Source organism: Bhargavaea cecembensis DSE10, from assembly GCF_000348905.1.
GTDB lineage: Bacteria > Bacillota > Bacilli > Bacillales_A > Planococcaceae > Bhargavaea > Bhargavaea cecembensis.
Window position 1 is genome coordinate 1 of sequence record NZ_AOFT01000021.1, and the last position, 43,910, is coordinate 43,910.

The following is a 43,910-nucleotide window of genomic DNA, read 5'->3' on the forward strand; positions in this document are numbered from 1 at the left end:
CCCTTGCCATCATCGGCAAGGGTTTTTTGTGTTTCACTGAGAGTGCTGAACTTCAATATTTGACAGGATCATGCTCCTCAACATGAATCACTTCAACTTCAGACGACCTGGATATGCGGGTCTTATAGATGACGGCCAGCATGATAAACCACAACGGCGTCACCATCAATGAAATGCGCGTATCTTCCGCAATCGCAAGCACGACCAGAACAAAGGCCAGGAAAGCCAGAATCAGATAATTGGCAAACGGATACAGCGGCATTTTGAACTTGTTCACCTTGGCCAATTCAGGCCTTGTCCTGCGATATTTCAGATGGCTGAGAACAGTGATTCCCCAAACAAAGATAAAGCAGACGGTAGAAATGCTGGTGATCAGGGTAAATACGCCTTCAGGCATCACATAATTCAAAACAACGGAGATGAGTATGACAGCCGTCGAAAAAAACAATGCCTTGGATGGAACTTTTCGCCGGTCCAGTTTCGCGAACTTTTCCGGTGCATCTTTTTCTTTGGCCAGGGAATAAAGCATCCGGCTTGTACTGAATATGGCACTGTTGCAGGCTGAGGCCGCGGAAGTGAGCACGACAAAATTGACGATTCCTGCAGCTGCGGCAATGCCGACAGCTACGAATACCTGGACGAAGGGGCTTTTTGCCGGGTCAATCGAGTTCCAGGGGTAAACGCTCATAATGACAAAAAGAGCACCGATATAGAAGATCAATATCCTGATCGGAATGCTATTGATCGCCTTAGGGATGACTTTTTCCGGATTTTCAGTTTCTCCGGCTGTGAGCCCGACAAGCTCAATACCGACAAAAGCGAAGACGACCATCTGAAACGATAGGATGAAACCGTTGATGCCATTCGGGAACAGTCCGCCATGACTCCATATATTCGCGAAAGAGGCTGCGCCTGAATCCGTGGAAAAGCCTTTGATGATCATCAATATCCCGACCACGATCAGTCCGATGATCGCGATGATTTTAATCAGGGCAAACCAGAATTCGATTTCCCCGAAAAGCTTCACGGTGGCCAGGTTCATGAAAAGCAGGACAATGAGTGCGATGAGGCCAGGCATCCATTGGGGGACACCGGGAATCCAGTATTGCGTATAGATCCCGATAGCCGTCAGATCGGCCATGGCGATGCAGATCCAGCAGAACCAATAGGTCCACCCTGTGATAAACGCCGCCATTTCACCGAAGTAGTCTTTGACAAAATCCACGAATGAGTGATAGTCCAGATTGCTCATCAATAGCTCTCCGAGTGAGCGCATGATCAAAAATAAAATGATGCCTGTGATCAGATAAGACAATAAAATCGAAGGTCCTGCAAGGTGAATCGACTTTCCCGCACCAAGGAACAACCCAGTGCCAATGGCACCGCCGATGGCGATCAGTTGTACGTGCCTATTTTTTAATCCGCGCTCCAGTGTCTGTTCCTGCATCTTCTTCCCCTCCGTTACCTCCCGCAAAAAGAAAAAAGGACAGAAGAACGTGATTCCCGTCTTTGTCCTATTTAATGTTCAGTTGCAATCATAATAGCGTTTGTCCGGCATGACAGCTCCACGCTACACCAGATCCTGAACGAGAGAATATGAGTAAAATCATTAACAATGTTGAAATTATTTATATTCGAATGATAATTTGTCGAATGATGTTTGTCAATCAGCTTTTTGGGGACCAGCCTCACAACTTCTTTGCCGTTTGCTTAGCCACAGGCTGCTTGTGGTATGGGATAGGGGACGAAAGGAGAGAGACAAAATGGATATTCCTGAACTCAAGCTGAGAGACGGCCATTCCCTGCCTGTAATAGGCTATGGCACGGTGTTCTTAAAAGGGGGAGATGCCGTCCAATCCTTTAAACATGCGATCGACAACGGTTATCGGCTGTTGGACACAGCCTATAATTATGAAAATGAAGGAACACTTGGAAAGGCGATCAGGCAGGCTTCTGCCGGCCGTGAGGAACTTACTGTCACTTCCAAGCTGCCCGGTCGTTATCATGAATACAGCGAGGCACTGAAAGCCATCGAAGAATCGCTTTACCGCGCGCAGCTTGATCATTTTGACCTGTATCTGATCCACTGGCCGAACCCTAAGGAAGGCAAGTATGTGGAAGCCTGGCAGGCATTGATCGAGGCGAAAAAGCGCGGTCTGGTCCGGTCAATCGGCGTCAGCAACTTCCTGCCGGAACATATTGAGCAACTGGATAAAGAAACAGGTGAGCTGCCGGTGATCAACCAGATCGAGATGCACCCATTCTTCAACCAGGCGGACCAGCGGAAGTGGCATGAAGAGCGGAAAATCGTCACGGAGTCATGGAGTCCGCTTTTCCGGGGGCGGGGTGTCTTGAGTGAGCCGGCTATTATGACACTTGCAGAAAGCTATGGGAAGACGCCGGCACAGATCGTCCTGCGCTGGCATTATCAGCATGGAGTGGTCTCCATACCACGCTCCGCCCATCCGGACAGGCAGCGTGAAAACCTGGCGATCTTCGACTTTGAACTGTCTGAAGAAGACATGGAGAAGATCGATTCCCTCAGCCGCCCGGATGGACGCATCGACGACCAGGATCCGGCTGTATATCAGGAATTCTGACGGGGTCACGCCATGACTGGCGGCATGAATGATAAGCTGTTTTGCGGAAATCAGGCAAAGGGGACGGTGATTGATCACTGTCTCCTTTTTGGTATGCCTTTTCGTTCCTCTGCCGGCTTTCCGCGTCTCCGATGCGGGTATTGTGATAAGATAAATCATATGAAAATAGGATGAAGGGAGAGGGAGGCCCATGATCAGGGTTGGCCTGACCGGATGGGGCGACCACCCGGATGTTTACAGCCCCGCTTCCAAGAAAACAGATAAGCTGAAGGACTACGGCGGCCATTTTAAGATCGTTGAGCTGGACTCGACCTTTTACGCCATCCAGCCGGAGCGGAATATCCGGAAATGGATTGGCGAGACGCCCGACGATTTCGGTTTTATCGTCAAGGCGTACCAGGGCATGACCGGCCACCACCGGGGTCGGCTCCCCTATGAATCGGAAGAAGAGATGTTCCGGCTTTTCCGGCTGTCGGTCGGACCGATGCTGGAGGCAGGAAAGCTGCCGATGATCCTCGCCCAGTACCCGCCCTGGTTCGACTGCACAAAAGAGAACGTCGGGGTACTGAGGAAGATGAGGGAGTACCTCGATGACCTCGATGTGGCCGTCGAGTTCCGGCATCAGTCCTGGTACTCGGAGAAATACCGTAAAGGCACTCTCGACTTTCTGAGAGAGCAGCGGTTTATCCATTCGGTATGCGATGAACCGCAGGCGGGCGACGGCAGCGTCCCCTTCGTCCCGGAAGCAACACGCGAGGACAAGACACTTGTCCGGCTTCACGGGCGCAACACGGCCGGGTGGAAGGCCAATGGGCGTGATGATAAGAAGTGGCGGGAAGTCCGCTACCTGTATGACTATAATGACAACGAACTAAAAGGGCTGGCCGGGGAGATTTCCGGCATCTCCTCTGAGGATGTATTTGTCGTCTTTAATAACAACTCGGGCGGACATGCTGCGGAAAATGCCAAGCGGTTCATGGGCATCGCAGGAATTGAAACGGCCCGGCCCGGCGCTCAGCAGCTGGATCTGTTTGGCGGGGAGGACCTCTGATGGAGTTTGTTATCCTGGCCGTGACGGGGCTGTTTGCCGGCATCGTGGGCGCTTTGGTCGGCCTCGGGGGCGGTGTGGTCCTCGTGCCGGCCGCCCTTTACTTCGGCATCACACTAGGCTGGGTACCGGGCCTGACCCCTCAGAAAATTGTCGGCCTGTCTGTCATCATGATGATCTTCATCGGGCTGTCTTCGACGCTCTCCTATATGAAATCGAAGACGGTTGATTACCGGAGCGGGCTGATCTTTTTCGCGGGCAGCATCCCCGGAACGGTTCTCGGGGCTTACGTAAACAAAGGGCTGGACCTGCCGTCGTTTAATCTGTATTTCGGCATCCTGCTCATTTTCCTGTCCGTGCTTCTGCTGGTCAGGAAACATCTGAAACCGGTCCGGTGGTTTGTCGAGCATGGCAGGCCGCGAACGTTCCGGGAACCGGAAGGGACCATCCACGAATACGGATATCCCGTCTGGTTTGCGGTCATGCTGACATTTGTCGTCGGATTTGCTTCGGGACTCTTTGGGATTGGCGGAGGCTCAATTCTTGTTCCCGCGATGATTCTGCTGTTCCTGTTCCCGCCGCATGTGGCCGTGGGCACGTCGATGTTCATGGTCTTCCTGTCCGCCATTGTCAATGCCGCAAGCCATATCTCACTCGGCAATGTTCCGTGGCTCTATACGCTTCCGGTCGTGCCGGCAGCTTACATAGGGGCAAAAATCGGAGCAGCCCTGAACAAACGCCTGAACTCGGAAGCACTTGTGACCGCTCTCCGGATCATCCTCCTGATCACGGGGATCCGGTCCATTTATGAAGGAATCTGGGGCTGATTGCACGTTGAAGGAAACCATTCACATTTATCATACGAACGATCTTCATAGCCATTTTGAAAGGTGGCCGCGAATACGGGATTTCCTCCTGAAGAGAAAGTCATTCCACAAAGAACAGGGAGAGGCATGCTACCTGTTCGATATCGGTGACCATATCGACCGCTCCCATCCCTATACCGATGCCACGAGAGGAAAGGGAAACGTACTGATGCTGAATGAGATCGGCTATGATGCGGTTACGATCGGAAATAATGAAGGAATCACTCTTTCTCCGGGTGAACTGGCTGATCTTTATGAGGAAGCAAAGTTTCCGGTCGTGCTGGACAACCTGTTCAATGAAGAGGGAAAGCGGCCCGCATGGACGGTCCCTGAGGCCTATCTGACCACCCGATCCGGCATCCGCATCGGCCTGATCGCCGCGACTGCCGATTTCAGCACGTCCTATGAACGTCTGGGATGGCAGGTGACCGGACCGCGTTCCGCGCTTGAGGCGGCAGCGCCGCGCGTAAGCGGACAGTCCGATATCCTTGTCTGCCTGTCGCATATGGGCTCATCGGAAGACGAACGGCTTGCGCAGTACACTGGCGGCAAAATAGACGTCATTCTCGGCGGACATACGCATCATCTGTATCCGGACGGCAGGGAAGTCGGCGGCACGCTGATTGCCGCAGCGGGCAAATGGGGACAGTATGTCGGGGAAGTGACACTGACATTCGACCACACCGAAGGGCGGATTGTAGAAGCAACGGCTGAGGTCCACGACACGGAGACGCTTCCCATACCCGGCGACGACACGGACTATGACCGGCAGTTGAGGAAGAGGGCGGCGGAGCTGCTGTCGTCAACCGTGTTCCTGAACCCCTCGGAACTATGGGGCAGCTGGGACGGACCAACGCCGCTTTCCGATCTGTTCGCTGAAGCACTCATTGCCCACACCGGTGCCGACTGTGCCATGTTCAACTCGGGAATCTTTCTCGGAGGACTTCCGGAAGGCCCCGTTTCAGGGATGGATCTGCACCGCCTCCTGCCGCATCCGATCAATCCGTGTGTGATCACGCTGACAGGCGCAGAACTTGAAGAGGCGTACGAGCTGAGCCTGAATCCGGAATGGCCTGATGTCCGGCTTAAAGGACTCGGATTCCGCGGAGAGCAGGTAGGGGCGATGATCCATCAGGAAATGGTCCGCGGAAAAGACGGAAAACTGATCGTGGCAGGCAGTGCCGTGGAACCCGGCAGGATGTACCGGCTCGCGACATTGGATCTGTTTACTTACGGATTCTTCTTTCCGGCATTCAAGCAGGCCAGGAAAGAATACTTTATGCCGGAATTGATCAGGGACGTGCTTGCCGGTTATGCCATCCGGAAGTACGGAACCCCGTCCTCATAAATCCATCCCTCTCCCCGTAAGATGGGGCAGGGGGATTATTTATTGAAGTTTCCTTATGCGCGCAGGAGGAGGCTGCGACCCGGAGCGGGAAAAAGGCGGCTCCTGCCGCTTCTCCTCCCGATCGGCCTGGTCCTGATGGGACTCATGTTTTATTTTGTGAATGCCCGGCTCACGCCGGCGCTCACCGAATATGCGGAAGTGCAGACGTCAAAAATCGCCTCTCAGGTGATTGCCAAAGCGATTGACGCAAGAACAGCCAATGTCCTTGATGTGAATGACATCATCGAATATGTGCCGGCTGAGCAGTCTGAGGTCGTGACGGCCAAGCTGAATACTGAGATTATCAACCGCTTCATTGCGGAAACACACGGATTGGTCGAGGACCACCTTGAAATGGCGGAAGCCGGTGACCTGAGTGCACTGCCGAAAATCGAAAACATTGAGTATGACGTGGAGACGATGAAGGACCGGGACGGCATTGTCTTCTTCGTGCCGCTCGGGCAGGCGATCGGGATGCCGATGCTCGGGAATCTCGGACCAAAAGTGCCGATCCGTTTTCATGTGATCGGCAATGTCCACGCCAACGCCAAGACCGAAATCCGTGAGTTCGGCATCAACAACGCACTGGTCGAAGTGAACGCCATCATCCAGGTGAATGTCCAGATCATCGTGCCGTTCGCCTCCAAGCAGGCGGCCGTCCAGCAGCAGATTCCGATTGCCATCGGTCTCGTACAGGGACAGGTGCCGCATATCTTCAACAAAGGAGAGAATGTGGACCCGCCGTCGATCGAGGTGCCGATCCCGCTTCCTGAGGAATAAGTTGGTATTGCAATCAGCAGGTCCATCTGTTATGATCGGTGACATAGTATGAATAGACTCGATTGGGTAGAGGCCGCAATCGCTTATGAGTAGCACACGTGAGTTGACAACGATGACCGTGCGTAAAAGGAAGCATTGCCGAAGTGGACCGGAGCAGTCAGCGAAGGTCCGCTGGGGCCATTCCGAACAGGGATGGCACTGTCATGCGGAAAAAACCGCATGGAGAGCTACAGATCGTACGTTGTAATGATGCATTTCAACTGACGAACGTAGTGACGGCCGGCTTCCCTTTGCGCAACAGCGCAGGGTGCCGGCCGTTTTTGCTTTTGCGGAAAGGCTTTTACCCCTTCAGAAAATGGAGGAATTAGATTATGTCAGGTACTATACTCTCGATCCTGCCGCCGATTATTGCCATCGTCATGGTACTGATCACAAAGCGTGTTCTTCTCTCGCTCGGCACGGGGATCATTGCGGGCGCGCTGATTGTTGCCTCGTTCAGCCCGCTGGAATCACTCCAAGCGTTCTGGACGGCGCTGACGATCACTTTCTGGGACGGCGGCCTGAACACGTATAACATATTCATCACGCTGTTTGTCATCCTCCTCGGTGTTCTGACGGCATTTGTCAGCCTGTCGGGCGGAAGCCGGGCATTTGCCGAATGGGCGACAAAGCGCATCCGGACCCGCCGGGGGGCAAGGCTTCTTCCGGTATTTCTGGGAATCCTGATTTTCGTGGATGATTACTTTAATGCGCTGGCCGTCGGGCAGATTGCACGTCCTGTCACGGACAGCCACAAGATCTCCCGGGCCAAGCTGGCATACTTCATCGACTCGACGTCTGCACCGATCTGTGCGATCGCCCCGATCTCCAGCTGGGGTGCCTATCTGATCGGAGTCATCGGGACCATCCTCGCGGGTGCTTCTGTCGTCTCCTACTCGGCGCTCGAGGCTTTCCTGCTCATGATCCCGATGAACTTCTATGTATTTGCTACCCTGGTCTTCGTGTTTTTTGCGGCCATCACCAACTTTGATTTCGGCGAGATGCGCAAGCATGAACGCCGGGCGATCGAAAAAGGGGAACTGTTTGATCCGAACAAGGCAGTGCCGGGTGAGCTAAAGGAAGAGTTCCCTGTCCACAACAACGGACGTGTCATGGATCTCGTGCTTCCGATCATCACACTCGTCGCTGTCACATTCGGCGCAATGATGCTGACAGGCTACAGGGGAAGCATGGCTGAATATGGCAGTGCGGATATCTGGACCATCTTTGAGATGACCGATGTGCCGCTGTCGCTTCTTTCCGGCGGCATAGCCGGTGTTGCGGTTGCACTGATTCTCTTCATGACCCAGCCGGGGAAAGAAGACTTCCGGAAAACAGACTTTATCGTCCCCGCATTCATCAGCGGTGTCAGGGCGATGATGCCTGCAGTGTCCATCCTCATTCTTGCATGGGCTCTGACGTATCTGATCGGCGAACTCGAGACAGGTGCCTATCTGTCCGGTGTTGTCGAACGTGCCAACATTCCTGCGGAACTTCTTCCGGCGATCATGTTCGTTCTTGCCGGCGTCATGGCTTTCTCCACGGGAACGTCCTGGGGATCGTTCGGCATCCTGCTTCCGATTGCGGGTGAAGTCATGCTGAACGCAGCACCCGAGATGCTGATCGCATCGCTGGCCGCGGTACTCGGAGGAGCGGTATTCGGTGACCACTGCTCGCCGATCTCCGACTCGACCATCATGTCGTCGACCGGAGCGGGCTCCAACCATATCGACCATGTCGCCACCCAGCTGCCTTATGCACTGTCCAGCGCCGCCATCGCAACAATCGGCTATGTGGTCATGGGGCTGACAGATTCTCTTGCAATGGGGCTTACGACCGTAGCGGTCCTGCTCGCGGCTGTGATTGTATTCTGGATGATGAAGGGGCGAACAGCCACTCCAGCCATGCATGAACATACAGGTAATTGAGTCAAAAGACAGGGAAACCCCCTGTCTTTTGTTATGGGCAAATATCCTGTCGAAAAATGAAAAAGACTTTGACTTCATATTTCAGGGTCGTTATACTTATAATAGCTTTAAAGATGTCAGAATAAAATAAATCTTCCCGTTTATTAAAAATCAGGGGGATGGGCGGGGAGAACCATCAAGGGGGATCAATATGGGACAGCGTTCACAATGGGGGACGAGGGCCGGCTTTATTCTGGCTGCAGTAGGGTCTGCGGTCGGCCTGGGGAACATCTGGCGTTTTCCTTATGTCGCCTATGAAAATGGCGGCGGGGCATTTTTCATTCCTTATCTATTCGCGCTTCTGACAGCCGGAATCCCAATTCTGATCATGGAGTTCACGATCGGACAGAAGTACCGGGGCTCAGCACCGCTCTCCTTCTTCCGCATGGAAGGGAAAAAGGCCGAATGGCTCGGCTGGTGGGGTGTCTTTGTCGCTTTTGTCATTTCCACCTATTATTCAGTGATCATCGCATGGGCGATGAAATACACGGTCTATTCGTTTAACCTTCAGTGGGGAGACGACACGACGGGCTTCCTGTTTGGCGATGTGCTGAACCTGGCAGATACACCGGGGCAGGTCGGCGGATTCGTGCCGGGCGTCCTGATCCCGCATATTCTTGTGTGGATCATCGTGTTCGGCATCCTGTTTGCGGGGGTCAAGAAGGGAATTGAGTTTGCAAACCGGATTTTCATCCCGGCACTCGTCATCGTCTTCCTGCTGATTGTCATCCGGGCGGTCACGCTGCCTGGCGCTCTGACCGGGCTTGAGGCATTCTTCAAGCCGGATCTCAGCCAGCTTGCGAACGGCACCGTCTGGGTAGCGGCCTACGGCCATATCTTCTTCAGTCTCTCGATCGCATTCGCAATCATGATCACGTACTCGAGCTATCTGCCGAAAAAATCGGATATCACGAACAATGCCTTCATCACCGGCTTTGCGAATTCCGGGTTCGAGCTTCTTGCGGGAATCGGCGTCTTTGCAGCACTCGGGTTCATGGCTGTCCAGAATAACGTGCCTGTTGACGAAGTGGCTACGGCCGGCGTCGGGCTGGCCTTTGCGGTATTCCCGCAGATCATCAATGAGTTCCCGGGCATGAACGCCCTGTTCGGCGTCCTGTTCTTCCTGTCTCTCGTATTGGCGGGACTCACATCGCTCATATCGATCTGTGAGACGTATGTGGCAGGCCTTTCAGAGAAGCTGGGGATTTCGCGGAATAAGGCGGTCCTCTTTGGGGCAGGTCTGGCCTCGCTGATCTCGCTGCTGTTCTCGACACGCGGCGGACTCTACTTCCTGGATGCGGCCGACTATTTCATCAACCAATTCGGCGTCGCCTTTATCGGGCTGATCGAAGTCATCGCGGTTGCCTGGATCTTCCGCAAGCTTGACGTATTCAAGGAACATGCAAATCCGATGTCCGATATCCAGATCGGGGGATGGTGGAAGTTCTCCCTGACCGTGATCACGCCTCTGGTGCTTGGCTATATGATGTTCGATCTGTTCCGGACGAATCTCGGCAAGCGCTTTGACACAGAAACCGGCAACTATGAAGGGTATTCGGATGCCTTCATCCTTGGCGCCGGATGGTCGGTAGCCATCGCAGCACTTGTCCTCGGTATTCTGTTCACCCTGTTCAAATGGAACAGACATGCACTTGAGCCATATGACAGAGACCAATCATAAGGGGGAAGTTCCATGAGCGGATCGGCGATTTTCATGATGATCCTCGGCATTCTGATCATCTGGGGCGGCCTTGCGGCAAGCATTGCAAACGCAGTCACCAAAGCCAAAAAACGTTAAAACGGAAGCGTCCCTTTATGGGGCGCTTTTTTCACGCCTGGCGCTTCCGGCACCCTTCACTGGCTGTTGTCCCGGCTTGTCCATTGTGTTACATTGACAACAGTGAGCATTTTCAAAACAGAGAGAATGGAGCCGATGGCGATGACATCATGCAAGCCTGGAAACGAGCACATCCGAAAGCCGGATTGGCTAAAAATCAAGCTGAACACCAATGAGAACTATGTCGACCTGAAAAAGATGATGCGCGAGAAAGGTCTGCATACCGTCTGTGAAGAGGCACGCTGCCCGAACATCCACGAGTGCTGGGGCGAGCGCAGAACGGCCACATTCATGATTCTGGGTGCCGTCTGCACGAGGGCCTGCCGCTTCTGTGCGGTCAAGACAGGACTGCCGAACGAACTTGACCTGGCCGAGCCGGAACGCGTAGCGGATTCAGTCGCCCTGATGAACCTCAAGCACGCCGTGATCACGATGGTGGCACGCGATGACCAGCGCGACGGGGGAGCAGGCGTGATGGCAGAAACCATCCGGGCCATCCGCCGCAAAAACCCGTTCACCACGGTTGAGGTGCTGCCGTCCGACCTTGCAGGTGATTACGACAGCCTGAAAACACTCATGGACGCCAAGCCGGATATCCTGAACCACAACATCGAGACCGTCCGCCGCATGACTAAACGGGTTCGTGCACGGGCTACCTATGACCGTTCCCTTGAGTTCCTGCGCCGGGCGAAAGAGATGCAGCCTGACATTCCGACGAAGTCCTCGCTTATGGTCGGCCTCGGCGAAACTTGGGAAGAAATCATTGAGACGATGGATGATCTCCGAGCAAACAATGTGGACATCATGACGATCGGACAGTACCTCCAGCCGACGAAAAAGCATATTGCCGTGCAGAAATACTATACGCCGCAGGAATTTGGCGAGCTCCGCAAGATCGCCATGACGAAAGGCTTCTCCCATTGCGAAGCAGGCCCTCTGGTGCGCAGCAGCTACCACGCGGATGAGCAGGTCAACGCGGCCGCCCGAGAGCGTCAGCGCCGCGGCGAAAGTGAACTTGCCGTCCAATCCTGAAAGAAGGAACGTATATGATCAAGATCGAAAACACCGAGTATGAAGTGGTCAGGGATTACCGGGATGCCCTTCAGGAAGATGCGCTTGAGTCCCGCTACAGCGAAATCCTCACCAAGTATGACTACATCGTCGGTGACTGGGGCTATGGCCAGCTCCGGCTTCGCGGATTCTTCGACGATAAAAATCCGAAGGCGACCATTGCGACGAAAATCAGCACACTCGAGGATTATCTGTACGAGCACTGTAACTTTGGCTGTGCCTATTTTGTACTGAAGAAAATCCCGAAGCCAAAGGGGAGTCCGAAAAAACAGGACGACCGGCCAGAAAAGGAACAGGATGACCCGCAAAACGGCGAATAACCCGTTGCGGGTTTTCGTCTTGTACCGACAGGAGGAATCATCATGTATTTTATCGACCGAAACAAAGTGGAAAAGACCGCATCCCATATGGAGCATCTATTTAATGTGTTCGACAACCGCTCCGATTGGTCGGACAGCCCGGCCGGAATGCTGGCACAGGAACGCATCGCCCATAACCTGATTGAAGCGGTGATCGACATCGGCAATACGCTGATCGACGGTTTCATCATGCGGGATCCCGGCAGTTACGAAGACATCATTGATATTCTTCTGGATGAGAAAGTGATTGAAGCGGATATGGAGTCGCCGCTAAAAGAGCTGATCGGGCTGAGAAAGATGATTGTCCGTGAATTCATGGATGTCGACTCCGCCGAAGTGGAGCGTGTGCTGGACAAGACGCTTCCGGCCCTCCGGCGTTTCCCGGACTCTACCCGACGCTATCTTGCCGAGGAGCTCGGTCCGGTCTCCGCATTTCTTCCGGAGGACAATGAATGAGGGAATATCAGGCCTGGTGCTTTGACCTGGACGGCACGGTCTATCGCGGAAAAGAACCGATACCGGAAACAGTCCGCTTTATCCGCGGTCTGAGGGAGAAGGGGGCCGGCGTGTTCTTCGTGACCAACAACTCCGCGCTGACACCAGAACAGCAGTCCGAGAAGCTGGAGGGGATGGGCATCACAGCCGCTCCTGAAGAAATCATGACCTCATCGGTTGCGACGGCGGAACATCTGCTGAAAAATCACGGCGCTCTCCCGGTCAGCATGATCGGAGAAGAGGGTCTCCGAACGGCATTGGAGTCGGCAGGCCACCGGATTGTACGGGAATCTCCGGATGCCGTTGTTGTCGGCATAGACCGGGAAATCACATACGGGAAACTCGCCGACGCTTCGCTTGCGGTGTCTGCCGGCGCCCTATTCGTCGCCACGAACAGTGACAAAGCCTATCCGACGGAACGTGGCCTTGTGCCCGGAAACGGGGCGTTTGCCGGCCTGATCGAGCTTGCGACCGGTGTCAGCCCGTTTTATATCGGCAAGCCGTCTGTTCCGATGCTGGAGACACTGGCCGACCGGCATGGACTGAAAAAGGAAGAGATGATCATGGTCGGGGACAACTACGAAACCGATATTATGGCCGGAATCCGCTTCGGAATTGAAACCGTGCATGTGGATACAGGCGTCACGCGGACAGAGGACCTGGCGAAATTCGGGGAACAGCCGACATACGCCCTGAGGACGCTGGACGGATGGACAGAAAACTGAAAAGCGCAATGCCGGATCGGCATTGCGCTTTTATCTATATGGAATTGCATCAGAACAGCGGATTCTCTTCGATAAAACGGTAGATGTTTTCCTTTAGTTCATCCGGCGTCTCGCCTTCGACGATCTCGCCGTTGACGACCGCGTAAAGCGATTCGGCACATTGAGAGCAGAAGCTGAGGCAGCCGTATTCAAGGACATCGAGATTCGGGTCCTGCTCGAGTTCCTCGAATGTTTTCTGTGAACCGCAGGCCATGTTGCTCATGCAGAATTCTACGATCGGATTCACAAACATTCACCTCTCCTACCCGGAAATCGTACTCCTTTTTATGTCCTCAGTCAATTAAACGGCTTATTGTGAAACCTCTCACATTCCGATATAATGGCGATGGAACGCAAGAATTATGAACGAATATTGAACTTCATCAAAGGAGATTATCATGAAGAAACTAGTCCTGTTAGGCGGCGGCTACGGTAATATGAGGGTTCTGCTCCGCCTCCTGCCCAATCAACTTCCTGAGGACCGTGAAATCATCCTGATCGACCGGACGCCGTTTCACAGTCTGAAAACCGAGTTCTATGCGCTTGCAGCGGGGACGGTGCCGGATGCGGAAGTGCGGGTCGACTTTCCTGAGCACGAACGCCTCCGGACGGTCACTGCAGAAGTCGTCGACATCAATATGGATGAAAAATGCGTGTATCTCGACAATGGCGACAGTATCCTTTATGACGACCTCGTCATCGGTCTCGGCTGCGACGATAACTATCATGATGTGCCGGGTGCAGCGGAATATACGCACAGCATCCAGACCATCCGCAAGTCGCGTGATACATATCGTGAAGTTCTGGGTCTGTCCGGAGGCGCTACGGTCGCCATCGTCGGTGCCGGCCTGAGCGGCATCGAAATCGCAAGTGAACTGCGCGAGAGCCGCCCGGACCTGAACATCAAGCTCTTCGACCGGGGCCCGCGTATTCTCCGCGACTTCCCGGAGCGTCTCAGTAATTATGTGCAGAGCTGGTTTGATGAAAACAACGTAGAAGTCATCAGCAACTCGAACATCACAAAAGTCGAACCCCATCTGCTGTACAACCACGAAAATTCAATACCGGCAGATGCGGTCGTATGGACTGCAGGCATCCGGCCGGTCGAAATCGTGCGCAATCTGGAGGTCGAAAAGGCGGGAGGCGGCCGCGTCGTCCTCACTCCGCACCACAACATTCCCGAATACGAAAACGTCTATGTGGTCGGTGACTGCGCCGCGCTTCCTCACGCACCGAGTGCTTACCTGGCTGAGGAGCAGGGCGAGCAGATCGTCAAGGTGCTGAAAATGCGCTGGAACGGCGAAACCCTGCCGGAAAAAATGCCGGAAATCAAACTCCAGGGCATCGTCGGATCCCTCGGCAAGAAAAAAGGCTTCGCCTTCCTCGCCGACCGCACCGTCACCGGCCGCATCGCACGCCTGCTGAAGTCAGGTATCCTCTGGATGTACAAATGGCATAACGGTTAAATTTTTCCGGAATCGCACAAATGCGGTTCCGGATTTGTGATATGTAAAAAATTATCGATGTGGCATGGTTCCGGCTAAGGCAACGCCCGCGAACTAGCGGGCGGAAGAAAAAACTGTAGACAAGGGCATTATGCATGCATTGTCTACAGTCCAACACTCTTTATACTGGATTGGAAAAATCAAGCCTCCGCCGTAAACCCATGCTTCTCTAGTTCCCTGAATACCGGCTTCAGCTGGATATAGCCTTCGCCGACAACTTCTCCGCCGATCATGACAAGCGGATAGAAGAACTCATCATCCCGCACGCGTTCTGCGATGTCGGCCCGAACCGGATCCTCGATCGGCTTCTCTATATCGATATAATCGATCTGGAACGGCTGTCCCGGATACTTCCTGGTAATGGCGGCCTGGAGCCATTCATATGTATCTTTCGAAGAGGGTGCATTCACACAGCTTGCGCAGATGACATCGGCACCGTATACTTCGATATTGATCCCTTTTTCATTCAATTAGAATCCCCCCGGTTTCAGTTATGGATTTTCTGGCTTGAACACATTATAATGAAATCAGTGAAAGGAGTCGAATCGAAGTGACAGAAACAGCGATGATGGATGGTGTACAAGAAGTCCTGGATAAACTGCGTCCGTTCCTTCTCCGCGATGGCGGCGACTGCGAACTCGTTGATGTCGAGGACGGCATCGTGAAACTCCGCCTGCTTGGCGCTTGCGGAACCTGCCCAAGTTCGACAATCACGCTCAAAGCCGGCATCGAGCGTGCGCTCATCGAAGAAGTGCCGGGCGTTGTCGAAGTCGAACAAGTCTTTTGATCTTACGGATCCGCCACGGCGGATCCTTTTCAATAATCGGACCGCCCATTTGAACCGGCGGGCAACAAAGGGTAAGATGGAAGAAAAGGAGTGAGGAAAAATGACACAAGTGGTGGAACTGACGGAAGCTGCGGCCTATCAGGTGAAGGAAATGATGGTCAACAACGAAGAGGAAGGTTCTTTCCTTCGTGTCGGGGTCAACGGCGGCGGATGCAGCGGACTGACCTACGGCCTCAACTTCACGAGAGAGCGCAATGAGGAAGATGAATACCTCGAGCTGCACGGTATCCCGATTGTTGTTGCCAAAGAGGATGCAGGCATCCTGAACGGCACAAAGATCGATTACAAGCAGTCCCTCATGGGCGGCGGCTTCACGATCACCAACCCGAATGCCATTGCATCATGCGGTTGCGGTACATCTTTCAGGACGGCCAAAAAAGAGGGCACACCAGAGAAATGCTGAGTAAAAGACCGGATTTCCGGTCTTTTTTATTTGCCAACCTCCTCTTGAATTACGACATATAAAGGACTAAACTAAGTGTTGAGGGATTTTGTCATTTACGGCACAATGCCGTGACAATCAAGGCATTGGGCCTTCCTACTTATAGACATATTTCATCAAAGGTGGTTGGGATTGAAGTGAAGAGACCTACAGTTCTGGTGCTCGGAGGCGGATACGGCGGACTTTCAACCGTTGTTAACCTCCAGAAGAAAATCGGCACCGACGACATGGACATCGTCCTCGTGAACAAAAATGATTACCACTACGAATCGACCTGGCTTCACGAAGCCGCGGCCGGTACGCTTAAGCCCGAAGATGTTCGCTACGACATCAAACGTGTCATCAACGAAAACAAGGTGAAGTTCGTGAAGGCAACGGTCGAGTCGATCGATGTCGACAACAAGAAAGTCGGTACAGATGCAGGCGAACTTACTTACGACTACCTTGTGATCGGACTTGGCTTCGAAGGCGAAACTTTCGGAATTGAAGGGCTGGACAAGTATGCACTCAGCATCGCAGACGTGAATGCTGCGCGCCAGATCCGCGAACATATCGAGTACCAATTTGCGACTTGGTCGCTTGAACAGGAAAAAGATGATTCCCGCCTGACGATCGTCGTCGGCGGTGCGGGCTTCACGGGTATCGAGTTCCTCGGCGAACTTGGAAACCGCGTGCCGGAGCTTTGCGAGGAGTTTGATGTGCCGCGTGAAAAGGTCCGCGTCATCTGCGTGGAAGCCGCGCCAATGGTCCTGCCGGGCTTTGATCCGAAGCTTGTCGACTATGCGACATCCTATCTGAAATCCAAGGGAATCGAATTCTCCATCGGCACGCCTGTCGTGGAAGCGACTCCTGAAGGCGTCAAGATCAAGACCGGTGAAGAGAAGTTCGAATTCATCAAAGCCGGCACAGTTGTCTGGGCTGCCGGTGTCCGGGGCAACCGCCTGATCGAAGAAACATCGATCGAAAGCAAACGTGCCCGCGTGGCCGTGCGGGAAGACATGCGCGCGCCGGGTTACGACGATGTCTTCATCGTCGGAGACTGCGCCTTCCTAATGAATGAGGAAGCAGGCCGTCCTTACCCGCCGACAGCACAGATCGCCATGCAGCAGGGTGTTCAAGTTGCAGAGAACATCATCAGCCTTGCCAAAGGCGGAAGTACGAAGAAATTCGTTCCGGACCTGAAAGGCACCGTCTGCTCGCTAGGTGATGACGATGCAATCGGTAATGTATTTGACGGCAAGCTGGTCACAGGCAAAAAAGCGAGCTTCCTGAAGAAGATGATCGACAACCGTGCGCTCTATATGATCGGCGGACCGTCGCTCGTCATCAAAAAAGGCAAATTCGACGTTCTTTAATGGATGTCCGGGCGGTGCAGTCCTTTCCATGGGCAGGCCGCCCGATTTGTTGTGTAAAGGAAACCTCCCCGATTCGGCTCCGGCATGTTCACGGAACCGGTTCGGGGAGATTTTTTTAAACTGACCATCCCAGTACGCGGCCGGGATGACGGGAGGAGAAGGTATGGGGAAAGAACGGGGGAAAGTGTGGCTTGGTGCAGCAGGCATCGTCATGAATGGAAACGGAGAATGGCTGGTCGTGAAAAAGACGTACGGCGGCCTAAAAGGCAAATGGTCGTTTCCGGCAGGGTTCGTGGAGCCGGGAGAACGGGCGGATGAAGCGGCAATCCGCGAGGTGGCCGAAGAAACCGGTATCCGGACCGAGCTTTCCGGAATGGCAGGATTCAGGACTGGCGTGCTGAAAGGGGAAATCAGCGATAACATGGCCCTGTTTCTTCTCCGGCCGCTTTCGGATTCACAGCCGGTGATTCCACAGGAGCGGGAAATCGCCGAAGCCAGATGGATGACGCCGCATGAACTTTCGGACTCCCCGGATTCATCGCTTCTGATCCATGAGATAGCAGGCGAAGCCGTTGACGGTGGCCTTCCGGAAGTACGCGGAGCCTGGCCGGGAGACATATTCGGATACACCAGCTACAAGTTCTTTTTCCGCAAAGGCGGCGCCGGCCCTGATTTCTGACAGATTGGTGAACGGGGACCGGCTTGTTGAAAGCGGGTCCCCGTTCCGGTAAACTGATGAAAGGAAATCGGAGGTTAGCGAATTGGACGGTTCATTATCCATTGTAGAAGTTTTGCTGTCGTTCCTGTTGTTCATGGTCATGTTCTTCGGGATCGGCTTCCTTCTGAATATGCTGCTGCGCATGACATGGCTCATGGCGATCGTCTACCCGATTGTGGTCATCCTGATTGTGGATGAAGTGCGGGTGATGGATTATATCACCAGCCCGGGCATGGCTTTCAGCAGCCTCGGAGACAAACTCGTCTCCCTTCATGCAGCAGATATCGTCATCCTGATCGGCGGCTTTGTCGGCGCCATTATCGCAGGCATCGTCATGATCATTCTCCGGAGAATGGGCTACAGGATGTTCTGAGAACCTATAAAAAGCGTTCCGCCTTCATGCGGGACGCTTTTTGTTATATCGGACGGTCAAAGAAGGAAGGCATACAGAATGACGGACAGGACAATGCCTGTCAAGGCGCCGGCATACACTTCACTCGGTTTGTGGCCGAGGAGGGTTTTCAGCTCCTCGATCTTCTGCTGCTCGTCCTTCTGAGGCCATTCCCTGGTCGTCTGGATGAAATTCCGGAAATCTGTGCGCATCTGGTTGATGACGACTGCCTGCTGCCCGGCCTGAAAGCGGACGCCCGATGCATCGAACATGACGATGATCGCAAAAACTGCGGATACCGCAAAGATGGTTGAATCAAGTCCGTGCTCGAAACCGATGGCGGTCGTCAGAGAGGAGACCGCTGCAGAATGGGAGCTTGGCATGCCGCCTGTGGAAGTGAACAGCCTCCAATCCACTTTCCGGGTAGCCAGGTAATGGATCGGAATCTTGACGAACTGGGCAAAGAAAATGCTGAACACCGCCACCCATAGTGGAGCGTTTTGAAATAGGGCCAATGGTGGCACAACCTTTCAGGCAGAAGATATAAAAAATTATAACATACCGCGGGGGGCTGGCTGACCCGAAGTCGGACATTCCGGTATAATGAGGACGAAAGCTGGATGGAGGGATAAAGATGGAAGTCAACGTACAGAAAAACAGCCTGGAGGGCATCACCACGGATGTCCTGATTGTAGGCGTTCCGAAACACCCTGAGCATGTGGAAGGCTGGGACCGGCTGGACGCCCTGTTCGGAGAAGCGCTTACCGGATGGGTGCGCTCAGGCGATGTCGCATCCGGCCGCTTTGAATACACCCGTGTGCCGGCTATGCCGAATGCGGGATTCAGCCGAGTCCTGTTCACAGGACTCGGTAATGACAAGACCCTCGATGCGGATGACCTGAGGAAAGTATTTGCCGGCGCCGGCAAAGAGCTACGCAAGATGAAAGCTGAATCTGCATCCGTCTGGACGGCATCGTTCACCTCCGGGGACTTTGAGGATGCGGATATTGCTTTTGCAGCGGCTGAGGGTCTAGGGCTTGGCACTTATGCGTTCGAAGATTATAAAACCGGCTCCAATGAAAAGCAGGTGGAACTGCGCGAGGTCACGCTTCTTTCGGATGCGGGGGCAGACGTGATCAGGCCTGCATTTGGCGTGGGACGGGTTTATGCAGATGCCGTCAACGAGGCCAGGGATCTCGTAAACACGCCGGGCAACATTCTGACGGCGACCGCAATGGCCGATTATGCAGCACGCCTGGCAGAGCAGTATGGGTTCGTTATCGAAGTACTCGGCCGAGCAGAGATGGAAGAGCTCGGCATGGGTGCCATCCTCGCGGTCAACCAGGGCTCGGCAGAGGAACCGCGCCTGATCGTTCTCAAGTATGAAGGAACCGATAAGTGGGAAGACGTGGTAGGCCTTGTCGGCAAGGGGATTACATTTGATACAGGCGGCTACTCACTCAAGACAAAGACAGGCATCGTCGGCATGAAAGGCGATATGGGAGGTGCTGCGGCAGTGCTCGGCGCCATGCGGATCATCGGTGAACTTCGTCCGAAAAAGAATGTGGTCGCCGTCATCGCTTCGACGGACAATATGATTTCGGGCACCGCATTCAAGCCGGATGACGTCATCACCTCCCTCAGCGGCAAAACGATCGAAGTGCTGAACACGGATGCCGAGGGACGCCTTGTCCTGGCCGATGCAGTCACGTATGCCAAGCAGTCGGGGGCAGATTACCTTGTGGATGTCGCGACGCTCACAGGAGGCGTCATCACCGCTCTCGGCTACGACAAAACAGGCGCCCTCACCAATAACGAGGGATTCTTTGAAACATTCCTGGAAGCCGCTTCCGAAACCGGGGAGTTCGTCTGGAGGCTCCCGCTTACGGAGAGTGACAGAAAACGGATCCGCAAGAGCGATGTGGCGGATCTCAACAATTCGCCGGGAAGCGACGGCCATATGATTTTCGGGGGCGGATTTGTCGGCGAATTCGCAGAGGACACCCCGTGGATCCACTTGGATATCGCGGGAACATCCGGTGCTTCGTCCGCACACGACCTCGGGCCAAAAGGCGGCACGGGCGTCATGGTGCGTACCCTTGCCGCACTTGTCGATCTGATGGCGGAAGAAGCAGGGGAATAACGCCCAGGACCGGCCGGGCTTCCGGCATAGGATAGCGGAGAAAGGGGGGAGGGCAAATGTCTCGCTACCGACGCAATCCCTACCGGAGAGGAGGAAACGATTTGTTCTTCGGTCCGTTCCTTGGCGGGTTTGCTGGAAGTCTTCTTGGAGATGTCCTATTCTATGGAGGGCGCCGCTATCCGTACTATCCTTATCCATATCCGTATTATTATCCGTACGGATACCCGTACCGGCCATATTACTGGTAAACAGACAGAAAAAAGCTTCTGCGGAACAAAGTCCGCAGAAGCTTTTTATTTTCCTTCGAAACGCCGGAGGTCCTCTCCGAGCTCGTCCTTTACGGTCAGCTCACTTGGCTTGACGCCTGAGAAATAGGCTGCCCGGCCCATCATATGTGCCCCTACAGGAGCGGTGATGAACAGGAAGAGGATCCCAAGCAAAATCCGTGGATTAAAGTGATCCTCGATCAGCCAGAAATGGAGGAAGACAGAAAGCAGGATGCCGAGCACCCCGACTGTTGAGCTCTTCGAAGCGGCATGCGCGCGTGTATAAGGGTCGGGAAAACGGTTGAGACCGATTGCCGTCACCAGTGTAAAAACGACTCCGACCACCAAGGGTACGGCTATCAGAATATTAATCAGAATCTCCACGGTCGAAAACCTCCCCTTTCTCTATAAACTTGGAGAAGGCGACAGTGCCGAGAAACGACAGGATGGCGAGAAGCAGGATGACTTCCAGATAGAAGTTCGTCCCGACCAGGATCGACAGCAGGCCGACTACAGAGATGAGTGTGACCCCCATGGCATCCAGCGCGATGACCCGGTCCGGAGCAGTGGGGCCTTTGATCAGCCGATACAAGAACATCGCCATGGAAATAACGATCAGCACAAGAGACGCCCAGAATAGAATCATCAAGGTCTGCTCACCTCCATAATGGCTTTTTCAAACGAATTCCGGATATCTGTGACGGCTTCCTCGACATCATCAATGTGAATGGCGTGCACATAAAGCATCTTCTTATCTTCGGATACATTCATGACCACCGTTCCCGGGGTAAGCGTGATCAGTGCAGAGAGCAGTGTGATCTCCCAATCACTGGTCAGCTTGGTGGGAAATCTGAAAATGGCAGGCTGGATATCCAGCTTCGGCCTGATGACGAGCATGAACACCTGGATGTTCGCGAGCCAGAGTTCTTTAAGGAACAGCAGGGCCAGTTTGGTAATCGCCCAGATCCTCCGTATATAGAGAGGTCCCGTAAAGAACCTCCGCATCATCACAATCAGCAGGAGACCGAGCAGCCAGCCGATGATGAAGGTGGATGCTTCGAATGAGTTAAGGATGAACATCCATGTAAACGCCAGGATGAAATTCAGTAAAATTTGAAAGGCCATGATCCATCTACTCCTTTAACACCGCATCGATATAGATCGATGGCTGGTGGAGGATTTCCGCGGCATCGAACATGACCGGGCGCAGCCATTCCGTTCCGACACCATAGAAGACGGTCAGAGCAGTGATCAGCGCGGCAGGGACGAACAGTCCGCGGTAGATTTGTTTGCTCGTTCCTTTGACCGGCTTCGGTTCGCCCCAGAATGCATGGATGAAGATCCGGATGACAGACAGCAGGACAATCAGGCTTGAGGCGAGGATGATGATTCCGCCCCAGAGGTTGTCCGCCTCAAATGCGCCCTGAACGATCAGGAGCTTTCCGAAGAAGCCGCTGAGCGGAGGAATCCCTGCCAGACCGAAGGCGGCGATCAGCCAAGTCCAGGCCAGTGCGGGATAGGTTTTCATCAGTCCGCCCATTTCCCTGAGATTGGATGTTCCGGTGATGGCGATGATCACGCCGATCAGCATGAACAGCCCGGCTTTGATGAACATGTCGTGGATGAGATAGAAGACTGCGCCTTCCAGCCCTGCCATGTTCATTTGGGCAACACCGAACAGGATGACACCGACAGCGATGATAATGTTGTAGATGACAATCTGTTTCAGGTCAAAGTACGCAAGTGCACCGATACAGCCTGCCACAACCGTGAGGATGGCCAGGATCATGAGCATCTCATGGGTGAAGCCAGGGTCATGCGGGAACAGAAGAGTCACAGTCCGCATGATGGCATAGACACCGACTTTGGTCAGGAGCGCACCAAAAAGGGCGAGCACCGGTACCGGCGGGGCTGCATAGGAACTTGGCAGCCAGAAGTACAGCGGGAAAATCGCGCCTTTCAGTCCGAAGACGAGGATCAGCATGACGGCGATGACCGTCAGGATGCCCGATTGTCCGATTTCGGTGATTTTTGCGGCGATGTCCGCCATGTTGAGTGTTCCGGTGACGGAGTACAACATCGCAACTGTCGTTACGAAGAAAGCAGATGAGACGATGTTGACGAGTATGTATTTGATCGATTCCCGGAGCTGGCGCTTCTCGCCGCCCAGAACGATCAGGACATAGGACGCCATGAGCAGGACTTCGAAAAATACGAACAGGTTGAAGATATCGCCCGTCGTGAAAGCCCCGTTCACACCGGTGAGCATGAACATCATCGCCGGGTAGTAGAAATGTTTTTCCCGTCCTTCCCCGATGGACCTGAAACTATAAAATACGATCGCCAAAGTGATCAGATTCGAAGTCAGGACTAGACCGGCAGATAGTGGATCCGACACCATCGTGATACCAAATGGGGCTGGCCAGCTGCCGAGCGTCACGGCCTGGACGCCGTCCCGCATGACGGTATAAAGGAGGATGGCCGATGAGATCACTGACGCCATCATCCCGACCACTGTCACTGTCCGCTGGGCAGACACCCGTTTGGGGAAGAACATGAGGATCATTGCCGTCAGGAACGGGATCAGGACCGGAAATAACAGGAGGTTAATCATGTTCGTCATTTCCTTTCAGTAAAGTCATATTGTCCGTCTCGAGTTCCTGATAGGCACGATAGGCCATAACCAGAAACACGGCCGTCACCCCGAAGCTGATGACGATCGCTGTGAGGATCAGTGCCTGCGGCAGCGGGTCGACAAAATCTGTCACCCCGTCTGCCAGCACGGGAGGAGCAGACCCGGAGAAACCGCCCATCGTCAGAATAAGAAGGTGGGCGCCGTGGCTCAGCAGACCGGTCCCGATGATGACCCTGATCAAGCTTCGGGAGAGAATCAGATAGACGGCTGCCATAAACAGAAATCCGATGATGACCGACATGAGAATTTCCATTAGTCATCACTTCCAATCGAAAGAATGATGTTCATCGTCGCGCCGACTACGACAAGATAGACACCCAGGTCAAACAGCATCGCCGAATGCAGGGAAGTCTCGCCGAAAAGCGGCAGGTTAAAGTAATCATAGGCGTGTGTGAAGAATGGGACATTAAAAAGAATTGATGCAGCAGCTGTTCCGAGTGCGAGCAGCAGTCCGATCGCGATAATCACCGTATAGTTGAACGGCAATGCCTTCCTGACAGTCCGGATATCGAAAGCCAGCAGCAGAAGGACGATGGCAGAAGCGGTCAGCAGTCCGCCGACGAATCCTCCGCCGGGCGTATAGTGTCCGGCAAAGAAAATGTGGATTGCGAAAAGGAAGATGATGAAAAACACGACTTTAGTGGTTGTCTGTATGATGACATCACTGCTTTTCATGCTGATCCCCCTTTCTGCTGAGACGGAGTTTGATCATGCCGAGAATTCCGATTGCGGCAATGGACAGCACGGCGATTTCAAACAGGGTATCAAAGCCCCGGTAATCGACGAGAATCACGTTGACGATATTGCCGCCGCCCGCTTCCGAATAGACAGTGTCTTTATAGAACTGGGAAATGGAAGGCAGGGCTTTTTGAGAAGACGCCGACATGGCAAGCAAAGCCATCATGAGACCGACTCCGGCCGCGATGATCGCATTGCCGACACGGAATTTCCGTTTTTCATCATGACGGCTCAATTTCGGCAGGTGGTAGAACGCCAGCAGGTAAAGTGCGACCGATACCGTCTCGATAACCAATTGCGTCAAGGCAAGATCGGGCGCCTTGAAGATGACAAACAGGAGTGCGACCACATAGCCTGCCGCTCCCAGTGCCAAGATCGCCGTCAGCCTCTTCCTGGCAATGAGCGTGGTCACCACGGAAGCGACCAGCACAGCGAGCAGTCCGATTTCGATAGGGCCGATTGGCGCTGTTCCTTCGAATGATACGGCAAAGGCGTCCTTGACGACCATCGATCCGAGAACGATGATCACAATTCCGGCGAACATATAAATCAGGTAGCTCCTGATGAGCCCGTTCATATAGGACCTGGACAGCCGGTTCATGCCGGTTTCTGCGAAGATCATCGTAGAATCGTACAGCCTATTGAGCGTCAGGTATTCAGGGAAGATACGGTAAGCGCCTTGCCACTTAGGAAGAAGCCAGTAAAGGACCAGGCCGGCGATGACGATGCCGATCGTCATCATCAGTTCCGGCGTGATGTGGCCGTGCCAGGCGGCGACATGGACATCAACATCTGCCGGAGAGCCGTACATGAATGGCTGCACGGCAGCAACTGCAGGCTTGACGATCCAGTCCCCGACGAAGTTCGGCACAAAGAAAATCGCCACGACAATCAGTCCGAGCAATGCAGGGGAGATGAGCATCCCTGCAGGTGCCTCATGCGCTGATTTCGGCAGAAGGTCCGGTTTGTGCTTTCCTGTGAATGTACGGAACACAAAATAGAAGCTGTAGATGAACGTGAACACACTGGCAATCCATGCGACAACCAGAAGAACCGTTCCCCATGAAGCAGGTGCGAACAGGTCCAGTTCTCCCAAGCTCAGCATTCCTGTCAGGAACAGTTCCTTACTGAGGAAGCCGCCGAATGGAGGAAGTCCTGCCATGGACAGGGAACCGATGAGCGCGATAGTAAATGTGACCGGCATCAGTGCCATGAGACCGCCCAGCTTGCGGATGTCACGCGTGCCGGTTTCGTGATCGACAATTCCGGCGACCATGAACAGGCTGCCCTTGAATGCCGCATGGTTCACAAGGTGGAAGATTGCGGCGAAGCCGGCGTACTTGAACATCGTTTCGGCAGCGCCTTCCACATGGAACGCTGCGGCGGACGCTCCAAGAAGGGACATGATCAGCCCGAGCTGGCTGACAGTTGAGAAGGCCAGGATCCCTTTCAGGTCCGTTTGCTTGACAGCAAAGAATGACCCCCAGAACAGGGTGAGCACCCCGACCGAAGTGACCAGCCACACCCAGATTTCGGATGCAGCGAAAATCGGTGTGAAGCGTGCAACCAGATAAAGCCCGGCTTTGACCATTGTCGCGGAGTGGAGATACGCACTGACCGGAGTAGGCGCTTCCATCGCATCCGGCAGCCAGATGTAGAACGGGAACTGGGCGGATTTGGTGAATGCCCCCAGCAGGACAAGTACCAGAGCCCATGTGAAAAGAGAATGTTCTGCCAATTCGGGAGCCATAGATACAAGTTCGCGAACCGAGAACGTTCCTCCCATCAGGTAAAGAAGAACGAAGCCCCCGAGCATCATGAGGCCTCCGAATACGGTAATCATCATCGACTTGAGTGCACCGAACCGGGAGCGGTCTCTGGTGTACCAGTAACCGATGAGCAGGAACGACGAAATCGACGTCAGCTCCCAGAATCCGTAGAGGGCAATCATGTTGTCTGACTGGACGACACCGAGCATCGCTGTCATGAACATGAGCAGGTAGACATAGAAGTTGCCGAGCCGCTCTTTTGCCTTATCCAGGTAGAAGATTGAATAGAGGACGACCAGGGCTCCGATTCCTGTAATGAGGAGGGAGAACATAAGGCTGAGGCCGTCTATGTAGGAAGTAAGTGAAATACCATAGGACGGAATCCAGGACAGTTCCCCGATGTGGACACCGCCGTCTTTCACTTGGGGCAGAAAGCCCATGTAATAGATGAACAGCAGTACCGGCACAGCAAGCACGAACCAGCCGGTATGAATTCCCCGCAGCCGGCTTGCCAGGAACGGCACAAAAAGAGCAGCCGCGACCGGTGCGAATAACAGCAGCACGGATATCAAGAATGATCCTCCTTTCAAGAGTATGTTTAGGATAGATGGGTAACAGGACTAATTATAACTCAATCGTAAAGCGGTTGCATTGAAGAAACTGGCACCCTCAGTCGTTTTTGCTGTGGAATTAGGGAGATCTTCCTATTTAAAAATAACAGCGGAAAATCCATGATGAAAACTTTTTGAACATCACTAAAAAAGAAGTGCCCGGCAACCGCCGGGCACTTCTCTGGATTGAATCGTATCTGTTCGCTAAAGCGTGAGTGGATCAGTGGGGGTGAAGCATTTCCTGCCGCTCGAGCACGTCCTCGAAGTCCTCTGACGGTTTTTTGCGCGTGAAGTAGAGAGAGACAACAGCAATCAGGAAGAGCGAGGCCGTAACATAGAAGACGGAGGATATCCCGATAAATCCGCTCACGATCCCCCCGAACATCGGACCGATGATGTTCCCGAAAAAGCGGAAGCTTGTATTGTAGCCGAGTACCTCGCCTTGGATATCCACGGGTGCTTCCCTCCGGATCAGGGCGGTGGTGATCGGAATGAGGCCGCCGATTGAAATACCGAACAGGAGACGCAGGATGATCAGCTGCCAAAGGTCCGTGACGAGAGCCTGAGGAATCATAAATACAAAAGTGAGGAGCAGCAGTACTGTGAGAACCCGTTCATACCCATAGTTATCCCCGAGCTGTCCCCACATCCTTGCGAAGAGAAGGTTGCCGACCCCGGCGGCACTGAACGTGAGACCTGCCAGGAAAGCTACCTGATCGGCCTGCGTCAGCTCGGCCACATAAAGCGAAAGAAGCGGCTGGATGCTGAAGTTTCCGATCTGGATCAATGCAGTGATGATCATGACATTCAGCATCAGCCGGTGATTGAGGATGGAACGGACGATGGTGTTCCTGGAATAGACGTGATCGCGGTTCTTTTTTTCTTTTTTCTGTTCCTTGATCCCGAATGTCACGAGCAGGGCAGCGATGAAGATGGCTGCGGACGAGATGATGAAGGCCAGTTCAAATCCGAACGAATCCGCGAGCAGGCCTCCGAGTGCGGGGCCGAAAAGGGTGCCGGATACACTTCCCATCTGCAATGTGCCGAGTGTTTTGCCGGCCTGGCCTTTTTCGGTCTGTGCGCTGATGAATGCCAGGGAAGTCGGGATGAAGCCGGTCACAATCCCCATTACAAGACGGAGAATGAAGAACGTGTACACATCATCTACAAACCCCATCATGAACATGAACACGGAAATGCCGAAGGCGTTGATCATGAGAATCGGTTTGAAGCCGTATTTATCGCCGATCCGTCCCCAGATCGGAGACATGATAAATGCCGAGACGAAGGTTGCGCCAAAGATGAGGCCGGCCCACTTCTGCACAAAGGCATCCGAGTGATCGCCGAATGTCTCGATGTAAAGTGACAGGAACGGCATAATCATGGTCATCGTGCCGGCGACGAGAAAGTTGGTCACCAGAATGATGATAAAGTTGCGCTTTTGTATAGACATCTATCGAACGTCCTTTTTACCGTAATATGCCCATTATAAAGCATTTCGTAACCCGAAAAAAGTGTCATGACTTATTCATCGTTTTCAGACCGGGCGATATGTTACACTTATACAGATACTGATACTCCGTGCCGCCGGCGCTTGGAGAAAAGGAGAGATACGATGTTTCCTCAACTGGTGAACGAAGCTGCAGAAAATGAAGCACTTGCAATCATTCATACAAACCATGGCCCGATCAAGGTGAAGCTGTTTCCTGAACAGGCACCAAAGACGGTCGAGAACTTCCTCACACATGCCGAGAACGGCTATTACGACGGCATCATTTTCCACCGCATCATTCCGGACTTCATGATCCAGGGGGGCGACCCGACAGGAACAGGCATGGGCGGAGAAAGCATCTATGGCTCCACGTTCGAGGATGAATTTTCGCCTGAGCTGTTCAACCTCCGCGGTGCGCTCTCGATGGCCAATGCAGGACCGGGTACGAACGGCAGCCAGTTCTTCATTGTCCAGGCAAATCGGGTCCCGTCCCAGATGCTCGGCCAGCTTGAGGGAGCAGGTTTCCCGAAAGAGATTATCGAGGCTTATGCGGAAAAAGGCGGCACACCTTGGCTTGACCAGCGCCACACCGTTTTCGGCCAAGTGGTTGAAGGCCTGGATGTTGTAGATGAGATCGCAGGCGTCGAGACAGGCGCGCAGGACAAGCCTGTTGAGGATGTCGTCATCCAATCGATCGAGATACTTAAAAAGTAACCCCGACCCCGGAATCCACATCAAGGAAGTGAATCATCATGGAAGCGGTTCTTCTTATGCCGTTCCTCTATTTTCCGGAAGATAAGACCCTTTATATCCCGGCAGTCGCGTCATTGCTCGTCTGCATGTTCCTTTGCTACCTCGCTTTCCGCTGGATCAAAAAGAAATCCGCCGAGCAGGAAAAAGCGACGCATGAACTCGAGCAGCGCATTCTGGCCGAACGGAACGCAAAACAGCCGCCCTCTCATTGAGGCCGGCTGTTTTTATGATTGGATTTTCGGATGGAAATCATCCACCGGCGGCTTTGCCAAAGTTCAGCCAGGAATTTCTGCCTTTCTTTTTTTTTGGCTGTGCTATTATAGCTAATAATGATTTTAAAGAACTGAAAAATAGGTGAGTACAGTGGATACCATCGAAATCAATCATTTTGCGGCGGATCTTCTCGAACGCTGGGACCCATTCGATCAGGGGCCGGGTGCATACGAGACTGAGATTGCCGACGTCATCGCGGCTCTTCATGAAGCGGCCCATCCGTCCGAACTTGCGGAGCGGATCCGCCTGATCTATGAGCATTCTTATGAATTTTGGATCCCGCATGAGGTCTGCATGGATATCTCATATAAGCTGATCGCCCTCAAATATGGGGCGGGAAGTCCGCTATAAATGAAAAAACCGCCATTGGGCGGTTTTTTCATTGTATTCAATCAGCCCCAGATGGTGGAGATGAAAATCAGTATGATGGCAAGCGGGCATACATAGCGGACGAGGAGTCGCCAGGCGGAGGCCTGGAATCCGGAGCCGCCCAGTTCTTCTTCAGTAATCTGGCGGGACAGATAGTAACCCGCGAACAGGGAGATGAAGAATGCGCCGATCGGCATGCCGAACTTGGAGACAATTGTGTCTGCCAGATCGAAGAAAGACAGGCCGAACACCTTCACATCCGATAGGACTCCGAATGACAGAGCGCTTGGAATGCCGACCAGGAAGACGATCAGCCCATAAAGAAACGCTGCGCCTCTGCGCCGTTCATATTTGTTCCGGATGCCGATCGATACGGTAATCTCGAGCATCGCAATGCTGGAAGTCAATGTCGCGAATAGCATCAGGATAAAGAACAGCAGCATGAACAGGAAGCCCAGCGGCATCGATTCGAAAATGGCCGGCAGGACGACAAAGACAAGTCCCGGCCCTTCAGCAGGAGATCCGCCGAAAGCGAAGACAGCAGGAAAGATGACAAGGCCCGCGAGAATGGAGATGACGATGTTCAGGACCGCCACACTCCATCCGGATTTCATGAGGTTCTCATCTTTCGGCAAATAGGAAGCATATGTAATCATGCTGCCGATTCCTACACTTAGCGAGAAGAAGGCCATTCCAAGTGCCAGAAGGGCTGTTTCTCCGTTTAAGTAAGAGAAGTCCGGCACGAACATGAATCGGATTCCTTCCATCGCTCCATCAAGCGTGAGGGAGCGGATGGCCAGGATGATGAAGAAAATGAACAGCATCGGCATCATCCATTTGCTTGCCCGCTCAATGCCTCCCTTGATCCCCCGTGACACAATCCAGATTGTCAGGAACATAAAGACGGCCTGGGTAAGGAGTGCCTCACCCGGTCTGGCGATGATCGAGTCAAATAGAGATCCGAAGTCCTGAGGATTTCCGCCTCCGAACAGGTAAGAGACTGAGCGTACCAGGTACGACAGGATCCACCCGCCGACTACGCTATAGAAGGACAGAACGATAATGGACAGTGCGAAACCGACAAAACCGAAAATTGGCCATGCCGTTCCGGGGGCCAGCCGGCGGAAGGCTGAGACAACGTCTGCCTGTCCCCGCCGGCCGATCAGAAACTCCGCAATCAGGATCGGGAGACCGATTATAAAGGTACTTAGGATAAACAGCAAAATGAAGATACTGCCGCCGTTCGTACCGGCCATATATGGGAACTTCCAGATGGCGCCGAGCCCGACGGCACTGCCGGCTGCCGCCAAGATGAATCCGATCTTAGAAGTCCAATTTTCTCGATTTGACATAAATAGTTGATCCCTCCGAAAACTGATTCCCTCATTGTACAACATGTTGCCCAAAAAGAAAGTGCGACCATATAACCAATCAGAAATGCAAAATTCAAAATACGGTTGATTTGGTATAATAATGGAAGAGTAAAGAAAAGGGTGTGTGAAATGGGGGAAGAGGAAAAAGACTACGGGAAGCATGAATGGGAGACATCACTCAAGGAAAATGTCCGGCGCTTCCTTCATCAGGCAGGGGTGCCATATACGAAGGTAGGAGAGATCGCAGATCGGGCAATCCGGGAGGCAATGGAAGAACAAACCGAAGGAGCGGATCCGCGGATCATCTTATTCAGGACTGCCGCAGGAATGATTGAAGGTACTCCTGCCGGGAAAGAACCCGATGATCTGTTCCGGTTTGAAGAAGACGAACAGCTTCATTGGGATATACGCGATCTGCCTGCCGGGATCAGACTGCCGTTTATCCTAATGAAACTTCATGATTTCAACCCGGCAGAATCAGGTTCTGTATGCCGGATGACAGCCGATGAAGCACGGGCGGCAGCGGAGACGGGGGACCGGTTGCTCACAGAAGCTGATCCGGACCGGGATCTCGACCGGCAGCTCAGCCTGCTGCGGCGAGCATATGGCCGGATCCGCTATCCGGAACCGGCAGACGATCAGTCGGCGACGCCGGTGTTAAGCGAGCAGGACGCGGAAGGGCCTAAAGGAAAACGGTGGTGGGCGCCAGGGGCCGGCCTTCTCGCCGCAGTCGGACTCCTGATCGCTGCGGCATTCATACTCCCCGCTTGGGCGGGACCGGTAGATGCCGCTTACGTCAAGAAGCTGGAATCCCGGTTTGATGAAGAGAAGGAGCGATTCCAGGAAAAGATCGGTGCGGCCGACATGGAGATGAGACACGACTTCATTACAATTCAGCAAGCGGAGCCGGAATTCAGGATGTTCATCTCAAGACTTGATCGTGCAGTACAAAAGGGTGAGGCACCGACAAAGAAGGAAGTGACAAAGGAATTTTCCGAAATCCTGGATGTGTTCGACTTGCCTTCAGAAATGGCCCGGCAGCTCAGTGAACAGCCGATACAAGATGATCAATACAAGAGCCGGGAATTCGTGCGGTTATTCGAGGCTCGTAAGAATGAGCTGGAGATGCTCTTATCAAACCGTCTAATGGAAAATAAGAAATTTATAGAGGCTTCTATTGATAATGGTAAGTTTGATAAAGAAGGTTTCTTCGCTAAATCTGAGGACTACCCCGAACCTCTCCGGCATGCCCTGCAGCTAATGGAGCAGGAAGGGTATGAGCTGTCGGAAAAGGTCATGTACATGGGTGATCAGGTCTATGTAATTCCCGACAAACTGCCGACACTGGGTGAACATGCGGATGGGCTGGAAGAGTCAGTGGCCAGGGTGGTCAATCTGGCCGATAGGATGCCGCCAATGATTGAAGGATTAACGGGTCATCCGACAGAAGACCTGGTGAAAACGTTAAACGAATTAGAGGAACTGGCCGTTAACCGGGAAGCGGATGATCACTGGAACGTGCCGAATGAAATGGCCACCACTTACTTCAGAGAATTTGTATTCGGGGGCGAGAGCGGCAGGGTGTTCGGAGAGGATGGAAAAGTTTTGCCGGAACGGAGAGAGCTCTGGAAGCAGCTGGCCGACCGCCCGGAGTCGCCTTCCGGGAAGATATTGTTGCCGATCGTCGATGAGATGGAAAAGACAGGATGGAAGCGGTCGAAGTCTTATAACCTTCTGAGAATCGGGAACTATCAATTTGCCCTGAGAAGCACTAATGACAAGCATGCTGGAAGCTCGGAAGCGGAGGAATATTTCTTCGAGGATGGTTCTTTTGCAAACCCTGATTTCCGGGTAAGAATTGAAACTTTATATCGGGAATTGTCGGATGCTGAAGATCGGTTACTGCTGTCGGACAGCACGCCGGTTATGGTGGCTGCTCTCTCATTAATGGCGGCCGACAGGAAAGATGTCACCATGATGGAAATGCTTTCTGCAGATGAAAACCCGGCTCATATTACAAGCATATCTGAAAGAGGACTGACAGAAGCGCTTGATGAGGTGAATCTCGCATTCGATGAACGCACGATTCATCCCCATGAGACAGGTTTAAGGGCACCGGTGAGTGTCTATCCATTCTCCGGTTTTGAACAGCCACAGATATGGATGACTTACACCCCCGAAGGCCTCTGGCTCATAGACCGCCAGGACGCCCCGTAACCCCGGCCGCTTTTTGCCGTAAGCCCAGCCGTATGGTATAATTTACAATGGCCAAATGGCAGATTCGTAAATCAAAGCGATTGGGAGCGGTATTTATGGCAAATTATCAAACGGGAGATGTCGTGACCGGGAAGGTCGCCGGCATCCAGCCATACGGGGCATTTATCGCCCTGGACAAGGATACGCAAGGCCTCGTCCACATTTCAGAAATCACCTATGGTTTCGTTAAGGACGTCAATGATTATCTGACAGTCGGAGAAGAAGTAAAGGTGAAAGTGCTTGATGTTGATGAGGAAGCAGGAAAGATCAGCCTCTCGCTCCGCGCACTTCAGGAACGCCCGCAGACACGCCGGGAAGACCGCCCAAGAAAATCCCTCCAGGACCGTATCGATGAACGTGAGCCGGACGGATTCAACACGCTCCGTGATAAACTCCAGGACTGGATCCGCCAGTCCGGACAATGATGATCAAAAAAAGCAAGGAAGCCCGGCCGGCAGCAGCCGGACGCTTCCTTGCTTTTTTATTTCGGTCAACTTTCATTGGCCGTTCCGGATTTTCTTCAGGTGATACTGGAGATTCTGGCGGCTCATGCCAAGTGCCTGGGCCGCTTTTGTGACATTTCCTTCAAATACATTCATCACTTTGGTCAGATAATAATCTTCCGCTTCGCGAAGATAAGTATCGAGGGGAAGAAACTCTTGCCCTTCGCTCATGACAAAGTCCTGTGGCCGCTTGGCCGGAGAGAATTCCTCCTGCACTTTCAGCTTGAAATGGTGGGGCAGAAGGTCCTGGTTGATCTCTGTCTCCGTCGTAAGCAGTGAAGTGATCTCTTCCAGAAGCAGTTCAACTTCCTTCAGATTGCCCGGCCACGTATAGGAATCGAATGTTTCCCGGACTTCGGGGGAAAGCCCCCGTACTGCCGAGCCGAATCGCCGGCGGTGGCGCTCCAGGTAATCGTCGATGAACGGCCACAGGTCGGCCATCCTCTTTCTGAGCGGCGGGATATAGATCGTGATGGATGAAAAGAAATAGTAGAGCCCTTTCAATAGAGACCCGTTTGCAATCAGGTCGAAAGCATCCCCGCCGATGCTGGCGATGTACTGCCTTGAATCATCACCGAGGGATTCGAGTTCCCTGAGCAGCTCTTCCTGCAGCTTGATCGGCATCAGGTCAATCCGGTCGCAGAAAACTGTGCAGGTCTCTTCTTTGCTGATCGCTTTCATCGTCCGGTGGATGTCAGCGGAGTCCAGTCCCGGGCAAAAGAGGGTGTAGTACGGGCTCCCTGCATTAGCCGAATCGTTGTGCATCGCGCCGGCAAGAAGATCTTTTCCGGTACCGGTTTCCCCGGTCAGCAAAACAGGAAGGTCCGCATCAGCCGCTTTTTTTGCCGTGGCAATGACGGATTTCATCGCTTCGCTTTCAGCTGTGATGGAAGTAAACGATATGGTCTCATCATAGGTCCGGAGCGGCTGGTAGACGAACTTTTCCAGCGTGGTTACGTCCCGGGCAAGTTCCACCGCTCCGATCATCCCTTCCGGACCGATGACCGGATAGGTGTCATTGACGGTGGTGATCTCCTGTCCGTTCCGGTTCCAGTAGGTCTGCTTGACATTCCGAACCGGTTCTCCGCTTTTGATGACTTTCATGAGCGTGCTTTCCTCCTGGCCAAACCGGAACATGTCCAGAACACTGCGGTCTGCAAGGTCATCCAGGTCGAGCCCTTCAATCTGCTTCATTTTTTCATTGTAGATGACGGTCCTTCCATTCATATCAACGGCGTGGATGCCGAGCGCGGCATGTTCCACGGCGAATTCGTAGAAGGGCCATAGCGAGTCTTTTTCGATAGCCATGGTCCACCTCAAAATAGTTTTTTGCGTTTTTCAAATGATTTAGACTTGAAATTCGCAATGATCTTTTGCATTATTATAAGTGTGAAACGAAAAGAGCGCAAATTTTTTTAGCGTCTCGAACATAATTAGGAGGAGGAGTTCAATTGATTCCTTACAAACACGAGCCACTTACGGACTTTACGAATGAAGAGAACCGCCGTGCATACGAGCAGGGGTTCGAGGTAGTTAAAGAGTACCTCGGACAGGAAGTCCCGCTGATCATCGGCGGAGAGCGCATCTACACCGATGAGAAAATGGAAAACTTCAACCCTTCCAACCGTGAAGAGATCATCGGATATGTATCAAAGGCAACTCAGGAACACGCAGAAAAGGCGATGCAGGTCGCGCAAGAGACATTCAAGACCTGGCGCAAGGTGAAGCCTGAAGTCCGCGCGGATGTTCTTTTCCGTGCAGCGGCAATTGCACGCCGCCGCAAGTTCGAACTTTCGGCACTCCTGTCCAAGGAAGCCGGCAAGCCTTGGCCGGAAGCGGATGCTGATGTGGCAGAAGGAATCGACTTCCTCGAATACTACGGCCGTCAGATGGTCGCCATGAAAGACGGTGTTCCGATCGCACAGCGCCCGGGCGAAGATAACCGCTTCAACTATATCCCGCTTGGAGTCGGCGTCGTCATCTCGCCTTGGAACTTCGCGTTTGCCATCATGGCGGGAACAGCGGTTGCTGCTGCGGTAACGGGCAATACGGTTCTTCTGAAGCCGGCTTCCAATACATCAGTGATCGCCTATAAGTTTGTCGAGCTCATGGAACAGGCAGGCCTCCCTGCGGGCGTCATCAACTTTGTGCCCGGCTCCAGCCGCGATATCGGCGACTACCTTGTCGATCATCCGAAGACCCGCTTCGTCAGCTTTACTGGTTCCCGTAACGTGGGCGTGCGCATCTTTGAGCGTGCAGCAAAAGTCCAGGAAGGCCAGATCTGGCTCAAGCGTGTCATCGCGGAAATGGGCGGCAAGGACACGATTGTCGTCGACAACGATGCTGACCTTGAACTTGCAGCACAGTCGATCGTCAAGTCCGCATTCGGATTCAGCGGCCAGAAGTGCTCGGCATGCTCGCGCGCAGTGATCGTGGGAGATGTCTACGACCAAGTGCTTGACCGCGTGACGGAGCTGACAAAAGAACTCACAGTCGGCGACCCGGAAGACTACAACAACTTCATGGGGCCTGTTATCGACAAAGCGTCCTATGACAAGATCCTTGAATATGTAGAAATCGGGAAAAAAGAAGGCCGTCTGGTACTCGGCGGGACAGGCGATGACTCGAAAGGCTACTTCGTCAACCCGACCATTTTTGCGGATGTTGACCCGGAAGCCCGCATCATGCAGGAAGAGATCTTCGGGCCAGTCGTTGCCTTCACAAAGGCGAAAGACTTCGACGAAGCGATTGATATTGCCAACAACACGGACTATGGCCTGACGGGCGCGGTCATCTCCAACAACCGCTTCCATCTCGAAAAAGCGCGTGAGGACTTCCATGTCGGAAACCTCTACTTCAACCGGGGCTGCACGGCAGCAGTAGTCGGCTATCAGCCATTCGGCGGATTCAATATGTCCGGAACCGACTCGAAAGCGGGCGGCCCTGACTATCTTGCACTTCACATGCAGGCAAAGACCGTTTCCGAGATGCACTGATTGCCAGAAAAGGTCTATACTATTAGCTAACTGAAGGCGGACTGCTCTTTGTGAGTCCGCCTTTTATATGAGGGAGGATGAGAAGGATGACAAAGACACAACAGATCATTGAACAGACGGATAAGTACGGCGCGAGAAACTACAATCCGCTGCCGATCGTCATTTCTGAGGCAGAAGGGGTATGGGTAAAGGATCCTGAAGGAAATGAGTATATGGATATGCTTTCCGCTTATTCCGCGGTGAACCAGGGCCACCGCCACCCGAAAATCATCCAGGCACTGAAGGACCAGGCAGACCGGGTGACACTCACGTCCCGTGCGTTCCACAATGACCAGCTGGCCCCGTGGTATGAAAAAGTCTCAAGCCTGACCGGCAAGGGCATGGTCCTGCCGATGAACACCGGTGCAGAAGCAGTCGAGACTGCTTTCAAGGCGGCACGCCGCTGGGCTTACGATGTAAAAGGTGTCGAAGAGGGCAAGGCGGAAATCATCGTCTGCAACGGCAACTTCCACGGCCGTACGATGACTGCTGTTTCTATGTCATCCGATCCCGAATATCAGCGCGGTTTCGGCCCGATGCTTCCGGGAATCGTCCACATCGATTACGGCGATCTCGAAGCACTAAAAGGCGCTGTCAATGAAAATACCGCTGCAATCATCCTCGAACCAATCCAGGGCGAGGCGGGCATCATCATTCCCCGGGAAGGCTTCCTGAAAGAAGCGCGGGAGTTCTGCCGTGAGAACAATGTGCTCTTCATCGCAGACGAAATCCAGGCCGGGCTTGCACGCACGGGCAAAATGTTCGCATGCGAGTGGGAGGGTGTCGACCCGGATATGTATATTCTCGGCAAGGCCCTTGGGGGCGGCGTGTTCCCGATTTCCTGCGTCGCTGCAGACAAGGATGTCCTCGGTGTATTTAATCCGGGTTCCCACGGCTCGACATTCGGCGGAAACCCAATGGCATGCGCAGTGTCAATCGCTTCCCTCGAGGTGCTTGAAGAAGAGAATCTGGCGGAAAAAGCCCTCGAACTCGGTGAATACTTCATGGCCGAACTGAGCAAAATCGACAACACGGACATCAAGGAAGTCCGCGGCCGCGGGCTCTTCATCGGCGTCGAGCTTCATACTGAAGCACGTCCATACTGCGAGAAACTAAAAGAACTCGGCCTGCTCTGCAAGGAAACACATGATACGGTGATCCGTTTTGCTCCACCACTCATCATCTCGAAACAAGAGATTGACTGGGCACTCGGCAAAATCCGCGAGGTATTTACGGCATAATCAGTGTGTATGAATTGTGAACTTGAGTCCACATTGAACCGTTGAACTATGTTACAATATTGCCGAGCATCCTATTATGATTTAAAGAGGCGAATCAATACCATGAGCGAGAACACAAATCTTGTTACCTCCACACAAAAAGTAATCCATGAAGCACTGGATAAATTGGGCTACGATGAAGGCATGTACGAACTGCTGAAAGCGCCCATCCGCATGACGGAAGTCCGGATTCCGATCCGTATGGACGACGGAAAAGTCAAGGTATTCACAGGTTACCGCGCGCAGCACAACGATGCCGTCGGTCCGACAAAGGGCGGAGTGCGTTTCCACCCGGGCGTTTCGGCTGATGAAGTCCGTGCGCTGTCGATGTGGATGACGATGAAAGCCGGAATCGTTGACCTGCCTTATGGCGGGGGCAAGGGCGGCATCATCTGTGATCCCCGTGAAATGTCCATGGGAGAACTCGAGCGCCTGAGCCGCGGGTATGTACGTGCGCTCAGCCAGGTGATGGGGCCTGCAAAGGATATTCCTGCGCCTGACGTTATGACCAACGCACAGATCATGGCTTGGATGATGGATGAATACAGCCGGATCGACGAGTTCAACTCCCCGGGCTTCATTACAGGCAAGCCGATCGTCCTCGGCGGTTCGCAGGGACGTGACCGTGCGACTGCTGAAGGCGTCATCATCTCGATCCGTGAAGCGGCAAAGCGCATCGGTATCGAAGTCGAAGGCGCGCGTGTCATCATCCAGGGCTTCGGAAACGCCGGAAGCTACCTCTCCAAGTTCCTCCACGACGCCGGGGCGAAAGTCATCGCGATCTCGGATGCATACGGAGCGCTTCATAATCCGGATGGCCTGGATATCGACTATCTCCTTGACCGTCGCGACAGCTTCGGGACGGTGACCACTCTGTTCGAAGACACCATCACAAACGACGAGATGTTCAAGCTTGACTGCGACATCCTCGTTCCTGCAGCGCTGGAGAACCAGCTCCATGAAGGCAATGCTCACGACATCAAAGCGAAAATCGTCGTTGAAGCGGCCAACGGGGCTTCCACTTCGGAAGCGACGAAGATCATGACTGAGCGCGGAATCTTCCTCGTTCCGGATGTGCTTGCAAGTGCAGGCGGCGTCACGGTTTCTTACTTCGAATGGGTCCAGAACAACCAAGGTTACTACTGGACCGAGGAAGAAGTCCATGAGAAGCTGTACCAGAAGATGACCGAGGCATTTGAAAATGTCTATAATACAGCCAAATCCCGCAACATCGATATGCGTCTCGCTGCATACATGGTCGGCATCCGCAGAACCGCTGAAGCTGCCCGTTTCCGCGGCTGGGCGTGAGGTAACAAGTCAGGACCGTCCCCGGATCGGGGACGGTCCCTTTTGTCATTTCTCTTCCATCATTCCTGCCGGCGGACGTGTCTGCCATTCGTACTCGTCCTGTTCAACCCGCTGGTGCCGTTCCGGTTCATCCTTGAACAGATAGCTGAGGCTTACCAGACCGGCAAGTGCGATAATCCCATAGATGATCCGTGCGATCAGGGTATCCCTGCCACCGGCCAGATCAGCGACGACATCAAATCCCATCAGTGCTTCCAGCCCCCAGTTGAGGGCGCCGATGATGGTGAGTGCAAGAGCGATTTTGCGGAAAGCTTCCATTATGAGGCACCTCCTCATCCCATAGGATTGACGCAGGAGCACGAGTTTATGCGCCGGAAAGATGACGGACAATGGAAAACATCGGTTTTTCGTGCGAAAATATACTTGAGGAGGGGAAGTAATGAACTCATTCACATTTCAAAACCCGACAAAACTGATTTTCGGTGAAGGCCAGATTGAAGCACTGAAAAACGAATTGCCGGTATACGGCAAGAAGGTCCTGCTTGTATACGGCGGTGGCAGCATCAAGCGCAATGGCGTTTACGATGATGTCATGCGCGTGCTGGAGGAGATTGGAGCCGAGGTCCACGAATTGCCCGGCGTTGAACCGAATCCCCGCGTGACAACTGCCGAGAAGGGGGCTGCCATCTGCAAGGAGCAGGGGATTGATATCGTCCTTGCGGTAGGCGGGGGATCTGTCATCGACTGCTCCAAGCTGATTGCGAGTGCCGCGAAATACGACGGGGACGCATGGGACCTCGTTACGAGGAAAGCCATCCCGGAAGAAGCACTGCCGATCGGCACGGTCCTCACCATCGCTGCGACAGGTTCTGAGATGAACGCCGGATCGGTCATTACAAATGAAGAAACACAGGAAAAGTACGGCTGGGGCGGCCCGCAGAACTTCCCGAAGTTCTCTATCCTGGACCCGGCCTACACGAAAAGTGTTCCGAAAGACCAGACCGTCTATGGCATCGTGGATATGATGTCCCACATCTTCGAACAGTACTTCAACAATGCGGTCAACACGCCCGTACAGGATGAAATGTGCGAAGGGGTGCTGAGAGCGATCATCCGCACGGCACCGGAACTGATGGAAGATCCGGAGAACACCGAACTCCGCGGCACCATCATGTTCGCAGGTACAATCGCGCTCAACAAGTTCCTGGAAATGGGCTACAGGGGGGACTGGGGAACGCATAATATCGAGCACGCCGTCTCTGCAATCTATGATATCCCTCACGCGGGCGGGCTCGCGATCCTTTTCCCGGAGTGGATGAAGTACAATATCCGCAAAGGTACCCGGCCTGAGCGTTTTGCACAGCTGGCAGTCAATGTGTTCGGCGTCGATCCTGAAGGAAAAACAACCGAGGAAACCGCACTTGAAGGAGTCGGCCGGCTCCGCAGCTTCTGGTCGTCAATCGGTGCGCCTGAGCGGCTTGCCGACTACGGAATCGACGACAAAAACATTAGCCTGATGGCAGAAAAGTCCTCACCGGGTGCTCCGCTTGGCCAGTTTGCAGGCCTTGAAAAGGATGAAATTGAAGCTGTTCTGCAAAATAGCCTCTAACGAAAAATAAGGTTGCCCGGTCTGCAGACCGGGCAACCTTTTGATTTTAATGAAGCTTTTTCATGTCAGCCGGAGTCGGGCTGATGCCAAGGCCTTGGCGTTTCCAGGTTTTGATGCCATCGTCCTCGTCAAACGAGATGGTGACATCCGCAACATTCCGCTGGCTGGCGATGAGATCAAGCAGCCGATCGCGGATATCATCGACTTTATCGAAAGAGAGGGTCTTGTCGATTTCAGCAACGACTTCGACGTGAAGTGCCTCGCCTTCCTTGATGACCTCCACTTTCTGAAGGTCGCGGACATCTTTGTCTTCCGCGAGAAGATAGGCGATATGGTTAAGCATCTCTTCGTCTGTTTCTCCGATTGCACCACGGGCGTTTTCAAGAAAGATGATACCGACGACGTAGAACATCATGGCGCCGATCATGACGGAGGCCACTCCCTCGGTCCAGTCAAGTCCGAAGAGTTGAGCCAGCACAACCGCGATAAGGGCAAGCAGGCCGCCCGCAGTAGCAACGGTATCTTCCATAAAGACGAGTTTTGTCGCGGGGCGGGCATGCTTCAGATTGACGAAACTGGACGTGACCGGGGCGAGGGGACCGCCTTTAATGCCGGCATCATGGAGGATTTCCTTGCCGGCTTTATATAGAACGAAAAATTCAAGAAGTGTAGCGATCAAAAGAATGGAGAAGCTGATCCAGAAGCCGCTGGATTCGGACGGGTGGAAGATATGGTGCCAACCTTCCTTAATGGTCTCGTAAGCCATGATGCCGACAATGACGACTGCAAACAAGCAGACAAGGTTGACAATCCTGCCGAAACCATTCGGAAAGCGCGGAGTCGGTGCCTTCTTCGAGAGGGCGGAACCGACATAGACGAAGTATTGGTTGGCGGCATCGCCGAATGAGTGCATCGTTTCAGCAAAGAGCGCCACATTACCCGTGAACAGGAAGCCTGCGCCTTTCATGAGTGCGATAAAGGTATTGACGACAGCTGCCAGAAGGGAAGGCTTGTTCCCCTGCTTCAGAAGTTTCCAGAATTCTTTCATTTGTGCACCTCCGGTTATTGTGTTGCATTCAGTTCCGCGGTTTGGATGTAGTTCAGTTCATGGAGCCAGCCATAGATTTCGGATGAATTCACTTTCGGCTGTACGGACAATCGCAGCTCCACTTCGTGGGAGTTTGGCGGGAAATCTTCATTACTAAGCATCTTCAACCGGACATTTTCCGGATCCGCGCTGTGTTCGCTCAGACAACGGATCAGTTCATCAATATTATCCCTCCCGATTACAACTGTGGTGAGTGTGTACTCTTTTACTCGAAGCCGTTTCGGACCCACGATGTTCATGAGGGGAGGGAGAAACTCCACACCGATCATAACGATCGCGACCGCTATTGCCGCTTCGATGTAGAAACCTGCACCCACAGCAATCCCGATTCCTGCAGCCCCCCAGATCATGGCCGCGGTTGTCAGGCCGGTAATGTTGTCGTTATCCCGCTTAAGGATGACGCCTGCACCAAGAAATCCGATGCCGCTCACAATCTGTGCCGCCAGACGGAGCGGGTCCATCGTAATATTGATGTCGTCGCGTGCAGGAGTGGAGTAGGCGGTCTCGATCGAGATGATGGTCAGAAGGCAGCTGAACGTAGCAATCACCACGCTTGTTTTCAGTCCGACAGGCTTTCGCTTAAGCTCACGCTCAATTCCGATGACCAGACTGAGCAACCCCGAAAAGCCCAGCTTGAAAAGGACACCGGTCTCAAGCAACCGTGTATCGAACAAGTAATCCATAGGCTTCCCCCTTTTCCGTCAACTATGGGCAGACGGAGCCAATTCTGTTAGGCTATAATCTATATTCACTTCCCGGGCTACCGTGAAACTCAGGGAAAGACTTTTATATAAGAAAGAAGATGCACAAAGTGGATAAACCGCCAATTCATCCGTATATACCCATCATGGTCGGCGTCATCACGCTCGCTTTCTCTGCTATTTTCGTTAAGCTGGTGTCTGCGGATGCAGGAGTGACTGCGTTTTACCGGATGCTGTTTTCAGTTCTTGTCATGGCACCGGCCTTTTTGCTTAAGTACAGGCATGAAGTGAAGCTGATTTCCAAGAAAGACTGGCTTTTTTCAGTAATTGCAGGTGTGTTTCTGGCGTTTCATTTTATTCTATGGTTCGAATCACTGAATTACACATCAGTGGCAAGCTCCACTGTCCTTGTGACGCTCCAGCCGATCTTTGCATTTGCCGGCACCTATCTTTTCTTTAAGGAGAGGCTATCGGTGAAAACCATCCTTTCCGGACTCATTGCCATTGGCGGGAGTGTCCTCATCAGCTGGGGTGACTTCCAACTGGGCGGGGAAGCGTTCTTCGGAGATATGCTGGCGCTGGCCGCCTGCGCACTCATTACTGGCTATCTTTTGTTCGGCCAGGATGTAAGGCAGAGGATTTCACTCATTACCTATACCTTTATCGTTTACAGCGTGAGCACGATTGCAATTTTCTTCTATGTAATTGCAGTGGGCGAATCGTTCGGGCCTTATCCGGCGATGGACTGGTTCTGGTTCGCGATGCTTGCGATACTGCCGAACCTGTTTGGGCACACCCTGTTCAACTGGTCTCTCCGCTATGTGAGCACGAATGTCATCTCAATCGCCATCCTGTTCGAGCCAGTAGGCGCAGCTGTGCTTGCCTACTACATCTTTAACGAGACATTGATCCCGACGCAGATTGTGGGTGGCCTCGTTGTCCTGGCAGGGATTACATTGTTTGTATTGGACGGGCGGAAAATCAGAAAACTCTGTCTTGGGAAAAGGGCTTGATTTCCGTCGGCCCTATGCTGTATAGTAGTTCTTGTCCTTAAGGGACAGGCCAAACGGCCGATAATAAAAGTTCTTGACACTCACAAGAGAGGGTGTTAAGATAGTAAAGTCGCTAACAGCCGAAAGGCAAGGCGCGACTGGAAG

General features: G+C 53.3%; 47 protein-coding genes and 1 riboswitch. Of the genes, 30 read left to right on the plus strand and 17 right to left on the minus strand.

Going from position 1 to position 43,910, the window contains the following annotated elements:
- Positions 1–52 precede the first annotated feature (52 nt).
- Positions 53–1,447 carry an amino acid permease gene (locus tag C772_RS14180; protein WP_008301086.1) on the minus strand — a complete coding sequence of 465 codons (1,395 nt, stop codon included), beginning with the start codon at positions 1,445–1,447 and terminating at the stop codon, positions 53–55.
- Between the two features lie 316 nt (positions 1,448–1,763).
- On the opposite strand from C772_RS14180, the gene C772_RS14185 reads away from it, so the two are divergent.
- The 12 genes from C772_RS14185 to C772_RS14235 all read left to right on the plus strand — a co-directional run bounded on the left by C772_RS14185 (position 1,764) and on the right by C772_RS14235 (position 13,174).
- The gene (locus tag C772_RS14185) at positions 1,764–2,600 is read left to right on the plus strand and encodes an aldo/keto reductase (RefSeq protein ID WP_008301089.1); all 837 of its coding nucleotides are present in this window, start codon (positions 1,764–1,766) and stop codon (positions 2,598–2,600) included.
- Between the two features lie 190 nt (positions 2,601–2,790).
- Positions 2,791–3,651: a DUF72 domain-containing protein gene (locus tag C772_RS14190; protein ID WP_008301091.1), complete on the plus strand. Its 861-nt coding sequence runs from the start codon at positions 2,791–2,793 to the stop codon at positions 3,649–3,651.
- On the plus strand, positions 3,651–4,475 hold the full coding sequence (locus C772_RS14195) for a sulfite exporter TauE/SafE family protein (protein ID WP_008301093.1): 825 nt from the start codon (positions 3,651–3,653) through the stop codon (positions 4,473–4,475). The genes C772_RS14190 and C772_RS14195 overlap by 1 nt, the downstream gene beginning before the upstream one ends.
- 7 nt (positions 4,476–4,482) lie before the next feature.
- Positions 4,483–5,862 (plus strand): bifunctional metallophosphatase/5'-nucleotidase, encoded by a 1,380-nt coding sequence (locus C772_RS14200; protein ID WP_035002533.1) that lies wholly within the window; start codon positions 4,483–4,485, stop codon positions 5,860–5,862.
- 42 nt (positions 5,863–5,904) lie between these two features.
- Positions 5,905–6,681, plus strand: coding sequence for a sporulation protein YunB (yunB, locus tag C772_RS14205; RefSeq protein WP_008301097.1), 777 nt, complete (start codon positions 5,905–5,907; stop codon positions 6,679–6,681).
- 59 nt (positions 6,682–6,740) lie between these two features.
- Positions 6,741–6,919, plus strand: a riboswitch (Lysine riboswitch).
- 133 nt (positions 6,920–7,052) lie between these two features.
- A complete protein-coding gene (locus tag C772_RS14210; protein WP_008301099.1) occupies positions 7,053–8,648 on the plus strand; it encodes a Na+/H+ antiporter NhaC family protein in 1,596 nt (531 codons plus the stop codon).
- Between the two features lie 190 nt (positions 8,649–8,838).
- Positions 8,839–10,368, plus strand: coding sequence for a sodium-dependent transporter (locus C772_RS14215; RefSeq protein ID WP_008301100.1), 1,530 nt, complete (start codon positions 8,839–8,841; stop codon positions 10,366–10,368).
- A 12-nt stretch (positions 10,369–10,380) separates the two neighbouring features.
- Positions 10,381–10,485 carry a methionine/alanine import family NSS transporter small subunit gene (locus C772_RS16450; protein ID WP_008301103.1) on the plus strand — a complete coding sequence of 35 codons (105 nt, stop codon included), beginning with the start codon at positions 10,381–10,383 and terminating at the stop codon, positions 10,483–10,485.
- A gap of 141 nt (positions 10,486–10,626) precedes the next feature.
- On the plus strand, positions 10,627–11,556 hold the full coding sequence (gene lipA / locus C772_RS14220) for a lipoyl synthase (protein WP_008301105.1): 930 nt from the start codon (positions 10,627–10,629) through the stop codon (positions 11,554–11,556).
- Between the two features lie 14 nt (positions 11,557–11,570).
- Positions 11,571–11,915: a YutD family protein gene (locus C772_RS14225; RefSeq protein WP_008301107.1), complete on the plus strand. Its 345-nt coding sequence runs from the start codon at positions 11,571–11,573 to the stop codon at positions 11,913–11,915.
- 42 nt (positions 11,916–11,957) lie between these two features.
- Positions 11,958–12,410 (plus strand): DUF86 domain-containing protein, encoded by a 453-nt coding sequence (locus C772_RS14230; protein ID WP_008301109.1) that lies wholly within the window; start codon positions 11,958–11,960, stop codon positions 12,408–12,410.
- On the plus strand, positions 12,407–13,174 hold the full coding sequence (locus C772_RS14235) for a TIGR01457 family HAD-type hydrolase (protein WP_008301111.1): 768 nt from the start codon (positions 12,407–12,409) through the stop codon (positions 13,172–13,174). Before C772_RS14230 ends, C772_RS14235 begins: the two co-directional genes overlap by 4 nt.
- Positions 13,175–13,223: 49 nt before the next feature.
- Here the strand turns inward: C772_RS14235 and C772_RS14240 are convergent, their stop codons facing one another.
- On the minus strand, positions 13,224–13,466 hold the full coding sequence (locus C772_RS14240) for a YuzB family protein (protein WP_008301113.1): 243 nt from the start codon (positions 13,464–13,466) through the stop codon (positions 13,224–13,226).
- 145 nt (positions 13,467–13,611) lie between these two features.
- On the opposite strand from C772_RS14240, the gene C772_RS14245 reads away from it, so the two are divergent.
- Positions 13,612–14,679 (plus strand): NAD(P)/FAD-dependent oxidoreductase, encoded by a 1,068-nt coding sequence (locus C772_RS14245; protein WP_008301115.1) that lies wholly within the window; start codon positions 13,612–13,614, stop codon positions 14,677–14,679.
- 179 nt (positions 14,680–14,858) lie between these two features.
- On the opposite strand, the gene C772_RS14250 is transcribed toward C772_RS14245, so the two are convergent.
- Positions 14,859–15,188, minus strand: coding sequence for a YuzD family protein (locus C772_RS14250; RefSeq protein WP_008301117.1), 330 nt, complete (start codon positions 15,186–15,188; stop codon positions 14,859–14,861).
- 95 nt (positions 15,189–15,283) lie between these two features.
- Here C772_RS14250 and C772_RS14255 point away from each other — a divergent pair, with 95 nt between their 5' ends.
- The 5 genes from C772_RS14255 to C772_RS14275 all read left to right on the plus strand — a co-directional run bounded on the left by C772_RS14255 (position 15,284) and on the right by C772_RS14275 (position 18,453).
- Positions 15,284–15,505 carry a NifU family protein gene (locus C772_RS14255; protein WP_232524048.1) on the plus strand — a complete coding sequence of 74 codons (222 nt, stop codon included), beginning with the start codon at positions 15,284–15,286 and terminating at the stop codon, positions 15,503–15,505.
- Between the two features lie 100 nt (positions 15,506–15,605).
- Positions 15,606–15,968: a HesB/IscA family protein gene (locus tag C772_RS14260; protein WP_008301122.1), complete on the plus strand. Its 363-nt coding sequence runs from the start codon at positions 15,606–15,608 to the stop codon at positions 15,966–15,968.
- A gap of 176 nt (positions 15,969–16,144) precedes the next feature.
- Positions 16,145–17,362 (plus strand): NAD(P)/FAD-dependent oxidoreductase, encoded by a 1,218-nt coding sequence (locus tag C772_RS14265; protein WP_008301124.1) that lies wholly within the window; start codon positions 16,145–16,147, stop codon positions 17,360–17,362.
- 163 nt (positions 17,363–17,525) lie between these two features.
- Positions 17,526–18,041 (plus strand): NUDIX domain-containing protein, encoded by a 516-nt coding sequence (locus C772_RS14270; RefSeq protein WP_008301126.1) that lies wholly within the window; start codon positions 17,526–17,528, stop codon positions 18,039–18,041.
- Between the two features lie 82 nt (positions 18,042–18,123).
- Complete coding sequence (locus C772_RS14275) at positions 18,124–18,453, plus strand: YuiB family protein (protein ID WP_008301128.1); 330 nt, start codon at positions 18,124–18,126, stop codon at positions 18,451–18,453.
- 56 nt (positions 18,454–18,509) lie between these two features.
- On the opposite strand, the gene C772_RS14280 is transcribed toward C772_RS14275, so the two are convergent.
- A complete protein-coding gene (locus C772_RS14280; protein ID WP_008301130.1) occupies positions 18,510–18,986 on the minus strand; it encodes a divergent PAP2 family protein in 477 nt (158 codons plus the stop codon).
- A 119-nt stretch (positions 18,987–19,105) separates the two neighbouring features.
- On the opposite strand from C772_RS14280, the gene C772_RS14285 reads away from it, so the two are divergent.
- Both C772_RS14285 and C772_RS14290 read left to right on the plus strand, forming a co-directional pair.
- Positions 19,106–20,614, plus strand: coding sequence for a leucyl aminopeptidase (locus tag C772_RS14285; protein ID WP_008301131.1), 1,509 nt, complete (start codon positions 19,106–19,108; stop codon positions 20,612–20,614).
- A 56-nt stretch (positions 20,615–20,670) separates the two neighbouring features.
- Complete coding sequence (locus C772_RS14290) at positions 20,671–20,862, plus strand: hypothetical protein (protein WP_008301133.1); 192 nt, start codon at positions 20,671–20,673, stop codon at positions 20,860–20,862.
- Between the two features lie 45 nt (positions 20,863–20,907).
- Here C772_RS14290 and mnhG read toward each other — a convergent pair whose 3' ends face one another.
- The 8 genes from mnhG to C772_RS14330 form a co-directional block, all read right to left on the minus strand.
- Entirely contained in the window at positions 20,908–21,264 is a 357-nt protein-coding gene (gene mnhG / locus C772_RS14295; protein ID WP_008301134.1) for a monovalent cation/H(+) antiporter subunit G, read from the minus strand.
- Complete coding sequence (locus C772_RS14300) at positions 21,248–21,526, minus strand: Na(+)/H(+) antiporter subunit F1 (RefSeq protein ID WP_081607195.1); 279 nt, start codon at positions 21,524–21,526, stop codon at positions 21,248–21,250. Before C772_RS14300 ends, mnhG begins: the two co-directional genes overlap by 17 nt.
- Positions 21,526–22,005, minus strand: a complete 480-nt coding sequence (locus tag C772_RS14305; RefSeq protein ID WP_008301136.1) for a Na+/H+ antiporter subunit E — start codon at positions 22,003–22,005, stop codon at positions 21,526–21,528. Before C772_RS14305 ends, C772_RS14300 begins: the two co-directional genes overlap by 1 nt.
- 7 nt (positions 22,006–22,012) lie before the next feature.
- The gene (locus C772_RS14310; protein ID WP_008301137.1) at positions 22,013–23,494 is read right to left on the minus strand and encodes a Na+/H+ antiporter subunit D; all 1,482 of its coding nucleotides are present in this window, start codon (positions 23,492–23,494) and stop codon (positions 22,013–22,015) included.
- The gene (locus tag C772_RS14315; protein ID WP_008301138.1) at positions 23,487–23,828 is read right to left on the minus strand and encodes a Na(+)/H(+) antiporter subunit C; all 342 of its coding nucleotides are present in this window, start codon (positions 23,826–23,828) and stop codon (positions 23,487–23,489) included. Before C772_RS14315 ends, C772_RS14310 begins: the two co-directional genes overlap by 8 nt.
- Positions 23,828–24,250 carry a Na(+)/H(+) antiporter subunit B gene (locus C772_RS14320; protein ID WP_008301139.1) on the minus strand — a complete coding sequence of 141 codons (423 nt, stop codon included), beginning with the start codon at positions 24,248–24,250 and terminating at the stop codon, positions 23,828–23,830. The genes C772_RS14315 and C772_RS14320 overlap by 1 nt, the downstream gene beginning before the upstream one ends.
- Positions 24,237–26,654, minus strand: coding sequence for a Na+/H+ antiporter subunit A (locus C772_RS14325; protein WP_008301140.1), 2,418 nt, complete (start codon positions 26,652–26,654; stop codon positions 24,237–24,239). The genes C772_RS14320 and C772_RS14325 overlap by 14 nt, the downstream gene beginning before the upstream one ends.
- 259 nt (positions 26,655–26,913) lie before the next feature.
- Complete coding sequence (locus C772_RS14330; RefSeq protein ID WP_008301141.1) at positions 26,914–28,146, minus strand: MFS transporter; 1,233 nt, start codon at positions 28,144–28,146, stop codon at positions 26,914–26,916.
- A 162-nt stretch (positions 28,147–28,308) separates the two neighbouring features.
- Here C772_RS14330 and C772_RS14335 point away from each other — a divergent pair, with 162 nt between their 5' ends.
- The 3 genes from C772_RS14335 to C772_RS14345 all read left to right on the plus strand — a co-directional run bounded on the left by C772_RS14335 (position 28,309) and on the right by C772_RS14345 (position 29,562).
- The gene (locus C772_RS14335; RefSeq protein WP_008301142.1) at positions 28,309–28,899 is read left to right on the plus strand and encodes a peptidylprolyl isomerase; all 591 of its coding nucleotides are present in this window, start codon (positions 28,309–28,311) and stop codon (positions 28,897–28,899) included.
- A gap of 38 nt (positions 28,900–28,937) precedes the next feature.
- Positions 28,938–29,150, plus strand: a complete 213-nt coding sequence (locus C772_RS14340; protein ID WP_008301143.1) for a hypothetical protein — start codon at positions 28,938–28,940, stop codon at positions 29,148–29,150.
- A gap of 151 nt (positions 29,151–29,301) precedes the next feature.
- The gene (locus tag C772_RS14345; protein ID WP_008301144.1) at positions 29,302–29,562 is read left to right on the plus strand and encodes a DUF1871 family protein; all 261 of its coding nucleotides are present in this window, start codon (positions 29,302–29,304) and stop codon (positions 29,560–29,562) included.
- A 41-nt stretch (positions 29,563–29,603) separates the two neighbouring features.
- Here C772_RS14345 and C772_RS14350 read toward each other — a convergent pair whose 3' ends face one another.
- A complete protein-coding gene (locus C772_RS14350) occupies positions 29,604–30,932 on the minus strand; it encodes a sodium-dependent transporter (RefSeq protein WP_008301145.1) in 1,329 nt (442 codons plus the stop codon).
- A gap of 150 nt (positions 30,933–31,082) precedes the next feature.
- Here C772_RS14350 and C772_RS14355 point away from each other — a divergent pair, with 150 nt between their 5' ends.
- Entirely contained in the window at positions 31,083–33,170 is a 2,088-nt protein-coding gene (locus tag C772_RS14355) for a hypothetical protein (RefSeq protein ID WP_008301147.1), read from the plus strand.
- Positions 33,171–33,265: 95 nt separating this feature from the next.
- Entirely contained in the window at positions 33,266–33,634 is a 369-nt protein-coding gene (yugI, locus tag C772_RS14360; protein WP_008301149.1) for a S1 domain-containing post-transcriptional regulator GSP13, read from the plus strand.
- A gap of 72 nt (positions 33,635–33,706) precedes the next feature.
- Here yugI and C772_RS14365 read toward each other — a convergent pair whose 3' ends face one another.
- Positions 33,707–35,020 (minus strand): sigma 54-interacting transcriptional regulator, encoded by a 1,314-nt coding sequence (locus C772_RS14365; protein WP_008301150.1) that lies wholly within the window; start codon positions 35,018–35,020, stop codon positions 33,707–33,709.
- A gap of 143 nt (positions 35,021–35,163) precedes the next feature.
- On the opposite strand from C772_RS14365, the gene pruA reads away from it, so the two are divergent.
- The 3 genes from pruA to C772_RS14380 all read left to right on the plus strand — a co-directional run bounded on the left by pruA (position 35,164) and on the right by C772_RS14380 (position 39,335).
- A complete protein-coding gene (gene pruA / locus C772_RS14370; protein WP_008301151.1) occupies positions 35,164–36,708 on the plus strand; it encodes an L-glutamate gamma-semialdehyde dehydrogenase in 1,545 nt (514 codons plus the stop codon).
- An 86-nt stretch (positions 36,709–36,794) separates the two neighbouring features.
- The gene (locus C772_RS14375; protein WP_008301152.1) at positions 36,795–37,988 is read left to right on the plus strand and encodes an ornithine--oxo-acid transaminase; all 1,194 of its coding nucleotides are present in this window, start codon (positions 36,795–36,797) and stop codon (positions 37,986–37,988) included.
- Positions 37,989–38,090: 102 nt separating this feature from the next.
- Positions 38,091–39,335: a Glu/Leu/Phe/Val family dehydrogenase gene (locus tag C772_RS14380; protein ID WP_008301153.1), complete on the plus strand. Its 1,245-nt coding sequence runs from the start codon at positions 38,091–38,093 to the stop codon at positions 39,333–39,335.
- A gap of 45 nt (positions 39,336–39,380) precedes the next feature.
- Here the strand turns inward: C772_RS14380 and C772_RS14385 are convergent, their stop codons facing one another.
- Complete coding sequence (locus tag C772_RS14385) at positions 39,381–39,653, minus strand: DUF378 domain-containing protein (RefSeq protein ID WP_008301154.1); 273 nt, start codon at positions 39,651–39,653, stop codon at positions 39,381–39,383.
- Positions 39,654–39,774: 121 nt separating this feature from the next.
- On the opposite strand from C772_RS14385, the gene C772_RS14390 reads away from it, so the two are divergent.
- Positions 39,775–40,944 carry an iron-containing alcohol dehydrogenase gene (locus tag C772_RS14390; RefSeq protein WP_008301155.1) on the plus strand — a complete coding sequence of 390 codons (1,170 nt, stop codon included), beginning with the start codon at positions 39,775–39,777 and terminating at the stop codon, positions 40,942–40,944.
- Between the two features lie 46 nt (positions 40,945–40,990).
- Here the strand turns inward: C772_RS14390 and C772_RS14395 are convergent, their stop codons facing one another.
- The gene (locus tag C772_RS14395) at positions 40,991–41,992 is read right to left on the minus strand and encodes a cation diffusion facilitator family transporter (protein WP_008301156.1); all 1,002 of its coding nucleotides are present in this window, start codon (positions 41,990–41,992) and stop codon (positions 40,991–40,993) included.
- A gap of 14 nt (positions 41,993–42,006) precedes the next feature.
- Positions 42,007–42,735: an MgtC/SapB family protein gene (locus C772_RS14400; RefSeq protein WP_008301157.1), complete on the minus strand. Its 729-nt coding sequence runs from the start codon at positions 42,733–42,735 to the stop codon at positions 42,007–42,009.
- Between the two features lie 128 nt (positions 42,736–42,863).
- Here C772_RS14400 and C772_RS14405 point away from each other — a divergent pair, with 128 nt between their 5' ends.
- Positions 42,864–43,766: a DMT family transporter gene (locus tag C772_RS14405; protein ID WP_035002546.1), complete on the plus strand. Its 903-nt coding sequence runs from the start codon at positions 42,864–42,866 to the stop codon at positions 43,764–43,766.
- Positions 43,767–43,910 lie beyond the last annotated feature (144 nt).

What these genes read in the sequence shown, in the direction of transcription:
- C772_RS14240 (WP_008301113.1), bottom strand. Translation starts at nt 13,466, where the DNA reads ATGTTTGTGAATCCGATCGTAGAATTCTGCATGAGCAACATGGCCTGC.
- C772_RS14335 (WP_008301142.1), top strand. Translation starts at nt 28,309, where the DNA reads ATGTTTCCTCAACTGGTGAACGAAGCTGCAGAAAATGAAGCACTTGCA.
- C772_RS14245 (WP_008301115.1), top strand. Translation starts at nt 13,612, where the DNA reads ATGAAGAAACTAGTCCTGTTAGGCGGCGGCTACGGTAATATGAGGGTT.
- C772_RS14290 (WP_008301133.1), top strand. Translation starts at nt 20,671, where the DNA reads ATGTCTCGCTACCGACGCAATCCCTACCGGAGAGGAGGAAACGATTTG.
- C772_RS14315 (WP_008301138.1), bottom strand. Translation starts at nt 23,828, where the DNA reads ATGGAAATTCTCATGTCGGTCATCATCGGATTTCTGTTTATGGCAGCC.
- C772_RS14375 (WP_008301152.1), top strand. Translation starts at nt 36,795, where the DNA reads ATGACAAAGACACAACAGATCATTGAACAGACGGATAAGTACGGCGCG.
- lipA (WP_008301105.1), top strand. Translation starts at nt 10,627, where the DNA reads ATGACATCATGCAAGCCTGGAAACGAGCACATCCGAAAGCCGGATTGG.
- C772_RS14190 (WP_008301091.1), top strand. Translation starts at nt 2,791, where the DNA reads ATGATCAGGGTTGGCCTGACCGGATGGGGCGACCACCCGGATGTTTAC.
- yugI (WP_008301149.1), top strand. Translation starts at nt 33,266, where the DNA reads ATGGCAAATTATCAAACGGGAGATGTCGTGACCGGGAAGGTCGCCGGC.
- C772_RS14235 (WP_008301111.1), top strand. Translation starts at nt 12,407, where the DNA reads ATGAGGGAATATCAGGCCTGGTGCTTTGACCTGGACGGCACGGTCTAT.
- C772_RS14330 (WP_008301141.1), bottom strand. Translation starts at nt 28,146, where the DNA reads ATGTCTATACAAAAGCGCAACTTTATCATCATTCTGGTGACCAACTTT.
- C772_RS14380 (WP_008301153.1), top strand. Translation starts at nt 38,091, where the DNA reads ATGAGCGAGAACACAAATCTTGTTACCTCCACACAAAAAGTAATCCAT.
- C772_RS14305 (WP_008301136.1), bottom strand. Translation starts at nt 22,005, where the DNA reads ATGGCCTTTCAAATTTTACTGAATTTCATCCTGGCGTTTACATGGATG.
- C772_RS14255 (WP_232524048.1), top strand. Translation starts at nt 15,284, where the DNA reads ATGATGGATGGTGTACAAGAAGTCCTGGATAAACTGCGTCCGTTCCTT.
- C772_RS14260 (WP_008301122.1), top strand. Translation starts at nt 15,606, where the DNA reads ATGACACAAGTGGTGGAACTGACGGAAGCTGCGGCCTATCAGGTGAAG.
- C772_RS14195 (WP_008301093.1), top strand. Translation starts at nt 3,651, where the DNA reads ATGGAGTTTGTTATCCTGGCCGTGACGGGGCTGTTTGCCGGCATCGTG.
- C772_RS14355 (WP_008301147.1), top strand. Translation starts at nt 31,083, where the DNA reads ATGGGGGAAGAGGAAAAAGACTACGGGAAGCATGAATGGGAGACATCA.
- C772_RS14310 (WP_008301137.1), bottom strand. Translation starts at nt 23,494, where the DNA reads ATGATTAACCTCCTGTTATTTCCGGTCCTGATCCCGTTCCTGACGGCA.
- C772_RS14180 (WP_008301086.1), bottom strand. Translation starts at nt 1,447, where the DNA reads ATGCAGGAACAGACACTGGAGCGCGGATTAAAAAATAGGCACGTACAA.
- C772_RS14210 (WP_008301099.1), top strand. Translation starts at nt 7,053, where the DNA reads ATGTCAGGTACTATACTCTCGATCCTGCCGCCGATTATTGCCATCGTC.
- C772_RS14215 (WP_008301100.1), top strand. Translation starts at nt 8,839, where the DNA reads ATGGGACAGCGTTCACAATGGGGGACGAGGGCCGGCTTTATTCTGGCT.
- C772_RS14390 (WP_008301155.1), top strand. Translation starts at nt 39,775, where the DNA reads ATGAACTCATTCACATTTCAAAACCCGACAAAACTGATTTTCGGTGAA.
- C772_RS14300 (WP_081607195.1), bottom strand. Translation starts at nt 21,526, where the DNA reads ATGATTCTATTCTGGGCGTCTCTTGTGCTGATCGTTATTTCCATGGCG.
- C772_RS14385 (WP_008301154.1), bottom strand. Translation starts at nt 39,653, where the DNA reads ATGGAAGCTTTCCGCAAAATCGCTCTTGCACTCACCATCATCGGCGCC.
- C772_RS14365 (WP_008301150.1), bottom strand. Translation starts at nt 35,020, where the DNA reads ATGGCTATCGAAAAAGACTCGCTATGGCCCTTCTACGAATTCGCCGTG.
- C772_RS14285 (WP_008301131.1), top strand. Translation starts at nt 19,106, where the DNA reads ATGGAAGTCAACGTACAGAAAAACAGCCTGGAGGGCATCACCACGGAT.
- C772_RS14340 (WP_008301143.1), top strand. Translation starts at nt 28,938, where the DNA reads ATGGAAGCGGTTCTTCTTATGCCGTTCCTCTATTTTCCGGAAGATAAG.
- C772_RS14320 (WP_008301139.1), bottom strand. Translation starts at nt 24,250, where the DNA reads ATGAAAAGCAGTGATGTCATCATACAGACAACCACTAAAGTCGTGTTT.
- C772_RS16450 (WP_008301103.1), top strand. Translation starts at nt 10,381, where the DNA reads ATGAGCGGATCGGCGATTTTCATGATGATCCTCGGCATTCTGATCATC.
- C772_RS14350 (WP_008301145.1), bottom strand. Translation starts at nt 30,932, where the DNA reads ATGTCAAATCGAGAAAATTGGACTTCTAAGATCGGATTCATCTTGGCG.
- C772_RS14400 (WP_008301157.1), bottom strand. Translation starts at nt 42,735, where the DNA reads ATGGATTACTTGTTCGATACACGGTTGCTTGAGACCGGTGTCCTTTTC.
- C772_RS14270 (WP_008301126.1), top strand. Translation starts at nt 17,526, where the DNA reads ATGGGGAAAGAACGGGGGAAAGTGTGGCTTGGTGCAGCAGGCATCGTC.
- C772_RS14395 (WP_008301156.1), bottom strand. Translation starts at nt 41,992, where the DNA reads ATGAAAGAATTCTGGAAACTTCTGAAGCAGGGGAACAAGCCTTCCCTT.
- C772_RS14225 (WP_008301107.1), top strand. Translation starts at nt 11,571, where the DNA reads ATGATCAAGATCGAAAACACCGAGTATGAAGTGGTCAGGGATTACCGG.
- C772_RS14185 (WP_008301089.1), top strand. Translation starts at nt 1,764, where the DNA reads ATGGATATTCCTGAACTCAAGCTGAGAGACGGCCATTCCCTGCCTGTA.
- C772_RS14230 (WP_008301109.1), top strand. Translation starts at nt 11,958, where the DNA reads ATGTATTTTATCGACCGAAACAAAGTGGAAAAGACCGCATCCCATATG.